We start from the raw sequence: 57505 nt of genomic DNA on the forward strand, positions 1-57505 counted from the left end.
GACGGAGACGGACTGGCCCACGCCAATTTCACTGTTTGCCGCCAGCGAACTGCTGCTGAAGATGCGGTACGGCACGCGTTCGGTGCCGCCGCTGCGCTGCATGTTGCGCACGGTGGTGTAGTTTTGCCCGCCGTTAATACTCATACTCAGCGCCACACCGGGTGTACAGCCGAGAGACAATGCCGCGTTGGGGACAAAACTGGTGGTGACTTGCCCGCTTCGAACGCCGCTGTAAGAACCGAAATTGAGCGTACCGAGCACCCCACCGCTGCCGCTGACGATCGAGCATCCTGGCGCGATGGTTGCGCCTACGGTAAAAGTCTTGGTTGTCACCGCAAGCGCTCCCTGCCCCGCCAGCATCATCGACAACAGCAGTGGAAAAGCGTGCAGCAATCCCCGGCTTCCCCGCCGGGAATCCCGCATATCACCTGACATCATGTAAGGAGGTTTAGTATGTGACGCTCACGTTGATCGTGTCGGTATAGGTTCCAGGTACGACACTCACGCTGTCGCCTCCCCCGGTGATGCGGCCGTACAGGGTGTAGTTGTCTACACCGCCGGTTGTTGAAGCGCGGGGAATGTCGGTGTTGTTTGTGATGACGTTACTGAAACCGCTGTCGCTATAGATGCTGTAAGCCACACCTTTGGTGGCATCGACGGTATTCACCAGATAGCGCCCGGGTGTACCCGGCGTGCCGACGACGGTCCCCGGTGCCGTTGAGTTGGTATTGCCGGTGACCTGCACGGTATAGCTTGCGTTAGTACATTGAATGCCGAAGCTGTTGCCGCCGCTGGCGCCGGTTAACTGGGTGGTTAATTGTGAAAAGGTTGCCGGATGTGTACCAAAATCCAGCGTACCAAAGTTGATACCATTCTGGCTGGGAGAGCCATTTATCAGGCAGCCATTGGTCAGCGTTAATGTCGCCCCGATAGTCCCGCTACTGGTCACCGCCTGAGCAGGTAGCCCGGCAGTGACAAGTGTCCCGCTCATCAGCACATAAAGCAGTTTTCTGTTCATTGAATCTCCTCCTGAAATGCTGCGTGCTGTCCATACGAATTCATGAGCCAACGAGAAAAACACGCAAGAAAACAAAGCATGAATAACAAGAAATTTAGTTTATAACAGTGGCTTCAACCACTTCGGCGACGTCATTTCATGCAACAAGAAGTATTGAAATTTATTCAATATTTTCAATTAATTATGCATCTAAAAAACGGTAAATAAATTGCTCTGCAAAAGATATATGCATAAAAGTGAGGTAATTATCACAATATATTCTTTCAGCAGTAAATATATGATATTTGAGGAATTTAAAGCGGCGTGAAGCACCGATGAAGGATATATAAAATAATTGGCAGGAAAGCGTGTAAAAAAAAAGCGGATGACCAGGGAGTCATCCGCTCTTGTATGGCGATTACGCGACGTGCGTTGCCGCGATGTCCAGCAGCGCCATCTCTTCGCTGTTGAGCAGTTTTTCAATGTTCACCAGAATCAGCATCCGGTCGCCAAGCGCGCCGAGGCCGGTCAGGTATTCAGTGGACAGGGTGACGGCGAATTCCGGCGCCGGACGGATCTGGTCCGATGCCAGGGAAAGCACATCAGAGACGCCATCCACTACGATGCCAACCACACGCTGTCCCAGATTCAGAACGATAACCACGGTGTTGTCATCATACTCGACGTCGCCCTGACTGAACTTCACGCGCAGGTCAACAATCGGCACGATCACGCCACGCAGGTTGGTCACGCCTTTGATAAAGTCCGGGGTATTGGCGATACGGGTCACCTGATCGTAGCCACGAATTTCCTGCACTTTGAGAATATCGATGCCGTACTCTTCATCGCCCAGAGTGAATACCAGGAATTCCTGTCCTGACGGCTCGCCAGCCAGTTTTGCTACATTACTCATACCGGTCATGTTTTATACCTTTTACTTAATCAGGCGGCTGTGTGCGCCATACGATGTTCACGATTCAACCCCTGCAACGCTGACACATCAACGATCAGCGCAACGCTACCATCGCCCAGGATGGTGGCGGCAGAAATACCCGGCACTTTGCGATAGTTGCTTTCCAGGTTTTTCACCACAACCTGGTGCTGACCGATCAACTGATCAACCAGCAGCGCATAGCGACGACCTGCGCTCTGCAGAATAACGACAATCCCCTGCGTGGCTTCAGTTTTCGCCCCCATCACGTCAAACACTTTCCACAACTCAACCAGCGGCAGGTATTCACCACGTACTTCCAGTACACGCTCGCCACCGGCCAGCGGGTGCAGATCTTCTTCACGCGGTTGCAGCGACTCCATCACCGCGTTCAGCGGCAGAATGAAGACTTCGTTGTTCACTTTTACTGACATCCCGTCGAGGATTGCCAGCGTCAGCGGCAGCAGGATACGGATCGTCGTACCGGTGCCTTGTTTGGATTTAATTTCAACGTGGCCCCCCATTTCCTGGATGTTACGTTTTACCACGTCCATGCCCACGCCGCGGCCGGAAACGTCGGTAACCTGCTCTGCGGTGGAGAAGCCCGGGGCAAAAATCAGCATGCCGACTTCTTCATCGGTCATGTTTTCATTGACCGCCATTCCCTGCGAAATCGCTTTCGCCAGGATACGCTCGCGATTAAGGCCAGCGCCGTCGTCAGTCACTTCGATGCAGATATTTCCGCCCTGGTGTTCCGCCGAAAGAATCAGGTTACCGATAGGCGATTTACCGGCTTCGACACGTTTTTGCGGGGTTTCAATACCGTGGTCGAGGCTGTTACGCACCAGGTGCGTTAACGGGTCAATGATGCGCTCGATCAGGCTCTTATCCAGTTCCGTCGAGCTACCTTGCAGGGTCAGCTCAACCTGTTTATCCAGCTTGCTCGCCAGATCGCGCACCAGGCGCGGGAAGCGGCTAAAGACATATTCCATCGGCATCATACGGATGGACATCACCGATTCCTGCAGGTCGCGGGCGTTGCGCTGCAACTGGCTCATACTGGTGATCAGATCGCCGTGCGTGACCGGGTCCAGCTCGTTCGAGCGCTGAGCCAGCATCGACTGGGTGATCACCAGTTCACCGACCAGGTTAATTAACTGGTCAACTTTTTCAACCGCTACACGGATACTGGTTGATTCGCTGGCGCGCGCCGGTTTTTCACGAGCAGCTGGTTGCTCTTTCGCTACTGCTTTCAGCGCCGGAGCCGCTGGTTTCTCCGCCGGAACCGCAACAGGCGCTGGCGCTTCAACCACTTGCTCAACCGCGTCAACTGCCGCAGGCGCGGGAGCTGTCTCTGCGGTGGTTTTTTCGAACGCAATTTGATCGGCTTCGATGACGAAGCACAATACCGCGGTAATATCGTCTTCGCTGACGCCGCCATCAAGCGTCACGCTCAGGGTATCAGTCCCTTTCACCACGTCGCTCAATGTTCCGAGGTTACCCAGCTCTTCTTCCAGCAGTGCAACTTCGCTCTCTTTCAGGCGAGACAGGACGATGCGCAGTTTGCCGTCGCTTTCGGCAGCTGGCGCAGCAGCGGTTTCGGACTCCAGCGCAGCCGTATCCACAACGGAGAGTTTTGCGCCATTTGCAGGGGCAGCAACGACCTCTCCTTTTGCTTCCAGCGCCAGCTGGCGCAGGGCATTGCAGATATATTCGAAGCTGGCGGCGTCCGGCTCTTGCGAGCTTTTATAAGCGTCGAGCTGTTCCTGCATAATATCTTTGGTTTCCAAAAACAGGTTGATAATGTCGGTGTTAAGCTGCATTTCGCCACGCCGGGCTTCATCAAGCAGGTTTTCCATCAGGTGTGTGGTTTCCTGCAGGATGGTAAAACCAAATGTACCTGCGCCTCCTTTAATAGAGTGCGCCGCACGAAAGATGGCGTTGAGCTGTTCCGAATCCGGCGCTTCTGGCACCAAATCCAGTAAATGTTGTTCCATATCAGCCAACAACTCGTCGGCCTCATCGAAGAATGTCTGATAAAAATCACTAATATCCATGCTCACGCTATCACCTCGGATTGGCTTGTGGCGATGTGGGAACTGCTGCCGGAGCCGCCGGTGTGGATGCAGGTGCTGCTCCGACCGCAGGTTCTGGCTCTGTAATCGCGCTTATTGGCGCACTCTCACTTTCGGCATTTTCATGCAGAATGGCTTCTTCAGTCTGTTTGTTAAGTACCAAAAGACTGATTCGGCGGTTAATTGCTTCATTCGGACCTCTGTCCGCCAGGCGCATTGTCGCCGCCATACCTACAACCCGAAGAATTTTGCCGTTATCCAGCCCACCGGCAACCAGCTCACGGCGCGATGCGTTTGCACGATCGGCGGAAAGCTCCCAGTTGCTGTACCCTTTTTCGCCATTGGCGTAAGGAAAATCATCGGTGTGGCCCGAAAGGCTCACTTTGTTAGGGATGCCATTCAGTACTGGCGCAATAGCACGCAAAATATCGCGCATATACGGTTCGACTTCCGCGCTGCCGGTTTTAAACATCGGCCGGTTCTGGCTGTCGATAATCTGAATACGCAACCCTTCCTGCACCAGATCGATTTTCAGGTGCGGACGCAGCGCGCGCAGTTTGGGATCGGCTTCAATTAACTGATCCAGATCGCCGCGCAACTTACTCAGCCGCGACTGCTCCATGCGTCTTTTCAAATCGTCAATGTTGGGCTGTTTTTGCACTTCGCCCTGTTGCTGTGTGTAGTCATCGCCACCGCCCGGAATCGGGCTTTCGCTGTTTGAAATTCGCTGCCCACCCGTAATTGCGGTTGCTAACGGCGTACGGAAATACTCCGCAATCTGAATAAGTTCTTTCGGGCTGGAGATAGAGATCAACCACATCACCAGGAAGAACGCCATCATCGCCGTCATAAAGTCGGCGTAGGCAATTTTCCAGGAGCCGTGCGCTCCACCGCCATGACCTTTATGTTTTTTTCGTCTGACTACGACGATCGGATGGGACTGATTTTTCATGCGTCCTCGGTCGTGGTCTGTTGGTTAGGATTTCTGACCGCACGGACGTGTTCATCCAGTTCGATAAACGACGGACGTTCGCTGGAGTACAGCGTTTTACGGCCAAATTCGACCGCAATTGGCGGTGCATAACCGTTAAGATTCGACAGCAAGGTGATCTTGACGCACTGCATCATTTTGGCGGTTTCCGCACTCTTCTGGCGCAGAACGCTGGCCAGTGGAGAGATAAAACCGTACGCCAACAGGATGCCGAGGAATGTCCCCACCATCGCATGCGCAATCAGCGCGCCGAGTTCAGCCGCCGGACGATCGGCGGAGGCCAGCGCGTGCACCACCCCCATGACCGCCGCAACGATACCGAACGCGGGCAGCGAATCGCCCACCATCGCCAGCGCATTCGCCGGCACTTCGGCTTCGCTTTCGTGCGTTTCGATCTCTTCGTCCATCAGCGCTTCAATTTCAAAGGTGTTCATGTTGCCGCTGATGATCAGGCGCAGATAATCGACAATAAATTCAAGCATCGTCGCATCCGCAAGAATGCGCGGATAGCTGGCGAAAATTTCGCTCTCTTTCGGATTCTCAATATCTCTTTCGAGCGAGAACATCCCTTGCTGACGCGATTTCGCCATCAGGCGGTAAAGCAGAGCCAGCAAATCCATATACATGCTTTTGGTGTATTTCGAACGACGAAACAGCAAAGGCATGGCTTTCATCGTACCTTTGATCGCTTTGCCATTGTTACCAACGATGAATGCACCTAACCCCGCGCCGCCGATGATGATCAGTTCAGACGGTTGATAAAGTGCCCCAAGTTCTCCGCCGGTCATCATATAACCGCCAAAGACTGCACCAAGAACAACCAGGTAACCTAATACGATAAGCACGACATCATCCTTCTGCTAATGACTAAGGCTCGGGATAAACATTTCAGAGGGTTAAACCGAATTTCAGGCAAAAAAAAGCAGCGGCATTACTGCACCGCTGCTGGAGTGTTTTCCACCTGTTTCGGTCAAACAGCCTGTTCGATCTGTTCATCCAGCAGTTGTGGAATAATATCGGCAGCATCCCGGGAAAGTTTACGTCTTTTTACCGCGCGGGACGGCGGCTGGCATAAACTACAGGCAAAGCTACCAACAGGCTGGTGTGCGTGCGTAATAAAATTACCGTCACAGCAATTACAGCGAGACAACTCCAGCATTCCGCTTTCCACGAAACGAACCAGTGTCCAGGCGCGAGTCAGCGCCAGCAGCGGCCCATCATCGGTATGAGGGCATTGTTCCAGATAGAGTTTGTACGCTTTGATGACTGCATCAACGCCGCTGCACAGGCCTGTTTTTAACAAAAACTGCCAGGCGTTACAGAACATGGACGCATGAATATTCTGCTCCCAGGTCATAAACCAGTCAGTGGAGAATGGCAGCATGCCTTTCGGCGGCGGACTACCACGTAACTCTTTGTAGAGTTTAATAAGACGACCACGGCTAAGCTGTGTCTCACTCTCCAGCATCTGTAAACGTGCACCCAGCGAAATCAGTTCCATTGCTAACTGAATATCGCGGGCTTCCTGAACAATGCTTTTCTCGCCCATGATTAAGCCCTTTTCTTTCTTGCCGCATCGCCGGTCTGAGAAGACTCATTCAGCAGGCGGGTTGAAAGTAAAATCCCGGTGTGGACTTGCTGTAAATCATCCACGCGTGATTCCTGGGTCAGACGAGTAATAGTCTGGTGATTGTCAAAACGGAACTGGCAGATAAGCTGGTTGGTTTCAGCCAGTTTCACCATTTGTGGAAGGGTTAATTCACCCAATGTATTAGCCATCTCTTCGTTAATGCCAAGACGGAACATTGCGGACGCTTTGTCCTGGCTAATCAAACGCTGAGCAAGAAGCAAATACGACAAATTAATGTCATACACATGTTTCAGCAACTCGGATGTATGCATTTTTCCCATCCCGAATAACCAACTTGTATCTTATGCGGCTGAGCCGCACCCCGTGATGTCGCCGGAAAAAAACCGGTATAAAAAAGAAAGGCTAAATGCATAACTGACTTAGGATCTCGCACTCGCAGCACTTCGCTCAAATGTAATGGCCTTGATATGCGCTTAATCATTTCTTACAAAGAACTAAGATTTTTCCTAATTCGACGCAACTGTACTCGTAGGTGCTGACACATACAATCTGACCCGAACAAAAATTTGAAATTTTTGTGATCTACATCACAAAATTTAACGGATTATGGGTAATAAATCTATCAGTCCTGCTTGTGATTTGATGCTTTTTTGTTCTGTCAGCCGCTTTTTTTATTCCATTTGGCCGAATACTCATGCAAAACCATGGCTGCAATCTGCCAACTGGTCTGAGGAGTCATGTTTTGCAACATTCATCGTTAACGAAACGTTTCTATTGCAGACATAAAATTAAAAAAGTATATAAAACAACAAATTAAGCTTTCAGAGGTGCTAATTAATTACTCTAGGTAATCATTTCAAAATTGTTAGTTATTATGATTGATAGTTTAACAATTTGATCTTAAATTCTTTAAATTTAAGATAAGATTTTAAAATCGGTTAAATGCAGGAATATGCGTTAAAGTCTTAGCATAAGAATAATTAATGAATATTTATGATACCCTTCACACCCCTGCAATAATTCCGGGTTGCACTGAGTGCTGAAACAGAGTAATGGTGAAAAAAATTTGATTTGTCGTGGAGAGTGAGAAATGCAATATGCTCATCTTCTGGTCGCCGTTGCGGTGACGCCCGAAAGTCGGCGTTTACTGGCGAAAGCCATTGATATTGCCCGCCCTTTCAATGCCCGCATCTCCCTTATTACCTTAGCTTCCGATCCTGAACTTTATAACCAGCTTGCCGCCCCGATGATGGAAAATGTCCGTGAAGTGTTGCAGGAAGAGACGCAGCAATTTCTGGACCAACTCATTAGCGAAGCCGGTTACCCCATCGAAAAGGCGCTCATCGCCTCGGGCACATTAAGCGAACATATTTTGCATATCTGCCGTACACAGGGTATCGATCTGGTGGTCTGCGGTAATCACAATCAAACGTTCCTCGCCCGCGCAGCGTGTGCGGCAAAGAGCATCGTTCATGCCAGTGAAGTGGATGTTTTATTGGTGCCTTTAGGAGCATGAAGCGCTCCTGCGACAGCAGGAGCGCCGCTGACGTTAAGCCAGCTTCGGAAAGGTCGCCACTTTATGCTGTAGCTGGCTTTGTGCGCTACGTGGCGTGATGCGCTTTAAATCACGAAGGAACCTCTGCTGCCAGTGGTTGATATCATTCTCCTTAATGATTTCAAGCATTTCCGCATGACGTGATATGCGCTCTGCCAGCGGCATTCTTAGCGCCCTGTCCATCGCCGCAGCGACATCATCCCGATCGTAAGGATTCACGATCAGCGCCGATGTCAGCTCATTCGCCGCCCCGGCAAATTGCGACAATATCAACACCCCCGGATCGGCCGGGTCCTGCGCCGCGACATACTCTTTCGCGACGAGATTCATGCCGTCACGCAGCGGCGTCACTAAGCCCACTTCGGCGTAACGGAAGACTTTCATCAATACTTTACGGTCAAAGTGCTGGTTCAGATAGTAAAGCGGCGTCCAGCCAAGCTGGCCATATTTACCGTTGATTCGCCCGGCTTCGGTTTCCAGTTGGTGCCGAATATCCTGGTAAGCCTGCACTTCGCCACGGGAGGTTGGCGCAATCTGCGTATAGCGGATTTTTCCGTGATGCTGGGGGAATTTCTCCAGCAGCGTTTCATAAGCAAGGAAGCGCTCTGGCAAGCCTTTGGAGTAGTCAAGCCGCTCCACAGAGAAAATGTTCTTCACGTTCTTAAGTTCATTTTTCAACTGTGCCAGTTTAGGCGGCAGCGGCCCGGCTGCCTGTTTGGCAATCTCATCCGGTTCAATCCCTATCGGGTAAACTTCCGTGCGGAAATTTTTTCCCCACGCGACATGTTCTTTACCGCTGCGACTGGTCAGACGAGTCTTCATTGACAGACTATCCAGGAACGCCAGTCTGTCGCTTTCGGTCTGAAAACCGAGCAGGTCATAATCACAGAGCGCTTCCAGCAACTCCGCATACGGCGGCAAGGCGTTAAAGATTTCCGGCGTCGGGAAAGGTATATGCAGGAAGAAACCAATCTGATTATTCACACCGCGCTTACGCAGTTCGCTGGCAAACGGTAGCAGGTGATAATCGTGGATCCACAGAATGTCATCGTCTTTCAGTAACGGCAGCAGTTTATCCGCCAGCAGCGCATTGACCTGCTGATACCCCTCCCAGGCTTCACGCTGGTAATTCACCAGATCGAGTCGATAGTGAAAAGCAGGCCATAAAACGGCGTTGGAGAATTGCGAATAATACTGTTCGTAATGCGCTTCACTGAGGGTAAACGATGCCCAGGTGATATTCCCTTTTGTCACCTTTTTTAGCGGCTGGTCCTCGTCACCCAGCTCACCGCTCCAGCCGAACCACAGCCCGCCTGTGGCTTTTAACGCTCCCAGAATCCCTACGGCCAGCCCGCCAGCGCTGGCCTTTTTGTTGTCAGGCGGAGCAATACGATTAGATACTACGACTAAGCGACTCATAGCCATCTCTCCTGTTTGTTAGCGCCTGTTGTTTTTCTTGTTGATGGTCAGTGATACGTTCAAGCCACTGATAAACTTCATTTACGCTGTCCAGACGCCATTTTGCCTGCGTCTCGCCAGCACCCACTTTGATTGATTCGCCTCCCAGCGCGTTCACCGTTTTAAACCCATGCTCATCCGTCAAATCATCACCGACAAAAACCGGTATGCGACCGGCAAAAGGCGGCGTCTCTAAAAATGCCGCAATAGCCGCTCCCTTATGAATGCCGGACGGTTTAAGCTCCACCACGCATTTCCCTGGCTGCATCGCCAGTTGCGGGTAGCGCGCGACCATTTGCTTTGCCAGCGCAAAAACCGCGTCTTCATGCTGCGGCGCCTGACGGTAGTGCAAAGCAAATGCCATGCCTTTCGCTTCCAGTTCCACACCGTTAAGCGATGCCACTTCGTGCCGGAGCGAACGCTCCAGCGGTTGTACGATATTTTCCGGTAATGTTACCCGTTCGGTATGACCCTTGATGTCGCGGCGTTCTGCCCCGTGCACGCCAGCCAGCGGAAAACGCCAGGGTTTGGCGAGTTGCTCGAGCTCAGCGATTGAGCGCCCTGAAATCAATGCCAGTGCCCCGTTGTTCATCTCAGCAAGCAATGAAAGCCTGACCAGCACAGCGTCCGGAACAGAGACATCATCCGGGCGTGGTTTAATGTCAGCGAGGGTGCCATCCAAATCGAAAAAAAAGGCAAAATTCCCGGAAAAGAGAGGCGGTACAGATAATGCGTCTTCCACCCTGGTTTCCTCCTTACAGTCTTTGATGAGAGCCGTTCTTCAATAACATCTCATTATCATTAGCCATGTAAGTATAGACAGTGTGACGCTGCTCGCCATTTTAAGCATGACTTACCAGCCGGATTAGCGGCTGGTAAGGTGTGGGGATAAACTATAAGGTTGTGTCTAAAATTGCGCGTTAAGGCTTAGACGGTGCGTTTGGCCTTTTGTTTGTAGCGGTCGAAAATTACCGCCGCCAGCAGGATCAAACCACGCACCACATACTGTGAGAATGGCGAGATGTTCAGCAGGTTCATGGCGTTTTCGACAGTGCCCAGAATCAGGATCCCGGCAACGACATAGGATATTTTGCCAATCCCGCCTTTCAGCGAAACACCACCCAATACGCAGGCTGAGATAACAATCAGCTCATAGCCAATCGACGTCATCGGCTGGCCGCTGGTCATGCGCGAAGCAAGAATAATCCCCGCTGCCGCTGAGACCAGGCCGGAGAGCACAAAGATGATGATTTTCGTGCGTACCACCGGAACGCCCGCCAGGCGGGCCGCCTCTTCATTACCGCCAATCGCCAGCGTATTGCGGCCAAACGTGGTTCTATTGAGCAGGAAGCCAAAAATAATCAGGCAGCCAACCGTCAGCCAAATCGGCGCGGGCAGCCCCAGCCAGTTGGCGTAACCGAGGGTGAAGAAACGTTCATCCTCGATGCCGACCGCTTTACCGTCGGAAATGATATACGCCAGCCCACGGACGATCTGCATCGTGGCAAGCGTGGTGATCAAGGCGTTGATCTTCAAACGCGCAATCACGAAGCCGTTAATAAAACCGCTGACCACGCCGAGCAGCAAACCGGCAAATACGCCGATCCACAAACTCTCCGAAATGTTAATCACCACTGCCGTGGTTACCCCGGCGCAGGCGATGACCGATGCAACCGACAGGTCAAAGTCCCCGGACGCAAGGCAGAACAGCATGCCGCAGGCCACCATGCCGGACATTGAGATCGCCAGCCCCAGCCCTTTCATATTGACGAAAGAGGCGAAGTTCGGCACAAACAGCGCGCAGCCGATAAACAGCACGGCAAACACTACCAGCATGCCGAACTGATCCCAGATTCGCCCAAAGCTGAGCGAGGATTTCGGTGTACGGGACGTAGTTAAAGATGACATCATTTTCTCCTCACTCAGGCGACAGCCTGGCTAACTTTCGGCATCGCGAGGCTCAGCGCCCGCTGTTCATCACACTGACCGTGAAGCAGTTCACCGGCGATTTCCCCTTCACGCATCACCACGATGCGATCGGCAACGCCGAGCACTTCCGGCAAATCACTGGAGGCAAACAGCACCGCAACACCGCGGGAAGCCAGCGCGTAAATTACGTTGTAGATCTCATGTTTCGCCCCGACATCGATGCCGCGCGTCGGCTCGTCGAGCAAAATGACTTTCATCTCTTCCGATAACCAGCGACCAAGAATCGCCTTTTGCTGGTTGCCGCCGGAGAGATTCATAATCAGTTGTTCCGCGCCAGGCGTTTTGATATTGAGCGAACGAATATGATGTTCGGCGTTTTCACTTTCCCAGCCATCATTGATCAGACAACCTGCGCGAATGTATTTGCGTCGGGCGCTGATATTGATGTTCTCCTGCACCGAATGAACCGGAATAATGCCTTCCGCTTTACGATCTTCCGGGCACAACATCATGCCCGCCTGGATGGCATGCGCCGGTTTAGTGATATTGACTTGCTCGCCGTCGATAAAGACCTGCCCTTCGGTAATTTTCGTCCCGCCGAATAAGCCTTTCATTAATTCACTGCGCCCGGCGCCCACCAGCCCGAACAGGCCGACAATTTCACCGCTGCGCACGCTTAACGAGATGGGCGTTCGTACGCCTGGCGCTTTAACCTGCTCCAGCCGCAGGCGTTCGGCCCCGTATTCTCGCGGTTTCCAGCCATAAATATCCCCCAGATCGCGCCCGACCATCGCCTGCACCAACTGGTCATGATTGACCTGCTGCATGTCCGTAAAGGTGCGCACATAGCGGCCATCTTTAAAGACGGTAATGGCATCGCTGAGCGCAAAAATCTCTTCCATGCGGTGAGAGACATAGAGGATCACCCGCCCCTCTTTACGTAGCTCGCGGATCACCCGGAACAGGTTGTCGATCTCACGCGCCGAGAGAGAACTGGTGGGTTCATCGAAGGCGATGATTTTGGCGTTACGCGCCAGCGCCTTGGCAATTTCGACCATTTGCCACTGACCAATGGAGAGATATTTCAGCGGCGTTTGCGGATCGATATCCAGCCCAAGATGCTGAAGCTGCAAACCGGCTTCGTAATTCAGCAACGAGCGGTTCACAATGCCGCTCTTGTGCGGGATCTGGCCAAGATAGATATTCTCCGCGACGGTCATTTCCGGCACCAGATGCAGCTCCTGGTAGATGATTGCTACCCCGGAATTCAACGCTGCCGTGGTATCCGCGAAGGTGACTTCCTCACCTTTTATTTCCAGCGTACCGGTGGTCGGCGCGTAATTGCCGCTGAGGATTTTTAACAGTGTCGACTTACCTGCGCCGTTTTCACCCATCAAGGCGTGGATTTGCCCGGCGTAACAATCAAAACTGATCTCGCTGAGCGCTTTCACACCGGGAAACGTCTTGCCGATGCCGCGAAAAGAGAGATAAGGAGTAGACTGTTGCATAACGTCTCCGTAAAGCAGTTCATTGTACATCTGGCTCCCCGCCTGACGCGGGGAGCACAATCAACAGAGAATTACAGTCCTTTTTTCGCCAGCTCTTCTTTGAAGTTCTCGCGGGTGATCAGCACCACATCCGTTACAGCCGTAAATTTCGGTGGTTCAACACCCTTGGTGACCCAGTTGTAGAGCAGTTGGCTGGTTTTATAGCCATGCACGTCCGGGCTTGGCAGCAGCGAACCAAAGAAGCCGGTCGCCTGCGCTTTCGACAGCTCACTTACCGCATCGACACCGTTAATACCAATACCGATGACATCCGGCGCTTTAAAGCCCTGGCCTTCTGTCGCACGCACGCCACCCAGCACGGTGTTGTCATTCATGCCCAGCACCAGCCAGTGTTTCACTTCCGGATGCTGTACCAGCAGGGAGTTACCGGCATCAAATGCGCCGGGGATATCGTTAGATTTTGTCGGCACCTGGTAGATCTGTTTTTCCGGGAAACCGGCTTTTTTCAGCGCGTCCATAGAACCGGTCGTGCGGCGGCGAGCGGTATCCAGCTCGTTCGCGGTAATCGCCATGACACCCGTCTCTTTCACATTCCAGCCGCGTTTTTGCATCTCTTTATAGAGTTCTTCACCCTGACGCGCGCCGATTTCGCTCGCCGCCATCATCACCAGCGGCACCGAAGTCATGGGTTCGCCTTTGGCGTTGACGAACTGGTCGTCCACCGCAATGACTTTCATGTCATAACCCCGCGCTTTGGCGACAATCGCCGAGCCAAGTTTGGGATCCGGAGTACAAATAACAAATCCTTTTGCGCCGCTGGCCGCCAGGCTATCAATGGCGTTCAGCGTTTTTTCACCATCAGGGACGGCGATTTTAATCACTTCAAAACCTAAATCTTTGCCCGCCTTGTCGGCAAACTTCCATTCAGTCTGAAACCAGGGCTCTTCCGGCTGTTTCACCAGAAACCCGAGCTTCATCGTTTCAGCGATAGCGGATTGTGACATAACGGCAGCCAGACCGATGGCCGCCAACGCTTTAGTGAATTTGTGCATGGTAAACTCCAGCATTAGCTTTCTTTTATGTAGGGAAAAATAACTACCGGTTCATTTAAAAGTTAATAAAACAAGGCATTAGAGTCCGCGCATCCCTGGACACCTGTGCTGGAAGTAGTTTTAGCGGGAAATTGATTCTCCATAGGAGAGCGGCATCACACCGCAGAATTACAGTAATTCTGTACATAAATTCAGCGATATAGCACATAAAAACAGCCGATTTTGTCAGACAAATAGAAAGGGTAAAAGCAGGATAATCCATAACATCAGCCAGCTTATCCTTGTCCCGGATGCAGGGCGCATCCGGGCAAAAAAATCACCAGCTATAATAGATATGATCGGCGTGATCTCGCGCCGCAGTTTCGCCCCCCTGCAAACGCGCGGCAATCGTCAGCGCAAAATCGAAAGCCAGCCCGAGGCCTTTACCGCTGATCAGGTTGCCATCTTCCACCACTGGCGCGTCAACATACTCACCATCATGGACAGTTTCGTACAGATCGCCGGAGCAGACATAGCGGCGGCCCTTCAGCAAACCGTTGCCGCCCAGCACGCGCGCAGCAGCGGAACAGATAGGGCAAATTAACTTGCCGGCTGTGTCGTGCTGTTCAACAAATTGCACCACCGCCTGGCTGGCAGCCAGATTCACGCTGCCCTGCGGCCCGCCGGGTAAGACGATGGCGTCATACAGCTTTGCCTGACGCTCAGCCAGCGTGCTGTCTGCAACCATCGGAATAGCGTGATAACTGACCACCGCGCGGGACTCCGCGCAGGCCAGCGTTTCGACGTCAATATTTAAGCGACGCAGGATATCAATGGTGATAATCGCTTCTGCTTCTTCGAAACCGGGCGCCAACAACACCGCCACTTTTTTCATGTCCGACTCCTTACGTTGAAGGTGGGTTGATTAAAGTGGGGTTATTGTTGACCAAAACAGCGTTTCATAATTCCCGCTGCGTCACATCCCTGCCAGGCAGAGTACTCAGTGAGCTTCACCCTGAGGGGTAAATTTCAGTTCAATTAGGGCGATAGCTTTCTGGATTGCACGGCGGGTAACCGGGTCGGTCGCTGCCGGGTGGGTAGCAAAATCGATGCTCTTAAGCTGGTGAGACATTTTCTCACGCACTTCAACCGGCGCGATGACGTCGATAACGTCGAGGATCTGTTTGATGACGAGCTGACAGGCAACGATATCGGATACCAGTTCCTGGTCAGTGGAGAGATTCTGTGACATAGGCGCTCCTTTAATAAAGTGCGCCATAGTAGCGGGAATTCATGCGTATGAGTAGGCCTGGCCGCCAGGCAACGGACATAAAAAAACCTGCTTCAGCAGGTTTTTTTATCATCAGAACATAGCGCCTGGCGGTACGTCTTTGAAAGTTTTGCAGTAGGTTTCAAACATGTGCTTCAGAATTTTACGCAGTTTCATTTTTTGCTCCGGCGATTTGTTATGCAGGTGTTACGTCTCAATGCGTACATAATATGACCTTCATCACAAAAATCAATCACCATGTGATAGAAATCACGTTTCAAAAAATAAAAATACAGTAGCTTTGTTAAAAATTTAATTATAAATCCTGCAGTTAGCACGCTAAAAATTTTTTTAGCATTCTCAATTATTTTTGCAAATGGCAGACCCACAATGAGTGAAAGTACCCTTTTGCGGAAGACTGGAGGTCTTTCTCCCGCTGCGCTACTGGTAGCCGGCGCTTTCTTTATGGAGTTTATCGACGGCACGGTAATCGCTACCGCCCTGCCGGATATGGCAAAAACGTTTGGTGTCGAAGCCGTTGCGCTGAACATCGGCATCAGCGCTTATTTAATTACCCTTGCAGTGCTGATCCCGGCCAGCGGCTGGATTGCCGATCGCTTTGGCGCGCGCAATGTCTTTTCACTGGCGCTGGCTATCTTCACCATTGCGTCGATATTGTGTGGGCTGTCGACCAGTGTAGAGATGTTTGTCAGCATGCGTATTTTGCAGGGTGTCGGCGGCGCATTGATGGTGCCGGTTGGGCGCCTCGCCGTACTGCGCACCACGCCAAAACATCAGCTTATAACCGCCATCGCCACGCTAACCTGGCCCGCGCTGGTCGCGCCGATCATCGGCCCGCCGCTGGGGGGATTTATTACGCATTACGCTGACTGGCGCTGGATCTTCTTTATTAATGTGCCGCTGGGGATTGTGGCGATTTTGCTGGCACTGCGCATCATTCCCAATATTCGTGAAGAGGAGCGACGCCCGTTCGATTTGCCGGGATTTATCGCTACGTCGGTGGCGATGGTCAGCCTGGTATATGCCATGGAGGATTTAGGCGCTGAGCAGCCGCAGGGCGTGCTGACCAGCGGATTGCTGATACTGGGCGGTTTAACGCTGGCCTTTACCTTGCGTCATTTCCGGCGAGCGCAATGGCCGATGATCCGGCTGGATGCGATGCAGGTGCCGACATTTCGCGTGACGATGTACGGCGGCTCGCTGTTTCGCGCATCAATAAGCGCCGTCCCATTTCTGCTGCCGCTACTGTTCCAGGTCGGTTTTGGTATGGATCCGTTCCACGCCGGGCTGCTGGTGCTGGCGGTATTTGCCGGTAACCTGACGATCAAACCCGCCACGACACCGCTGATTCGCTGGCTGGGCTTTAAAAAATTGCTGCTGATTAACGGCGCGCTGAATGTGCTGGCGCTGCTGGCCTGCGCGTTTCTTACCCCGGCAACGCCTGTCTGGCTCACCTTTGTGGTGCTGTTCCTGGGCGGTGTCTTCCGCTCGGTACAGTTTACCGGCATCAGCACCCTCGCCTTTGCCGATGTTCCGTCACCACAAATGAGTTATGCCAATACGCTGTTCAGTACCGCCACGCAACTGGCTGTCGGCCTGGGTATCACGCTTGGTGCAATTGGTATTCGTATTGGTGAACATGTCAGTGAGTGGCTGCATATCACCGGCGTTGAAGGGAGCAGTTTCCGGCTGGCGTTTGTATTTATCGCGCTGATTTGCCTGGTTGGCATGTTTGATACGTTGCGCCTGACCAGAGATGCCGGAAGCGCCGTATCACAGAAGAAAAAAGCGTAAAGGGACCGCCGCAGCCAGGCCAGCTGCAGCGGGTTTTTATCAGGCCAGTAGTTCGCGAACGAACGCTTCAATCTCTTTGTTCTGGCAGTGTTCAAAGAAGCACTGCTGGAAGCGCTCGCCAGAGACGGCCGTTTTCACCAGTTCACGGTCAATGGCGCGCAGGGAATCGAGGTAATTGTCTTTAACCACCGCGGCTTTCACCTGGTTCAGGATCCCGGCATTACGCACCTGCGGCTCTTTACGCTCCGGCGGATAACCTTCCCCTTTACGACCAGTAAAAGCTTTCTCAAAAATAAAGCGCACGTTCAGTTCCGCGCCCCAGCCAAAACCTTTCGCAAACGGCAGCGATAACGCATTACCGTTGTTGATCTGGGCAAACAGGAACGCATCCGCGGGATCAATACAGTAGCCGCACACTACACCCGGATGAATGTTCAGCGACATCAGCGCACCCTGCCCGGTACCGCAGCCGGTGACGACAAAATCCACAGCTTTCGCGTTCAGCAGAATACTCGCCATAATGCCCAGGTGGATGTAGGTCAGATGATGGTCATTCTCGTCGCTCATGCCGACGTTAAACACCGGGAAATCTTTTTCATCGGCAACGGCTTTCAGCTCTTTCAGAATGATGGCATTTTTAGCCGCCTGACTGTTTTCCATCATCAGTGCAATTTTCATTTTTGATCTCCTGTGAACATGCTTCAGATAGCAAAGGTTGGTTAAACCATACTACCTGCCAAACATACTTTCAAATTTAATGAAAAATGGTTTTAAAAATCAAAAGCGGGTTCACAGTTTTGCATCAATCCCCCGTCGTTTCGCCGTCGCGATTAGTAGCGCCAGTTCCACGGGTTATTCTGCCGATTGTCCTCCGATCCGCACGTTAAGATGAGAACATGCCAAAATGAATCAGAGTGATTTCATGAAGAAAATTTTTATTGCCGCTTCGCTGCTGCTTGCTGGTTGCACTCTCACCAAAGAAGCGGAAGTCAGCAGTGTGGATACCACCAGTGGGCTGGTGCGTCTGAGCTATAACCAGTCGATGATGCAAACCGCGAATTACGATCAATACACCGCACAAGGAACGGCTAACAAGCAGTGCCAACAGATGGGTTACGCTACGGCAGTACCTTTCGGCCAACCGATCGAAACGTGTAGCCTGATCAGCGGTTCGGTTTGCATGAATACAAAAGTCACTATTCAATATCAGTGCCGCGGCATGGCCTTTTCCCATACCACGGGCAGTTGGTAATTTCCGGGCCAGCAATCATGCTGGCCTGCACATTTATTAATAATCAAAACAATTCTCATTTATTTAATTAACCACTGCAATGCGTGTTATTCTCATTCACTTCGTTAATAAATCATTTTTCATTTAACCTTTTGCAAATAATTAAATAACAAATTATAGTGGCCGCTCTACTATTCTATTTTTATATTTTCCGGAGCCGCGCCATGTTAAAAGCAGAGATGATTGAAAAACTAAATGAACAAATGAATCTGGAACTGTTTTCTTCCCTGCTTTATCAGCAGATGAGCGCATGGTGCAGCTACCACAGCTTTGAAGGTGCCGCGGCTTTCCTGCGCCGCCACGCGCAGGAAGAGATGACGCATATGCAACGTCTGTTTGACTACCTTACGGATACCGGCAGCCTGCCGCGCATCAATACTATCGAATCGCCGGTTGCCGATTATGCCTCGCTGGATGTGCTGTTTCGCGCCACTTACGAACATGAACAACTGATCACGCAGAAAATTAATGAACTGGCGCACGTTGCTATGACCACTCAGGATTATCCAACCTTTAATTTCCTGCAATGGTATGTTGCCGAACAGCACGAAGAAGAGAAATTGTTTAAATCGGTTATCGATAAATTAACGCTGGCGGGTAAAAGCGGCGAAGGTTTGTATTTCATCGATAAAGAACTGGCGACGCTGGATACGCAGAATTAATTACGCAGGCGGTAAATAATACTTTTTACCGCCGTTTTTATTAATGTTTGCAGATTTTACTTTCGTGAGTGGAAAAACCCTCTTCAGCCGGAATGAATTTTCCGCGCGACGCTAAAAATGTCACCAGTTCTGCCGCCGTCATTCCCTCAGCCGAGCAAGTATGAAAACGCGCCGTTTCCCCGAAGCGGGCGGTAATGGCCGCCGCGAGGCTCTCTGTGGTGTAATGTTCGCCTGATGCAATCATCATATTCAGTACTTCGTGGCCATGTATTGATGCCATAAATCCTCCTCGCAAAAGATGCATCATAAACACAACATTGCCTGTAGATGTTGCGTTAAGACAGGTTTACATGCATCTGGTGCAGCGCCAGCCCAGCCTATTTACCGCCTGCCAGAAGTAGCGATAGTTTCCGTTTCCAACGCGATGCTGTGATCGAAGAAGAGATCGGTTAACCACTCAATGTTTTCGATAATCCACTCATCTTCCTTTAACTCCTGGGAAAATATTTCGTCATCGGGATTCGCTTGTGTCGATGACTCAAATTATCGTAAAGATATCCTTACACACTATGTAACGGTCGTTTGACGAAACTACTGAATTATCTTAATCTGCGCCGCAGTTTGGGCTAGTAGTGTGTTTTATTGCAGAGGAAAGCGTGAAGAATCGAACACTTGGCAGTGTTTTTATCGTCGCCGGCACCACGATCGGCGCAGGGATGTTGGCAATGCCGCTGGCAGCAGCTGGCGTCGGGTTTGCCACCACTTTCGTGTTACTTATCGCGCTGTGGGCAGTGATGTGTTACACCGCCCTGCTCTTGCTGGAGGTTTATCAGTATGTTCCCGCCGATACCGGTCTTGGGTCGCTGGCGAGACGTTATCTTGGCCGCTATGGGCAGTGGATAACAGGTTTCAGTATGATGTTTTTAATGTACGCGCTGACCGCAGCGTACATCAGCGGCGCCGGAGAGTTGCTGGCGTCCAGCATCAGCCAGTGGTTTAACGTTGCGCTTTCGCCAGTCGCCGGTGTGCTGCTGTTCACGCTTGTTGCCGGTGGTGTCGTTTGTGCCGGTACTTCGCTTGTCGATCTGTTTAACCGCTTTCTTTTCAGCGCCAAGCTCCTCTTCCTTGTGGTGATGCTGGCACTGTTAATGCCGCACGTTCACCAGGCGAATTTGCTGACCATGCCGCTGGAAAAAGGACTGGCACTGTCGGCAATTCCGGTGATCTTCACCTCGTTTGGTTTTCACGGTAGCGTACCAAGCATCGTCAGTTATATGGGCGGTGATATCCGCAAATTGCGTAAGATCTTTATCACCGGCAGCGCCATTCCGCTGGTGGCCTATATTTTCTGGCAGCTCGCAACGCTTGGCAGTATTGATTCGTCAACATTTATGGGGCTGCTGGCAAGCCAGGCAGGATTAAACGGCTTGCTGCAAGCATTGCGCGAAGTGGTGGCCTCGCCGCATGTGGAACTGGCAGTGCACCTGTTTGCCGATCTGGCCTTGGCAACCTCTTTTCTCGGTGTGTCGCTGGGATTATTTGATTATCTCGCGGATCTTTTTCAGCGGCGTAACAATGCTGTCGGACGCCTGCAAAGTGGAATGATTACGTTCCTGCCGCCGCTGGCCTTTGCACTGTTTTATCCGCGCGGATTTGTGATGGCGCTGGGCTATGCCGGTGTCGCACTTTCCGTGCTGGCACTTCTGTTACCGTCAATGCTGGCCTGGCAAAGCCGGAAGCATAATTCGCAACACAGTTACCGTGTTCCCGGCGGGAAACCCATGCTGTGCCTGATTTTCGCCTGTGGCATTGCAGTTATCGTCATCCAGTTTTTAATCGTCACCGGTTTGCTACCCGAAGTGGGATAAGCCTAAAAAAACCGCGCGAAATCACTCGCGCGGCTTTTTGTGCGGAGCGGATGATACCAAAACAGCCAGCAGACTTTATTTCAGAAGCTCTGACGCAATTACGCTTTGAATATTTTCGCAGGCGATGTAATCGCTTCGCTTGAGTACGATATATTATAAAGCCTGAAAAACAGGCACAAAAAAACCACCTTTCGGTGGTTTCACGACACTGCTTATCATTGATTTTATTCTTGTTTTCCCATGGTACCCGGAGCGGGACTTGAACCCGCACAGCGCGAACGCCGAGGGATTTTAAATCCCTTGTGTCTACCGATTCCACCATCCGGGCTCGGGAAGAAATTGGAGGCGCGTTCCGGAGTCGAACCGGACTAGACGGATTTGCAATCCGCTACATAACCGCTTTGCTAACGCGCCGTGAATCTCTATGCTTTTCAGCCAGCACCCGCTGTTTTAGCCGATACTTTAATTTGGAGCGGGAAACGAGACTCGAACTCGCGACCCCGACCTTGGCAAGGTCGTGCTCTACCAACTGAGCTATTCCCGCATTATCAAGTTTTGTTCTAATCACTTGATTTTTCTATCTTCTGGCGAGTTACGCTGCCTTCCGATGCGTTGCATTCTACTTACCTGACGCACTGAGTCAACGATATTTTTCAAAACCCGGATCGTTTGCTGAAAATTACGACGATACGATCAAGGTTCAAGCAGATCGCCGCGTGCTGCGTTCAGATATTGCAGCATTGACCATAATGTCAGCCCGGCAGCAACGAAGAACAACGCAATGCCTGCATATTCAACCCAGATATTTGGACGCCACAGCAACCCTACCAGCGCCATCATTTGTGCGGTGGTTTTCACTTTACCGATCCAGGATACCGCTACGCGGCTGCGTTTCCCCATCTCCGCCATCCACTCACGCAGAGCGGAAATAATGATCTCACGGGCGATCATGGTAGCCGCAGGCAGTGTAACCCACCAGGTATGATAATGTTCAGCCACCAGCACCATCGCGATGGCGACCAGCACTTTATCGGCAACCGGATCGAGGAAGGCGCCAAAACGGGTGCTCTGATTCCAACGGCGCGCCAGATAACCGTCAAACCAGTCGGTTATCGCCGCGACACAAAAAATGAGCGCACAAACGAGCGGTGACCAGTAAAAAGGAAGATAAAACGCCAGCACGAAAAAAGGGATCAGGATGACGCGAAAAAGGGTAAGCAACGTAGGAATATTCAATCGCATAGTGGCGTTAACTGTCTGTTGTCCGTAAATTTTCGCTCTATGGTGCTACAGAGCCCCTAATGTTTCAACGAGTAGAAGATCTTTTCTGCCAGTCCTTGCGAGATTCCCGGCACTTTTGAGATTTCATCAACGCTGGCATTGAGTAATCCTTGTAATCCCCCCATATATTTCAGCAGCATTTGGCGACGCTTCGGCCCCACGCCTTCGATCGTTTCCAGCGAACTGGTGTTCTTCACTTTGGCGCGTTTTTTCCGGTGACCGCTGATCGCATGATCGTGCGATTCATCGCGGATATGCTGAATAACATGCAGCGCCGGAGAGTCCGGTGGCAGGCTAAACCCCTCGCCTTCCGGCTCAAAGAACAGTGTTTCAAGCCCGGCTTTGCGATCGGCGCCTTTCGCGACACCCAGCAGCAGCGGCTTGTGCTTATCCCACGGAACATCCAGCTCGGCAAAAACCGCCTTCGCCTGCCCCAGTTGCCCTTTGCCACCGTCAATAAGGATCACATCCGGAATTTTGCTTTCTTCAATCGCTTTGCCGTAACGGCGACGCAGGACCTGATTCATTGCCGCATAGTCATCGCCGGGAGTAATACCGGTGATATTATAGCGGCGGTACTCCGCACGTAATGGCCCATTGGTATCAAAAACCACACATGACGCGACTGTTTGTTCGCCCATCGTATGGCTGATATCAAAGCACTCCATCCGTTTCACTTCTGGCAGTTGTAACACGCTGGCCAGAGCGGCCAGACGCTGATGAACGGTCGACTGCTGCGAAAGCCTGGTGCCAAGCGCCGTGGCAGCATTTGTGCGCGCCAGCTTGAGATAGCGCGCGCGATCGCCGCGCGGTTTAGTCTGTACATTAACCCGGCGACCAGCCAGTTCAGAGAGTGAATCGGCCAACAGCGTTTTATCACTGAGATTGAAATCCAGCAGAATTTCGCCAGGCAGAGTTCGCATCTGGCTGCCCTGCAAATAAAACTGACCAACAAACGTTTCCACCACTTCGCCCAGCTCCGTACCGCCAGGTACTTTGGGAAAGTAACTGCGGCTGCCGAGTACTTTCCCCTGGCGAATAAACAGCACGTGTACACAGGCCATGCCGGCATCAAACGCCACGCCGATAACATCAAGATCGTCGCCGGTATTAGAGACAAACTGTTTTTCCGTGACCCGCCGTACCGCTTGAATCTGATCACGCACGCGCGCGGCTTCTTCAAATTCCAGCGCCTGGCTGGCCTTCTCCATGCGGGAGATGAGTTGCGTCAGCACCTGATCGTCTTTTCCGGCAAGGAACAAGCGAACATACTCAACCTGCTGCGCATACTCCTCTTCACTGACCAGTCCTGCGACACACGGCCCCAGACAGCGACCAATCTGGTATTGCAGGCACGGGCGGGAGCGGTTGCGATAAACGCTGTTCTCACACTGGCGGACGGGGAATATTTTCTGCAACAGCGCCAGCGTCTCGCGCACCGCATAACCGTTCGGAAACGGGCCGAAATACTCCCCTTTCGCATGTTTCGCACCGCGGTGCATCGACAGTCGGGGATGCGTATCGCCACTGAGAAAAATAAACGGGTAAGATTTATCATCCCGCAACAAGACGTTATAGCGGGGCTGATAAAGCTTGATGTAGTTATGCTCCAGCAGCAGCGCCTCAGTTTCGGTATGCGTTACCGTCACATCAATCTGTTGGATTTGCGCGACCAGCGCTTCGGTTTTTCGTGAGGCAAGATTGCTGCGGAAATAGCTGGAAAGGCGTTTTTTAAGATCTTTCGCTTTACCAACATAGATAACGGTACCGCCGGCGTCATACATACGATAAACGCCGGGTTTGCTGGTCACCGTTTTGAGGAAGGCTTTTGAATCGAAAACTTCAGTCACTGACTTAACAACGTCTCCGCATTACACAGACCATGGCGAATGGCGAGGTGCGTCAATTCGACATCACCGTGAATGTTCAATTTACTGAACATTCGGTAGCGATAGCTGTTCACCGTTTTGGGGCTCAGATGGAGTTGTTCAGAAATCTCATTCACTTTCTGACCCTTCGTGATCATCAGCATAATCTGCAATTCTCGTTCAGACAAACTGGCAAACGGCGAGTCCGTTTTTTCAGGTTCAATCTGGCTGAGTGCCATTTGCTGAGCGATATCAGAGGCGATGTAGCGCTGTCCGGAATGCACGGAGCGAATGGCATTCACCACTTCCTGTGGCGCGGCGCCTTTGCTCAGATAACCGGCTGCCCCCGCCTGCATGACTTTCGCTGGCAGAGGGTTTTCCGTGTGAACAGTAAGCATAATGACTTTGGTGTCGACGTTAGCACGCGCAATTTTACGCGTGGCTTCAAGACCGCCGATTCCGGGCATGCTCATATCCATCAAGACGACATCAACGGAATTGGCCCGACACCATTTGATGGCATCTTCACCGCAGTTGACTTCACCCGTGACTTTTATGCCTTTAACATCTTCAAGAATGCGTCGTATCCCTGCGCGCACCAGTTCATGATCATCAACAAGTAGTACGTTGATCAATGGAGTATCTCCGAAAAGAGGGATAACGCTGCTGAAAGCTAATTAAACGTATATTAACGGTTTTTCATCCAATAATGAAAGGTAAAATAACCCGCACTTTTCGATTTTGTTCTCGTTTCTGGAAATTAAGCTGTACAAAATGTGGAAAGTGTTTCCGTGTTCTCAAGGCGTTGCGTAAGAAAGTCTAAACCGCATTTTTCATAAAGTTGCCCAAAAGGCTTTCACTTTCACAGAAATTATCTTAGCGACATGTAACAACAATTAACTACGCTTAAACCCCGTTTAAACATATATTCCTCGCTAATAGAAAATTCTGATATTTATTGCAAAGAGTTTAATCTAATAAACCAAACAATAACGATCAAAAAACAACCACTGCATTGTTTTGGCCGGATTGTGGTATACTCCGCCGCTTTGACAGTGATCGTCGCGCAACGGCGCGGCTACGTAACGAGGAAAATAAATTGAGCACACCTGATTTTTCCACTGCTGAAAATGCAAAGGATCTGGCGCAGGAAGTTTCTTGCCTGAAATCATTGTTAACGCTGATGTTGCAGGCAATGGGCCAGGCGGATGCGGGCCGCGTCATCCTTAAAATGGAAAAGCAAATTGAACAAATGGAAAATGAAGCTCAGGCAGCAGTATTTTCCAGCACTGTTAAGCAAATTAAACAAGCTTACCGCCAGTAATAAAAAAAACGGCTGCCAGGTAACCTGACAGCCGGCTGATTTCTGATTCGTGGCAGTGAATAATCAAATCATTCCGGTCGCCGCAGCATAACAGGCAATCTGCGTTTTATTCGGCGCATTGAATTTCTTCTGCATATTCTTCTGGTGAAAATTGACGGTATTCTCAGAGATCGACAAAATCATGGCGATTTCTGCCGAGGTCTTGCCTTCCGCCGTCCATTTCAGTATCTCGCGTTCACGCTTACTGAAGCGCATCTCCGGCGTCAACACCATCTGATCTTCCAGTCGCGTCAGCGCCAGCAGGCTGAGCTGCACCAGCGTCTGCAACCGCAATTCAATCTCATCTTCAGACATCATTTTGCCAAGCAGGCTGCTACGCGAAACCGAGAGGAAACCCAGCGCATGATTAGGCAGCATCAGACACTGCGAGATCCCTTTTCGCAGGCCATGATCCCGCGCAGCATCCCACAAAACCATCGCATCCTGGAAGAGCTTGTCATTCCAGGGCAAATGTCCCTGAATGAAATTTTCGGCTTTAAGCACCGGATCAATGGCAAAGTAATTCTCCGCCTGATAATGCTGCGTCCACGCCTGCGGGTACGTTGTTTCAACGCTAATCCTGGGCCGTGTAAAGGGCACCGGGTGGCGAACGCACAGTGAGAAATAATCAAACTCCAGCAGCTGTGTTTGCCGCTGTAACTCTGTATAAACGTCCTTAGCCGCTGTCATCTCCTGGAAGCACGACATCATTTCGCGCCGCCAGGTAAAAAATTCTTTATCCTGCATACCGACCGGTAATACCCCTGGTTTTAATAATCATTATTATGTATACATTAAGCTAACACATAAAACTTAATTATAAATATAAAATATCGGCTAATGTGGAAATAAGTTGCACAGGCTGCCGGATTTAACGCGGGTAACCGACAGGAAAAACTGCGTGGCTATTGGATAATTGCAGGGATATAGGCGAAAAATAACCTCAGCATCGACATGCCATTAATTTCGCCAGGAAAATTTAGGTTAAGGTTAATTAACGCGATTCAGCAAACAGGCAGGCGGAATCGCGCCATGTTTATTGCATCAGGAATTTTTCCAGAAACTGCCGGGTTCGTGGTTGTTGCGGCTGGGAAAACAGCAGCTTCGCCGGCCCCTGCTCCACAATGCGCCCCTGATCCATAAAAATCGCCCTGTCCGCCACATCGCGGGCAAAACTCATCTCGTGGGTCACAATCACCATGGTGCGTTTCTCCTGCGCCAGTTGGCGAATGGTGTTCAGCACTTCGCCAACCAGTTCAGGATCGAGCGCAGAGGTTGGCTCGTCAAAAAGAATAACATCAGGACGCATCGCCAACGCGCGGGCAATCGCGACGCGCTGCTGCTGGCCGCCGGACAAACGACGCGGAAAACTCTCCTCTTTCCCCTTCAGCCCCACTTTTTCCAGCAACTGACGCGCCCGCGCGCAAGCCTCTTCTTTAGCTTCGCCCTTCACGATCACCGGCCCTTCAATAATGTTCTCCAGCACCGTACGGTGCGGAAACAGATTGAAGTTCTGGAACACAAACCCGACATGCTGGCGCAACTGGCGGATAGCCTTTTTCTGTTCGCCAGAGGATCGAGAGGCATCAATGGTGATGGCCCCCACGCGGATCGTCCCGCTTTCTGGCTGTTCCAGCAGATTAATACTGCGCAACAAGGTAGTTTTACCGGACCCGCTAGGGCCGATAATCGCCACCACTTCCCCCTCCTGCACCTCCAGATCGATACCGTGCAGGACGGTTTGTCCATGGAATTTTTTCACCAGATTTTTAACGTCGATAGCACTCATTTTGCATCACGCTCCTGACGGTTAAGCTGGTTTTCAAAATAGTTCTGCAGCGTGGAGAGCACGGTCGCCATGACCCAGTAGATCAGCGATGCCGCCAGATACATGGTGAACACTTCCAGCGTGCGTGAGGTGATCAGTTGCGCCTGACGGAACAGCTCCGGCACCTGAATAGTTGCCGCCAGCGAAGTATCTTTCACCAGGCTGATAAAACTGTTACTCAACGGCGGTAACGCCACGCGAGCAGCCTGCGGAAGGATCGCGCGGCGCAGCGTTTGCCAGGAGGTCATGCCGATGCTGGCGGCCGCTTCCCATTGCCCTTTATCGATCGACGAGATGGCTGCTCTCAAGGTTTCCGCTGCATACGCTGCCGTGTTAAGCGAAAGCCCAATCATTGCCGACGGGATGGGATCCAGCTCGATGCCAAACTGCGGCAGGCCGTAATAGATCATAAAAAGTTGTGCAATCAGCGGCGTACCGCGAAAAATCGAGATATAAAAACGCGCCAGCCAGCGTACCAGCAGCAGCGGCGACATTCGCATCAGCGCCAGCACAAAACCCAGCAGCAAACCAAAAAACATGCCGCCAACACTCAATTGCAGCGTGAACACGGCCCCCTTGAGCAGATAAGGGGCGGAATCGATAACTAGCTGTAAGCTCTCTTGCATCAGAATGCTGCCTGCGGATCAGATGTGCGGATGGTAGGCGAAGAGCGCTGGCGCGCCGCCGGTATGAACGAAAAGGATCGGGCCATCGTCTTTAAAACGTTTCTGCTCAATGCCATCAAGCAAACCCGCCATCGCCTTACCGGTATAGACCGGATCGAGCAAAATCCCTTCCAGGCGCGCCAGCAGCTTCACGGCTTCCATCCCTTCATCATTTGGCATGCCATAACCCGGGGCAAAGTACTCATCCCACAGCACAATATCGGCGTTCGCGCTGATCTCCAGATCATGGGCGATCGCCTGCTGCAGGCTCACAACTTTGGGTTTTTGATCCGCCACGCTGCGCGAAACGGTAACGCCAATTAACTCGACATCCGGCAGCAACTGCTCCAGCCCGACAGCAAGCCCGGCATGTGTTCCGGCGCTACCGGAGGCCACCACCACCGACGACAGCGCGACTGCGCCTTCGCACTGCTGGGCAATTTCCAGCGCGCTTTCGACGTAGCCCATGGCCCCCAATGCATTAGAACCGCCGACCGGAATCACATACGGGCGAAAACCCTGCGCCTCGACCCGCGTCGCGAGCGCGTCCAGTTGCGCAGCCGGATCGGTCAACGCATCGCACATTTCGATTTGCGCATTGAACAGATCCAGCAGCAAGCGGTTGCCATTGCTGAGATAGTTTTCTGCCTTCGTAGCAATGGGATTTTCCAGCAGCGCAACACAGTGCAAACCCAGTTTCGCCGCCACTGCGGCGGTCTGGCGCACATGGTTAGACTGAATCGCGCCGGCGGTGATCAGCGTGTCCGCGCCTTCACGTAGCGCATCAGCCGCAAGAAACTCCAGTTTGCGCAGCTTATTGCCGCCCATCGCAATCGGCGTCACATCATCGCGTTTGATGAAAATCTCGCGCCCAAGGTAATCGGACAGGCGCGGCAGGTACTCCAGCGGCGTCGGTGCGCCAATAAATTCAAGACGTGGAAAGCGGGTCAGGTTGTGCAAAGACATAAAACCTCCGAAGACCGGATAACGTTGTTATTGTTTTTATTATGCACATTTACAGAGATGAAATAAAAAAGGCGCTTTTTTAAGCGCCTTTTTTCACGAGGAACGATCACTTCGTCACATCTGTTCCAAACCATTTTTCCGACAGCGCTTTCATCGTGCCATCTTTTTGCATATCGGCAATGGCCGCATCAATCGCCTGCAACAGATCTTCATTACCCTTGCGCAGCGCCACACCGGACTCCTGACGCGAGAACGCATCACCAGCCACCGCCAGCGTATCTTTGGTTTTCTTCACCAGATCCAGCGCCGCAAGGCGATCCACCAGAATCGCATCGATGCGGCCAACGCGCAGATCCTGGTATTTCGTCGGATCATCATCATAGGTGCGAATATCCACGCCCTGCACGTTCTGGCGCAGCCACTCTTCATAGTTGGTACCCAGGCCAACGCCGACTTTTTTCCCTTTCAGATCGGCTGCGGTTTTAATGCCAGCTTCATTGCCTTTTTTCACCAGCGCCTGGATACCGGAGACGGTATAGGGCGTGGAGAAATCATATTTTTTCTTGCGTTCATCGGAGATGGTCACCTGGTTGATCACCACGTCGATGCGTTTCGAGTCCAGCGAGGCCAGCATACCGTCCCATTTCGTCGGCTTCAGAGCGGCTTTCACACCCAAATGCTTCGCTAACGCATCGGCGAACTCCACTTCAAAACCCGTCAGCTTGCCATCTTCGCCCTGGAAACTGAACGGCGGATACGTGCCTTCCAGACCGACTAACAGCGTGCCGCGCTCTTTGACTTTATTCAGCAGGTTTTCCGCGGCGAATGTTTTTGCGCTTACCCCCGCCATCAGCGTGACGGCCATAACGGCCATCAGCGCCCGACGTCCCAGAAGTGCTAGTTTCATAGTTACCCCGATAAAAGAATTGGCTGTAGCAGTGCATTGCCTGGAAAAACGTAATCACAAGCAATGACTCACTACATGTTATTCTTTTTTAATATATATCAGATCTCGCGCCGACGGCCATTTTTTGCATCGGCGTAAAACGCATCTGCGTCTTAAACTGAGCATATTTGCGCAAAGCGATCCGATAATTATTGGTGCTGGTCGCAGGTAACCATGGCTCCAGATTTTCGTCGAGGAACCCTTCATTTAGTAAATCACGGGAGATGTTTAACTCGCTCAGATGATTGCCAAGCCGGCGCAGACGCACGACATACTCGCGCACCGTACCGTGGCTCATCTCGGTCTGTTCGAAGAGATATTGTTTGAACCCGATGATATCGAAGAAATCGCTCTGCTCTTTGCAGTGCAAATCCCCGCAGAAACGACACAGTGCAACCCACTCTTTTTGCTCTTGTTGCCAGGCCGCTTCATCCAACAGCATATCCAGCCGGGAAATCGCAATTTTGTTTACGATTTCGCCCCGGCGGACCAGTGTGATGCGGTCGAGCAACTTATGGCAATGAGCGCAATGCGTCTGGCTGTGTTTAAAGTCTTTAAGGTAGCGGCTTAGAGGCCGTCTTTTAGGTTGCTGCACCGTCATGATAACTCCTGGTTGTCAATGCGTTGTTCGGCATTTACCAGGGGCGATGCAGGATCACCAACCTATAACTTACCCAGCTTGGTGCGTAAGCGCTTAATAGCCTGACTATGGAGCTGGCTTACCCGCGATTCTCCTACTTCAAGAACAGCGCCAATCTCTTTGAGATTAAGCTCTTCCTGGTAGTACAGCGTCAGGACAAGTTGTTCACGCTCCGGGAGAGATTCAATAGCTTCCATAACCCGGTGACGCAAATTACTTTCCATTAGCTGGAATAACGGGTTTTCCTGTTGATGATCGTCAGTCACCAGCTCGATACTGTCGCCGTGCTCTTCTCGCCATTCATCATAGGAAAAAAGCTGGCTATTGTTGGTATCGAGCAGCATCTGACGGTATTCCTCGACAGGAATCCCAAGGCGCTGCGACACTTCTGTTTCCGTCGCGTTACGCCCCAGTTCTTGCTCTAGTTGCCCCATCGCCTGCGCCACTTCGCGGGCATTACGCCGGACGCTGCGCGGCACCCAATCGCGGCTGCGCAATTCGTCCAGCATCGCCCCACGAATACGCTGCACTGCGTAAGTGGTAAATGCCGTTCCTTGCAGAGCGTCGTATCGGTCTACAGCATTCAGTAGACCGATACCGCCCGCCTGTAGCAGGTCGTCCAGTTCCACGCTCGCCGGCAATCGCACCTGGAGGCGCAATGCTTCGTGACGCACAAGAGGTACATAACGCTGCCACAGCGAGTGTTTATCCATTACACCTTCAGCGGTATAGAGTGAATTCACGATAAACAGCCCTGCGTTAATTGAGTTATCGGCATGATTATCCGATTCTGGAGTGGTTTTAATCGGATGAATAGTGGGTGAAATGGGGGGTTATTTGCCTTTATAACGCCACACGTTTCGACGGTAATGCATATAATACTAGCTCGAAAGCCAGCGCCGGATGGTGTCCGCGCAGGTAAAATCGATAATCATCTGAAAGTTCGCGGATATATTGCGGGATCGTGATCAAGTCTTCAGGCTTATGATAAAGGCTGATGGTCAAGACAGGCAGCGATGCACGAATAGTTTGTTGCGCCCCTTTTAAGGCTTCCAGTTCCGCACCCTCAATATCCATCTTAATAAAGGTCGCATGGTTGCTGCCTTCAAGCGCATTATCAATGCTGATAACATCGATTGAAGTATTGCCTTCCCCTTCACTCAAACGGGAAGAGGTATCCATTCCAGAATCGAAACGTAATGTCGTATTTTCCGACCACACGCCCTTATTGATTGCGGTCAATTGTATATCGCCAATATTGGCATTTTTCAGCAACTCAAAATTCTTTTCTTCAGGCTCAAAAGCCAGAATTTTTGCTGGTTTTTTAACCCCTTGCTTCTCTGCTGCCTTCAGAAACGCAAGTACGCTATCGCCGTCATAAGCGCCACAATCAACGTACACTTCATTATCTTGTAGGCGTACTAAATCTTCTGCCAAATAATGGTTAGGATCGAAATATTTGCCATAGTATGAGCTACGTGCGCAAATGCGCTGGTTGATAAAAGCAACCAGGGTTTCTTTAGATTTTTCGTCGCCAAGAGAATTATAGAATTCAGTCAACAGGGGTTCGTTTTCCTGGCAAAACTCAAGGGTATAAAGTGTATCGGTATTAACGCCAATAAATGAGTGATCAAAAATCAAAATACTTTCTGCATTCTTACGCAGCATAGCTTCTAATTCTTCGCTGACATACTGAATTGCCAGAATGTAATTATAGGTCTCATCTCTTTCCGTCATGCGGTCTAAATTGATGATATTATAACCATAAAAAACAGCACCTTCGGTAAAGTACTTTTCATTTACCGCAACATAATCGACTTTCACACCTTTACTGGTCAAAAATTCCCACGTTTTCTGACCTAAATAGCCGGCACCGCACAATACCAGTGGACGGCCATTCTTCTGCATTTCCGCGATAGTATCGATAAAATGGTTTTTGGATTCGCAAATTTTTTCAAGAATAGACATAGCTACCTCAGAGACTCGTTCAAAACATATTATAGGGGGCAATCACAGCACTATTTTTTGCTGCGCAATCGCACTTCTGTTCGCGCTTTCCAGGAATGACAATCCCTGCAATGCGGTAGCAGAGCCAATCGCATAGCTGTTTGCTTCGCCACGCAAAGCGGCGGCGATATCGCAGTAGTAGTTGGCAAAAGCTTCAATAAAACCGGCCGGATGACCGGCTTTAAAGCGGCAGTAGCGATCCAGATTGGCGATGGTGTTATCACCCGCAGTACGATCGACAATACGCACGTTGCCGTGAATATCAGCAAGGCGCAGATACTCCGGCTCCATCTGCAACCATTCGGCGCTGCCTTCTGTACCATAAATGCGGATCCGCAAACCGTTGCGGAAACCGAGCGCGGCTTTACCGTACCAGTAGTTACACACCATATCGTCGGTATACCGCGAGATGATATTGACGGTGTCCACCACGTTCGGCACACGCGCAAACGTGCTGTTGACGGCGTAAACATCCAGCGCCTGTTTGTCGGTGAGAAACTCCACCAACTGGTGCACATGAACCCCGAGATCCAGCGATACCGTCGGGATTTCGCCATCCACTCGACGCCAGAGTTGCGGCAATGTCACGCTGCCATCATTGCGGCAACGGCTAAAACCTTCCTGCGGCATTTCGACCATCACCTGCTGAACTCGCCCAAGCCCGCCGCTCAGCAGGCGCTGGCGCAATTCGCGCACCATCGGGTAGCCGGTATAGTTGAACGTCACATACAGCGGGCTATTAACCTCATCAACCCGCTGCTGAATCTCTTGCGCATCACCCACCGTTGCCACCATCGCCTTCTCGCAGATGATCGGCAGCGGATACTCCAGACACGCCAGTAAAATGTCGCGGTGCGCAGGCGTCGGCGTCAGCACCACCACCGCATCAAGACGCTGATGCTCTTTTTCCAGCATCACTAGCGCATCCTGATAAATCGCGCGCTTCTCCAGTCCCCAGGCGGCTCCGGTTTGCTGATTGATGCTTTCATCACGGCTGAAGCAGCCCGCCGTCAACTGGAAGTGCCCGTCCATCTGGCTGGCGATTTTATGTGTCATGCCGATGGCGGAATTGATACCGCCACCGATGAATGCAAGGCGCAAAGGCTTGGCCATAATCCAGTCCTTAAATCGTTTTAAAAGAAAAATAGTTTTTGAGCTGTGGCGTCAGCCGCGCCAGTTCGGCGAAATCCTCAAACTCGGCAAAAACCAGCCCTGCCCTGTCGCGCGGCGCGGGCAACAGAGGATCGCCAGGTAACTTCAGCGGGATAGTTTCAATAATTCGCGCCGCCAGCGGGGCAAAGCGATAGCCGACAAAGTGACTTTCAGCATCGCTGGAAATGGTATGCCGGGCGATGGCTCGCTGATGTGCGGGGCGACGCGCGCTGAATGCGGATTCGCGGCCAATAAAGGGAGCGACAAAGCCAGCGGAATAGGCTTCGCCGGTGGACAACTCAATCAGACGTGAATAGAGATCGCCCGGGCAACGGCGGGTTAACTCAATCAGCCAAAAATCATGTTCGTTGGCAATGAACTGTGTATGCAGTAAGCCATCAACCAGTTGCAGTTCCCGCACCAGCGTCTGCATACATTCGCTGACGCGATCGCGCATCGCTTCACCGAGCGTCAGGCTCAGGCTGCTGCTGTTCACCTGCCAGGGATAAACGGTGCAATATTCATCGACGAAAAATTCACAAACAATCTCACCGCCGCGAATAAATGCCGAGTGGCTGTATAACGCGCCTTCGCAGAAGGTTTCGATGACGCAGTGGCCATTACGGGAAGCGCCGCGTGCCAGTTCAACCGCCTGCGGCAATGCGCCAGGCTCGCGCACCAGCGTAATACCGATCCCGCTATAGGCATCAATCGGCTTAACCAGCAGCGGAAAAGGCAAATCGCGCGCTGCTTCCGGTTCGTTAACCGCGCGCGGAATCGGATAGCCCTTCAGCTCGGCCCAGGCGCGGAAACGATCTTTAAGAAACAGCGTGTCGCTGACGTCCGGCGTATCAAAACCGGCCAGCCCGAGTTCGGCAGCCACGCGGCTACCGGTCAGATAAGAGACATCGGTCACGCCGGGCAAAATCGCCGCAATCCTCTGTTCTCGCGCCACCGCCAGCACGGCATCGGCGTCAGCATAATTCTGCACATGCGCAATATCGGCGAACTTCATCCCCGCATCCTGCGCTTTGCCGCTGCACACCAGCGTGGTAAAGCCCGCAGCTTTGACAGCCTGCTGCAAAGGCAGCGAGGCAAATCCGGCATCGAGAATCATCGCCGTTGCTGGATGACTCATATGCCCCCCGCAGAAATCATGGCGACATTGTTTGCGACAGGGCGCGCCATACGGCGGATAACATCCACAATACGCTGCTGATCTTCCCGCTCCAGTCCTGGGTAGATCGGCAGGCAAAGCACTTTCTCCGCGATATCGTTCGCGCAGGGTAAATGCTCTTTTTGCGAGGTTGCAAAACCGCGATACATACTGAAAGAGCTAATTAAAGGGTAGAAGTAGCGACGGGTTAAGATGCCTTCACTTTTCATCGCTTCATACAGCGCATCGCGGCTGATGCCAAACTCAGGTTCAATCAATACCGGGCAATACGCGTGGTTCCAGCTCACATCATCGGGTACGGCAAGCAGGCTCAGTCCTTCAACGCCATCGAGCAGCTTAAGATAGTGCTGATACAGCGCCTGGCGTTCGGCCAGCGCCTGATCAATATGTTTTAACTGCAACAGACCGAATGCCGCTTCCACTTCATTCATTTTGGCGTTGATGCCGGGCGCAACCACGCGGGTTTCACCGGCAAAACCAAAGTTTTTCAGGTAGTCGATGCGTTGCTTCGTCCGCGCGTCATGGCAGATAATCGCGCCGCCTTCGAAGGTGTTAAACACTTTCGTGGCATGGAAACTGAGTACCGAAAGATCGCCGTGATTCAGGATACTGGCACCGTTTTTCTTCACGCCGAATGCATGCGCGGCGTCATAAAGCACTTTTAAGCCGTAAACATCCGCCACCTGCTGGATCTTATCCACGTCACAGGGTACGCCATAACAGTGCACCGGCATGATCGCCGTCGTCTGCGGCGTAATCAGCTCTTCAACGCGTTCCGGGTTGATGTTGTAGGTCAGCGGGTCGATATCCGCAAAAACTGGCGTCAGGCCATTCCAAAGTAAAGTATGCGAGGTAGCGACAAACGAGTAAGGGGTGGTAATCACCTCACCCGTGATACGCAGCGCCTGGAGTGCCGTCAACAACGCCAGTGTTCCATTGGCGAACAGACAGACATATTTCACACCCAGATATTCCGCCAGCGCTTCTTCAAGTTGCTGGTGGAATGTCCCGCCATTGGTGAGGATGCGGTTCTGCCAAATCTTTTCCAGATAGGGAATGAACTCTTCCAGAGGCGGCAACAGTGGGCTGGTGACGAAGATGTTATTGTCCATAAAATGAACCTGAACAAGCCAGAGATGACTTTGATGTTACAGGCACCAAAGTGAATCTATTGGGTAAACAAGGGGCATTTCCCATGCCAATTAGGCCCGCAAGACACCTGCCTCCCTTTGCTATTATTGGCCGAGATAAAGAAAATCCGTGAAATTTCACGCCTGAGAAACCAGGTCATTACCTTGTTGCCGCATCACGTGTTGATGCGCTCAAACTGCTGCTCACATAACGGAAAAAAAATGAACGAATGCGCTTTGGTGAGTATTGTTATCCCGGCTTACAAGCCCGAATTCTTTGCGACAACGCTCGCCAGCGCGCTCAATCAGAGTTGGCCAAATTGCGAAGTCATTATTTATGACGATAGCAACGACGATACTATTCGTCTCACCTGCGAGCGTTATGCATTAACCACCAAAACGCCTATCTATTACACCAAAAACAGCGTCCGTTTATGGGAAGAAGGCAACGTGCTGGCTGGCGTACGGCGCGCCAGCGGTAAATACATTAAGTTTCTCTACGACGACGATATTATTTTCGAACATTGTATTACCCGCCTCGTTTCGGCGCTGGAATCGTCACCCGATAACCGCATGGCCTCTTCGCGCCGCGTTCGTATTGATGAAAACGGCACCCCGCTTGTTGATATCGCAGCAACCGCCTTCCCGTTTACCGGTGATGTGATCCTGGATGGCCCGGACGTGGTGAAGTTTTTCACCGACCATCCGGTGAACTTTATTGGCGAACCCAGTACGGTACTTTGCTACCGCGAAGATCTGCTCGCTTTTGATGAAGAAATTTTTAAACTCAAAGGTGAGAACCTCTATTTCCTGACCGATATGACGCTGTATCTGAAGTTACTGCGACTCGGCAATCTGGCCTTTGTCGCAGAAACGCTGGCGGCCTTTCGCGTCTCGGAAAACCAGAGCAGCCAGTTTGTGCATACCGAGAAGTACGGTGGGCTGGTCAACAAAACCTATACCCGTTTACCGCAGATCATCAGAGAGCTGGGTTGGTACAGCGGTAATAAAGAAGAGAATGAAAAGGTCAAAGTCGCGCTGATGCACGGCGAGCAGCGTTTCCAGACGGAAAACCTGCTGCATGCGCTGCATAACTCGCTGCAAATCTCCGTGCGCCGGTTCTACAGCAACAAGATCAACAAATGGCTCGACGAACGCCGCCTGCAACCGCAGTTCCGACCGCTGGTGGAAGCTTACCAGCAAGCGCGCAACACGCAGCAGACGTTAACCGTTTTTATCTCGCAGTACGGGCATCACCCTGATGCTGTCACGTCAACGCTGCAAAGCCTGCAACGCTACGCCGGGTTTGGGTTGACGCTGAATGCGGTGGTCATCACGGATCAGCATGCCGATCTTCCTGCGCCGACGCTCATCGCGCGACAAGATAATCAGGTTGAGATCATCAATCAGTACATCGCCAGCCAGCCGTCTGACTGGGTGATGTTCATTGACGCCGGTGAAGTGCTGCTTGAAAACGGCATGCTGATGTTCGATCTGGCGCTGGATGGCGCCTCCGGCTGCGATGCAATTTATGGCGATGAGTTCTACTCGCAGAATGGCGAGATCGTCACCACCGCAATGCGCCCGGATTTCAACCTCGATTTACTGCTCAGCTACCCGGCAGAGATGGCCCGCCACTGGATTTTCCGCCGTGAAGCGCTTCTGGCAGCGGGCGGATTTAACCCGGCGTATCCGCAGGCCTGGCAGTTTGAGTTTATTGTTCGTCTGATTGAGCAAAAAGGGATGGGCTTTGCGGGTCATCTGCCGGAACCGTTTGTGATTGGTCACCCGCCGGTGCAGGCCAGCCAACCGGAAGAACAGGCGATTTTGACCCAGCATCTGCACAATCGCGGTTATACACAGGGTACAGTGGTGGCGACGCATCCGGGGCTGTATGCCCTGCGTTATAACCATCAGCAACAACCGCTGGTGTCGATTATTATCCCGACCAAAGATCAGCTGACTATTCTCAGCACCTGCGTCACCAGCCTGCTGGAGAAGACGCGCTACCGCAACTATGAACTGCTGATTGTGGATAACAACAGTGAGACGCCGGAAGCGTTGCAGTGGCTGGAGGGGATCTCGACTATCGATCCTGAACGCATTCGCGTATTGCGCTATCCGCATCCGTTCAACTATTCCGCTATCAACAATATGGCCGCGCGGGAAGCGCGCGGTGAATACCTGGTATTGCTGAATAACGATACAGCAGTGATCAGCGAAAACTGGCTGGATCATATGCTGAATCATGGGTTACGCCCGGAAGTGGGGATCACCGGCGCGAAGCTGCTCTACCCCGACGGAAAAGTCCAGCATGCGGGCGTGGTGCTGGGGCTGCGTGGCCCGGCGGATCACCCCTTTATCGGCAGCGAAAACAACCGCGCCGGTTATATGAATCGTCTGCTGGTTGACCAGAATTACAACGTGGTCACCGCCGCGTGTCTGCTGATCCGCAAATCGGTCTATGAACAGGTCGGCGGGCTCGATGAAGAGAACTTCACCGTCTCCTATAACGATGTCGATCTGTGCCTGAAGGTGCGTGAAGCGGGCTATCTGACGGTGTGGACGCCGCATGCCCTCGTCATGCACGAAGGCAGCGTCAGCCAGAAGAAGGTCGATAAGACCGTGCAGGAGAAAAAACGCCAGCGCTTTATGGCCGAGCAGGACACCATGTACACCAAATGGATGCCGCTTATCGCCAACGATCCGGCCTATAACCCGAATCTGTCGCTCGATGGCGCGGGATTCCAGTTTGAAGCCAGCAGTAATAAAAGCTGGCAGCCGCTGCACTGGAAGCCGCTGCCACGTTTGGTAGCGTTCCCTTTGCAAAGCCAGCCCGGCAGCCGGTTACGCCTGGATGCGCCGTTAGCATTACTGAATAACGCGGGCGTCGTCGAAGGGCAAATTAATTATCACCCCAGCACTTATACCGATATCAGTCGCTTTGCGCCGGATGCACTGATCGTCCATCGACAAATCAGCGACGGCGCGCAGGAGTGGTTGCGCCGTCTGCCGCAGGCGACATCGGTGTTTAAAATCTTTGATCTGGATTGCTGGTTGCCGGGCTTACCGGTCAATGCCGAGGAGCGTAACGATCTGCCGCCGGATATTTTCGCCGCGCTGCGCGGTACGCTGGCGCATGTGGATCGCCTGATCGTCGCCAGCGATGAACTGGCCGAACAGTGCGCGGGTTTGCACAGCGATATCCGCGTGATGCCGACGCGGCTTTCGCCGCAGCAATGGTCTGGATTATCCAGCCAGCGCGGCGTGGGTAAGAAGCCGCGCATCGGCTGGTGCGGAACCGCGGCGAATACCGGTGATCTGGAGCTGATTCATAAGCTGGTCAGCCAGTTAGCCGATCGGGTTGAATGGGTGTTCTATGGCTACTGTCCGCCTTCCCTTCAGGAGTGGGTCAGCGAATTCCATGCCCCGGTTCACCCGCAGCATTTTGCGAAAAAACTGGCCAGCCTGAATCTCGATCTCGCGGTGGAACCGTTGGCCGATACGCCGTGGAACCGGGCGCTTAGCCCGGTACGTCTACTCGAATATGGTGCCTGCGGCGTGCCGGTGATTTGCAGCGATATCATCAGCACACAGAGCATTGCTGGCGTTACGCGCGTCGAAAATCGCGCAAGAAGCTGGCGCGAAGCCATTGAAAACCACCTGCTTGATGCAGCGACGGCGGCACAACTTGGTGATAATTTGCGCCTGTACGTGCTGGAAAACGGTATGTGGAACGGTGAAAGCCTGCTGCGCCAGGCGCAACTCTGGTTAGCGGATTAATGTTTCCCTGCACATAACCACCGATGGCAACGGAACCCCCAGCCTGGCTGGGGGTTTTCTATAGACAACAAAAAAGGCGCTTTACAGCGCCTTTTCTTTTACTTGTCGGCCGGTAACCAGCCCTGACGCCAGTCATCGAGCCCGGCATCCCGCAGATACCAGTCGCTGCGCACGGCGGCACGCAGCGCATCACCCTGCCGCTCGCGCAGCGCCGGATCGTGAATATACGCCTGAATCGCGTTCATCCAGTCTTTAAAGCGGTTCGCCACCAGCGTCACCGGCAGATTGCAGCGATAAGGTTCAATGTCAGTGGCGATGATCGGCACGCCGCAGGTGCCAATCTCCAGCAAACGCAGGTTACTCTTACATTCGTTGAACTGGTTGATTTCCAGCGGCACCAGCGCCAGGTCAAGATTCAGACTCGCCAGTTTCTCCGGGTACATTTCAAACGGTACGCCGGGGTGGAATTCGCAGAGCACGTTGCGCGGCTTCATGCCCATAAACACCCACTCTACCTGCCCTTCCAGCTCTTTGATCAGCGGCAACAGGATCTCCAGATCGCCGGTATGCGAACTGCCTCCGGCCCAACCGACACGCACTTTTTTCCCGGTTCCGCGGGCGCTGAGCAGGTGATCCCACTGATTCGGCGCCAGCCGGTTTTGCGCAATGCGAATATCGCTGTGAAAACGGCTGTAGGCTTCGGCCAGCGGCGCAGTAGAAACCACAACCCAGTCGGCGCTGTCCATCACTTTGCGGAAGTTCTTCAGCATCTGCGGCGGGAAGTGCTGGCGGTTACCATTTTTCATCGGCACGTTCAGCAGGTAATCATCATACTCCAGCACGATTTTCGCGCCGCTGACATCGCGTAACTGCTTCATGATGTCCGGGAAACGGCTGCCGGTGATCAGCTCAAGCAGAATCACATCCGGCCGCATTTGCGCCGCTTCCATCAGGCCGGGAATGGTATTCGTCAGCCCGCCTTCGATCATCAGATGGCGTTCCAGCGCTTTGAACGGTTGCATCACCCGGTGATGACCGCCGCCGACCCAGTTGATGTGATGGGCTAACACCACCGGCAACGGGCGGCCAGGCAGCGGCTGGTGCAACCGCGCAATACTTGCGCTCAGCGTGAAGGCCTTGCCCATCTTCTGCATCAGCGGATGGTATGAAGGCTCATTCAGCAACCCCTGCTGCCACTCACCGCGCAGCGTCGTATAGTCCTGCAGCAACGGGCGCTCCTGCACGCCAATTTTGTTGCCGAATAGACGCGTCGCGCCGCCCATATGTTTCACGCGGGCGTAAGGCGTCCAGACATTGAGATAGCCCTGCTGCTGCGCGCGCAACCCCAGATCCACATCGGCGAAATAGAGGGGATAACGCTCCTGGGTAAAGCCGTTTAAGGAGAAGAAAACCTCTTTGCGCACCATCATGCAGGAGGCGCTCACTGCAGCCAGGTTACGTGGCGTTTTCAGAAAGTGCTGGAAACCATTACTCTGTCCGTCAGCGCCGTCGAAGGCGACATCAACACCGTGCTGCACGCCAACTAAATAGCCGCCATGTTGAATACGGCCATCCTGATACTCCAGCCGCGCGCCCACCAGCCCCACTTCCGGGCGCAGCGTATGTTCAAGCAGCGCATCCAGCCAGTGACCGTCGATGATTTCGCAGTCATTATTGAGGAACACCAGCACATCGCCACGCGCTTGTTGCGCGGCGGCATTATTGATTTCAGCGAAGTTAAAGGGCGCGTCGTAGCGCAGAATGCGGATCTGATCGAGCCCCAACGCCGCCAGATCGTTGAGGAAACGGCAGGCATCCTCCTCCACCGACTGGTTATCAACGATCAGCAACTCATAGTGTTGATAGCGGGTCTTTTCCATCAGACTTTCAATGCAGCGTTTCAGCAGCGCAAAGCGATCGCGGGTCGGAATAATGATCGACACCAGCGGCGTCGCCTGCCACTGGTAGCGCAGGCGTTTAATATTCTCCGCGAATCCCTCTTCCTGCGTGGCGTTAATTCCCAACCGTTGCAGATGCGCCAGTAGCGCCTGTTCGCATTCAGCGACCACGTCTGCCGCCTCGCTCCATTGGGTAGCCGGATGCGGGTTTTCCACCAGCACTTCCGCCACTCGACCCACTGCGCCTGCCCCCTGCCCTTCGACAAAGCGCCACAGCAAATCGATATGCTCCGCGTGGGGATAATGGCCGCTGAATCCTCCCACCTGCAAGGCAGTTTCCCGCGAAAAAAGTACCGTCTGGCCGATATAAGGCACACCGCGCAACAGATCGATATTGACGCCGGGGCGCAGGGTGAATACCGGTTCACCGTTTTCCGCCCGCGTCATTTCATCACAGTAAAACAACCCGGCATTTTGCTGGTTCATCCGTTGCTCAGCAAAACGTAGCAGCGCGTCGTCACGCAGCGTAAAACCTGCGGGGACGAGCAACATCGCTTCGGCGCTACGCGTTTGCAGCAGCGCATTGGCCACGGCCGGCCATGCGGCATCATCGGCAATCACATCAATGCTGACGGCCGCCAACGACTGGCTTTCCACCGAAGCACGCGTGTGCGCGCTGGCCTGATTGTCGCCAAGGATAATTACGCCAATGCTGGCTTTATCCGGATATGCCCGGGCAAAAGTGAGCAACGCTTCCCGCCGCGCTTCGCTGATCTGGCGATCGTCCAGCCAGCGGGTAAAGGAGTAATCGGAGGTTTGCTGCTGTGCCAGCACCGCTTTACTGTGAAAATTGAGCGCATAGCGGGATTTTTCATCAAGCTGGCGCGTCTTCGCCACCAGTGGCGCATTGACGATGGCATCCAGCGCGGTCTCCAGCGACCATTTCGCCGCTAAATCCGCGCGCTGCGCCTGAGTCCACGCCAGTGCACTGGCGTAGCCGCTTTGCAGCATCTCAACCCACTCATCGGCATCCGGGCAGTTGCGCAGCGACAGTGCGCAGAAATGCTCGGCTTCATGGCGGGCGATGTTAGCGTCGTTCAGATAGCCTTCAACATAGCCCTCGTTCACCAGGAACAGCGGGATCCCCAGCGTCAGCGCTTTCGCCACGCTGTCATCATTGCCGATCACGACGTCATAGTGTTCCAGCCAGGCCGGATCGATGCGCTGCGCTTGCTGGGTAAGATCCAGCCAGTCTATCTGAACGCCAGCTTCGCGGGCACGCTGCTGCACTTCGTACATTTCCGCCGACATTTTCGGCGCTATGTAGACCGCGCGCGCCAGCGTCGACGATTCGCGGGTGCGCGCATACTGGCTGAAACGCGCCGGAACCGTCCACGGCAAGTTTTTCAACTGAGTGCTTTCCACACCGGTTTGCAGCAGCAGCGCAGAAGTGCGCGGCGAGAGATCAAGTGTCAGCGCGGCGAACTGGTTTTCCAGCGCCACGCCCCACGGAATGTAGAGATCGTTATAGTCGTTGAAATGGCGGAAAATCATCGCGCCGCTGAGACGTTCAGCGGCGATCGCATCGAGCAGTTTATCGCTGAAGAAACCGCGGTAGATCCAGATAACATCATATTGCGTCTCCGGCTCACCCTGCTTGTCGGTCACCAGCGCAAAGCGCCCTGTCGCCTTCAGGCGATCGATCTCCGCGTTCAGTGCTTTTCCCGCACGACTGGTGATGACATCCACCCGCCAGTTCTGAGCCAGCAGCACATCCGCAATATCGAGTAATTCGCTGGTATGGGGCGTAAAGGCGTCAAATTTATCAACGCTAATTAATAGGCTTCGCATCTCTCATCCTCAGCACGCCGGCCTGTTAACCGGGGCTATCAAAGGGCGTTTCTGTCGTTATGCAATATTGTGGGGGAGTGAGAAAAGATTGAGAGGAAAAACAGCCAGTAGAAAAGGCGTTATATCTGACGATTGGACATAAAAAAAGGCATCCGAAGATGCCTTTTTTAATCCGTTGCGAATTAACGCAGCAGGGACAGCATGGTCTGCGGAACCTGGTTGGCCTGAGCCAGTACGGAAGAACCGGCCTGCTGCAGGATCTGCGCGCGGGACATGTTCGATACTTCGGTCGCGTAATCGGAGTCCTGAATACGGCTACGAGCAGAAGTCAGGTTGCTCACGGTGTTGTTCAGGTTGGTGATGGTGGATTCGAAACGGTTCTGGGATGCACCCAGCAGGCTGCGCTGTGAGTCAACCGCTTTGATTGCCGCATCGATATCTGCCAGCGGGCTACCATCGGTGCCACCAGTGGTATCAACAGTACCGCTCAGTACGTCGAAACCTTCAGCTGCAGTAGCACGTGCGTTGCCGTTAACCACGCCACCGGTAGACGCTGTTGCGCCTGTCGCGTTGAACAGGTTGTAGGAATCTGAAGAATCCAGGCTGATGGAGATGGTTTCGCCGTCTTTCGCGCCAACCTGGAAGTTGTAGCTGCTGGAGCCGGAACCGGTGTTCAGCACTTTGATGCCGTTGAAGTCGGTCTGGGTGGTAACGCGGTTAACTTCTTCCATACGCTGGTTAACTTCAGCCTGGATGGAGTCGATGTCAGAAGCAGAGTTGGAGCTGTTCTGCGCCTGAACGGTCAGGTCACGGATACGCTGTAAGTTGTTGTTGATTTCGCTCAGCGCGCCTTCAGCCGTCTGCGACAGGGAGATACCGTCGTTGGCGTTACGGGCAGCAACGGTCAGGCCGTTGATGTTGGAAGTAAAGCGGTTAGCAATCGCCTGGCCAGCAGCGTCATCTTTCGCGCTGTTGATACGCAGACCGGAAGAGAGACGCTCGATCGCAGTACCCAGGGAAGCCTGAGACTTGGTCAGGTTGTTCTGAGTCGTCAGCGACAGGGTGTTAGTATTAATAACAGCCATGATAATTATCCTTCATTGAGAAATTAATATTCCGGTATGCGCCAGCGGCTTCATCACCGTCAAAATTGTTATCGACGGGGGTAATAAACTCTTTAGCGATTTTTTTATTTTTTTACGGCGCCAGGTTTTTAACGCAAATAAAAAAAGCGCCGACAAGCGGCGCCCTTCTTTATTACCAATTTTGCGATTAACGCAGCAGGGACAGCATGGTCTGCGGAACCTGGTTGGCCTGAGCCAGAACAGAAGAACCGGCCTGCTGCAGGATCTGCGCGCGGGACATGTTCGATACTTCGGTCGCGTAATCGGAGTCCTGAATACGGCTACGGGCAGACGTCAGGTTGCTCACGGTGTTGTTCAGGTTGGTGATGGTGGATTCGAAACGGTTCTGGGACGCACCCAGCAGGCTGCGCTGTGAGTCAACCGCCTTGATTGCCGCATCGATGTCTGCCAGCGGGCTACCGTCAACAGTACCACCGGAGGTTACGGTACCGCTCAGTACGTCAAAACCTTCAGCCGCAGTGGCGCGGGCAGTACCGTTGATGGTCTGGCCGGTGGTCTGGAAGGTTGCGCCAGTGGCGTTGTACAGGTTGTAGGAATCAGAAGAGCTAAGGCTGATAGAGATGGTTTCGTTGTCTTTCGCGCCAACCTGGAAGTTGTAGCTGCTGGAGCCGGAACCGGTGTTCAGCACTTTGATGCCGTTGAAGTCGGTCTGAGTGGTAACGCGGTTGATCTCTTCCATACGCTGGTTAACTTCAGCCTGGATGGAGTCGATGTCAGAAGCAGAGTTGGAACTGTTCTGCGCCTGAACGGTCAGGTCACGGATACGCTGTAAGTTGTTGTTGATTTCGCTCAGCGCGCCTTCAGCCGTCTGCGACAGGGAGATACCGTCGTTGGCGTTACGGGCAGCAACGGTCAGACCGTTGATGTTGGAAGTAAAGCGGTTAGCAATCGCCTGGCCAGCAGCGTCATCTTTCGCGCTGTTGATACGCAGACCGGAAGAGAGACGCTCGATAGCGGTACCCAGGGAAGCCTGAGATTTGGTCAGGTTGTTCTGAGTCGTCAGCGACAGGGTGTTAGTATTAATAACAGCCATGATATAATTCCTTTAAATAAAAAAGTTATCAGATTCAGGCATCTGCCTACGGCGTTCTTACCGTCACCCACGTTATCGACCATCATTGATCAACCTTTAGAGAAAAACTTTATTTTTTTAAAGCCACAAACTGCCCGCTATTCTTTGGCTTTATTCCGCCATTGCTTTAAAAAAAAACCTCTAATCTTTTCGCAGTCGCTGCCGATACTCCCCGAAGTGATTGTCTAAAACTGAAGGATGAAGATATGGCAAGTATTAGTTCGCTCGGCGCAGGCACAAGCTTGGATCTGAACACGTTGTATGACAATTTGCAGACAGCTGAACAAACAAAGCTGACGCCAATTACCACTCAGCAGACTTCGTTTAAAGCCAAGCTGACAGCCTGGGGCGTGGTGCAAACCTCCCTGACTAAGCTGCAAACTGCTGCGAATGCGCTGAAAGATACATCGAGCATTGCATCAACTAAAGTGTCCAGCACGAACACCGCATTTACTGCGACGCTGGCCAATGATGCAGCAGCAGGGACTTACTCGGTTGAGGTGTCTTCGCTGGCAGCTTCTCAATCTCTGCTCAGCCCGAAAGTGGCCAGCAAAGATACTGATTTAGGCGACAGCAGCCTGAGTTCTCGTACCATTACGATCACTCAGGCTGGGCAAACGAATCCATTGAGCGTCACGCTGACCAGCGATCAGACCAGCCTGTCGGACATTCGTGATGCCATTAACAAACAGCAAGGCAGCGTAACTGCGAGCATCATCAAAGCAGATGACAACAGCTACTACCTGGCACTGACTTCACGTGACAGCGGTACAGCTAACCAGATGACCATCACCACAGATGATTCGTCACTGGCTCAGTACATCAGCTATGACTCGACGAATACCAGCAGCGCAAGCAACGTGATGACGCAGCAGGTCGCGGCGGCTGATGCGAAGCTGAAAATTAACGGGATTGAAATTACCCGTAGCAGCAACACGATTACAGATGCACCAGAAGGCGTAACGCTGACGCTGAATAAAACCAACGTTGGCAGCCCAGAAACGTTGACGGTGACGAAAGACAACCAGCCGATGACCGACGCGATTCAGGCGTTTGTTGATGCCTATAACTCGCTGCAAACGACCATTGCCAACCAGACCAAATATACGGCAGTGGACCAGGGCAGTGATTCACAGGACACCTCAAACGGCGATCTGTTGGGCGACGGTACGCTGCGTAACATCCAGACGCGTTTGCGCTCCATGCTCTCCTCGTCACAGAGTGATTCAGGCAGCGTTTCTATTCTGTCGCAACTGGGTATTACACAGGATACGACGGGTAAGCTGACGGTTGACAGCACCAAACTTACCAAAGCGTTGAATGAAAAATCAGCGGACGTGATTAGCTTCCTGTCCGGCGACGGTAAAACCACCGGTTTCGCCACCCAGGCAAGCAACCTGCTGGACGATTTTTTAGGCACCAATGGTACCGTGCAGAATGCGACCGACGGGATCAACAAGACCCTGAAACAGCTGTCCGATCAGTATGACCAGGTCAATGATCAGATCACCGCAACCATGGCGCGTTACAAAACACAGTTCACCAGTTTAAGTCAGCTGGTTTCTTCTCTGACGACAACCGGTAACTATTTGACCCAGCAGTTCAATGCAATGAGTTCATAAACCATCAGTTGAGGTTTGACATGTATACGAAATCGGGAACTCAGGCTTATGCCCAGGTCGGCGTGGAAAGCGCCGTTCTGAGTGCCAGCCCACATCAACTCGTGGTGTTGCTTTTTGATGGTGCCTTGAGCGCCATGAAAAAGGCCGCGATCCTGATTGAGCAGGGAGATATTCCCGGTAAAGGACGGGCGCTTTCACAGGCTATTAATATCATTACCAACGGCTTGCGGGCCGGTCTTAATCACGAAGCCGGTGGTGAGATCTCCGCAAATCTGGACAGTCTTTATGACTACATGACACGACGTCTTTTACAGGCAAATCTCCACAATGACCTCTCCGCCATTGATGAAGTATCGAAGTTGTTGAGCAACATCGCTGATGCCTGGAAAGAAATTGGCCCCAATAATCAAAACTCGCGGGACACTTACTAATGGAAGCAAATCTCGGGTTGCTCCACCACTATCAGCAGCTGTTGGTCGCCAGCCGCACCATGCTTAACCTCGCGAAGGAAGGGCGTTGGGACGAACTCATCGAACATGAAGTGAAGTACATTAACTCTGTGGAGACGTTAGCACAGTACCAGGATGCCGGAGAAATTGCGCCTCAGTTGCAGGCGCAAATTCGGCCGCTGCTGAAGCAAATTCTGGATAACGAAGTTGTGCTGAAAGAACTGTTAAACGAGCGAATGGACGAACTGCGGACATTGGTTAGACAGACCTCTCGACAACATAACCTGCATTCGACATATGGACGCCTCTCTGGAAATATACTCTTCCCGAATGAGATCTAATCTCAGAACAGGCGGGTGACGTTTTTAACACCTCACCCGCGCTGTTCTCTTCTGTCATCCCTGTTTCCCGAGTCTCAGGAACATGGCATCAGGTTTTCGTTGTTATCCCTCTATTTTACCTTTCGCGAAAATGCAGGCTGGCGCCAATGCAGGCGTACTCCTGTGCGTAAAATGCACCAGCACCCGCGATAGCGGCGTATGGAAGAAAAAAGAAAAAGGAAGGGTATCTGATATGCCGGGCAGCAGCACCCGGCTCCATGCTTATTTGCTGATGTCCAGCCCGGCGGTGGTCAGCGCGTTCTGGCACTCAACCGTCGGTTTATCGACGCGTTTGAGCGTCATGCCATCAAATTCCAGCGTATTACCTTCATGGTCGAGCGGGTAAATATCCCGTTTTTCCGTCACGTTATATAACGTACTGCCATCGCGCATCAGTTTGCCCGGTACGGCAATGACCCGCTGCCACTGGCGGCAATCCAGCGTGTCCCCTTCGGGCGTGACGATCAAGCTGGCTATGGCTTCCGGGCTGACCAGTTTGCTCTGCGGGCCAGCCGACTGCCAGTAACCCGCCAGACCTGCCGGTGCAGGTTGTTTTACCACCGCGCTGTAATCATCCACCTGTACGCAGCCGCTGAGCAGTAGCGCCGCGCCAATAATCACTCGCTTTTTCATTATTTATCCCGATCGCGAAGAAAAAAATATTGTGGCATTAAAGCATTATCATCGCCACCCTTCTCCGGCGCGAAGAAGTTTGATCTGCACCAGGATTTACGCCCTTTTTACGTTAGTTTGTCATTTGCCACGTGTATCATTCGCCTTCTTTAATTGCTGCCTTCTGAGTTCAGAGGTTTTCACTATGTCATGGCAATCCTTTAAGGAGCGTTTCCTGATTCGCTTCTGGTCACCGATTCCGGCCGTTATCGCCGCCGGTATTCTCTCCACCTACTATTTCGGCATCACTGGCACCTTCTGGGCGGTGACGGGCGAATTCACCCGCTGGGGTGGCCAGTTGTTGCAACTGGCGGGCGTGCATACCGAAGAGTGGGGATACTTCAAATTGATCCATCTGGACGGCACGCCGCTGACGCGTATTGATGGCATGATGATCATCGGTATGTTTGGCGGCTGTTTTGCCGCCGCGCTGTGGGCGAATAACGTCAAGCTACGTTTTCCACACAGCCGCATTCGCATCGCGCAGGCCGTTGCTGGCGGCATCATTGCCGGTTTCGGCGCCCGGCTGGCGATGGGCTGTAATCTTGCCGCCTTCTTCACCGGCATTCCGCAATTTTCGCTGCATGCCTGGTTCTTTGCCGTTGCCACGGCGATTGGCTCATGGTTCGGTGCGCGCTTTACGCTACTGCCCATGTTCCGCATTGCGGTAAAAATGCAGAAAGTCTCCGCCGCTTCACCGTTGACGCAAAAGCCGGATCAGGCAAAACGCCGCTTCCGCATCGGTATGCTGGTGTTTATCGGCATGGTGGGTTGGGCACTGCTGACAGCCATGAATCAGCCAAAACTGGGGCTGGCAATGCTGTTTGGCGTCGGTTTTGGTTTACTGATTGAACGGGCGCAAATCTGCTTCACCTCTGCATTCCGCGATATGTGGATCACCGGGCGTACCATGATGGCAAAAGCGATTATTTTCGGTATGGCGGCGAGCGCGATCGGCATCTTCAGCTATGTGCAATTGGGAATGGAGCCCAAAATCATGTGGGCCGGGCCGAATGCCGTACTCGGCGGGCTGCTGTTTGGCTTCGGGATTGTGCTGGCTGGCGGTTGTGAAACCGGCTGGATGTACCGCGCAGTTGAAGGTCAGGTGCATTACTGGTGGGTCGGGCTGGGCAACGTTATCGGCTCGACGATCCTGGCCTGGTTCTGGGATGACTTATCCCCTTCCCTCGCCACCCACTGGGATAAAATCAACTTACTGAACACCTTTGGCCCGCTCGGCGGCCTGCTGGTGACCTATGCGCTGTTGCTGGCCGCGCTGCTGTTTGTCATTGGCTGGGAAAAACATTTCTTTCGCCGCAAAACGCCGGCGCCCGTTAAGGAGACTGCATGAACATTGTGCCCGATTACCGCCTCGATATGAGCGGTGAACCTTGCCCTTATCCGGCGGTAGCCACGCTCGAAGCGATGCCACAGCTCAAAAAAGGGGAGATTCTGGAAGTGGTGAGCGACTGCCCGCAGTCGATCAATAACATTCCGCTGGATGCCCGCAACCACGGTTATACGGTGCTGGATATCCAGCAAGATGGCCCCACCATCCGCTACTTGATTCAGAAGTAACGCACCAGGCTGGCTCACCTGCAAACGGTGAGCCAGCCGCAGATGATGCTCAACCGACGAAATGGCAGATCTCGCCCCACTCATCCATAAACATGCAGCGGTTGCGCCCGCTCTGCTTACCGCGATACATCGCCGCATCGGCACGTTTTGCCACCTCATCCAGTGACTCTTTGGCCTGGACTTTGGTTAACCCAACGGTGACCGTAATATGCAGCGCGTGATCGTCACAATGCAGGGTGGTGTCGGCAATGGTATTGCACAGCCGCAGCCCGGTCAGACAGGCATCTTTATCCGAAGGCGCGCGTAGCAAAATGATAAATTCCTCGCCGCCATAGCGGTACGCATTATCGTCATCGCGAATGCCGTCGCGTAATAACTGCGCGAGGCCGCGTAATACGCTATCACCAATCAGGTGACCGTAAGTATCGTTAATATTTTTAAAGCGATCGATATCCAGTAATAACAGATAAACATTCTGCTCTGCGGCGCGTATTAATTGCTGTTCAAACGCTTCATCCAGCATTCTTCTGCCTGGCAAGCCGGTGAGAATATCGATACCGCTGCGCATATTTAATAAATAACTTTTATAGGTTGTCACCGCGCTGGAAAACAGAGCCAGATGCTGTTTAAAGTCGGTGAAATGATCGGCTGTTACGGTTTTATTCTGGATGGCGAGCATCATCTGGCGACCACTGTCATGCATGCGCGCATGTGCCTCGCTAATTGCCTGAATACATGAAAATTCCTCCTCTCCAACCGGTTGATGATGATGCAACCAGTTTCCAACACAACAGTATTTATGCGCGCACGGATGAATAATATCTGGCTGTTCGAAGGCATTATTTACCACGCAGGAAAACATATTCACCAGCCAGTCGTAATGGGCATCAACAGCATAATTAAGATCGGCCAGAATAGTGTCAATCTGGCAAGTTTTACGGTACATAGTTGCCCTCCGCGTCAGCTAATTTTAGGGCTGCTAGTGTATGCAACTGAAGTTAGCTTTTTGTAAAGATCATTAAGACAGGGCAATAATTAATTATTTCAGCGGGATGAATATTTACGAAAAGCACGCCGAAAGTGCGATCGCACCTAACCCGGTGCGCGACATACTCTTTGCCTGCGCAGCGCCACTGGATATTTTTCATTCAAAGAGATTCAGTTCTCAGCGCCGTGCTGCGGTAATTCCCCGTACCGGCGTTTTGGCCGCAGGGAAATCATTACGGGCTATATGTACCGGGATAGTGTATGGTTACAGCCCATTCATCAGGAAATACTCTATGCCACAACGGAAAGATTCAAAAAACAATCGCAACTTTCTCACCAAATGTACCTGCCCTCACTGCGCTATGCAGTCAGAACACAGCTTCACCCGAGTTCAGAAAGGTTCAGCACTGATGTGCCCCCATTGCAGCAAGATCTTCAAACAAGACAAACCCGCTTACGCCTGAAATCAGCAACCTCAGTGGATACCGGTCGGCATTTAACGGCCGGTTTTAACACCTGCACCGAATCCTTCCGCCGCTCATAAAGAAAAACCCCGCTTTGCGCTGAGGGATCCCCATAAATCAGCGCTAATAAACCAACACCATATTCTGGCAGGTTCTGGCGAGGTGATTAAGAATGGTGCTCAGCACCGTTCGTTTTAAAATTAGCGGGGAGTGTCGTAAGACATTCTCCGCTAACGTCAGATACGAGATTACCAGCCGCGTTTTAATGCTGTTGGCCTGATATCTAAGATGTAACCCTTTATTTTCAGTGTGATACCCAATAAGCCACAGTACTATTGTGCTCAGTGTCGCCAGCAGGCTCAGTACCAGCACTCTTCCTGCCGAACGGCTGTAACTGGCACGCAGGCCGAACCCAAAGCGCTCACTTTTTTCATCCCTGAAGTTCTGCTCAATCTGCATCCGGCGGCTGTATAACTTCATGATTTCACGCGGCTTAAAGTCATTTGTGCTACTGAATATTAACCACGGTTCTTTTGCCGCCGAGCGGGCATCTTTTATCTGTGATGGTCTGGCTATACCACAACGCGAGCGTTTATTTTTCCGTCCCTTCGTCTCTTTTTTATGCAAATAAAAATGGCCATCGCACCGGGCATATTCTGCACGGGAAAGCGTTCCCGGCCCCAGATATTCGGGTTTGCTACTGGCCTGTAATTCCTGACGCCTGAACCAGTATTCCCCTTTCCTGGTCAGCCTCAGTTGTTTATTGCCCCGTATCCGGCCAATAAAATCCCAGCAGAGTGATTTGATGTGCCGGAACCACGCATTCTGGAAGCCCGCATCTGTAACTATGATGACTCTGGCTTTTTCATTTACGGCTTCGGCAAGAGCATCAAGAAAGTCCTGCTGTATCTGTGCATTCTGTTGTTTTTCAGAAGGAACTATCCAGCTTAACAAGGGGATTGAGCGCCCGTCGCAAATCAGGCCGGCGTGGAGTACGTGATACTCCTGAGATGGATATCCACTCCAGTCAACGGCGATGACGCACAGTGATAGCCTGCTCGTCAGCATGGAAATAATATTTCTGAAAATCAGAGGGATATCGTGATGAAGAGATTCATTACCGAGTAAACGATCAACGCGTTTTATTTTGTTTTTGACCTGAGCAATACCGGGTAAATAACGTCCGATGCTGGTCAGCGTCAGAGATGCGCCATTGATGAGTGCGATGGTGGCATCCAGCAAAGCATTTTGTCGATATTTGTGAAACGGTGCTAAAGCATCGCGGAAAAAATTCTGACATACTTGGCGAGCAGGCATAGAGGTGATCTCATTGAATTGGTTGCACAAATCAGTAGATCACAAAACTCTATGCCTGTCTTTTTTTACCCGCGCGTTGCTGGGGATTCCTCAGCGCCTGAGCGAGGTTTTTACGTTGCCCCCTGCCCACGCGAAAAGCGCATCAATTAACTGTTGATTGCATCCTATAAAAATGCATGTTGCTTAGATCGCCTATGTAGTCCTGTACGGGAGAAATGAAGCCCATGATCAGCTCCGTTGGGGTTGAACATAAAACACAACTTATCCTGACCATTGTGCGGATTGGTATCGCGGAAATGGTGCGTATGGATTTGATCCAGTCATTGGCCTGAGCCTGCGACCCGTTGAAATCGACGGCAGCGAGCTGGCGTACAAACTCGCCTGTCGTGACAACACGACGGTCGGAAGGCTCAATATGAATAGCCTGGTAAAAACGCGGAGATGATGTCAGAACGACGCAGCATGAGCTAAACCTCTAAAAAACACTGTGCATACATGCAGCGTTAATAGCTGAAGATTGCGATCAAGCGGAACGAGAACTTTCGTTTTTAATGTATAAAGATCAAAAAGAAGCATCTCCGGACTTAATGAATTGTCAGAAATCATTTATAGTTGGTTACCTAAAATCACAATGTATTGATAAAGGACGTATCGATTGCTCTCGTTATCAATAACCAGGTTTGTCTGGTCAACTGGCATCTTCTGTTTTTTGCTGGTTACATGCCGTTCATAGGATGATCAGGCAAAAGGTGCTCTTGAGTGTCTGGCCGCTTTTTGTGGCCAGAGATGGGATAAAGGTGTAACAAAGCCAGGGGAAAACCTGCCTGAGTAAGTTATTCAAATAATGTTAAATCTATTTAGCCGTTACGTATCTGTTGGCGTGGTAAACACAGCAATTCACTGGCTTGTTTTCGGGTTATTAATCCACCTTGTGTCAATGACTCAGGCGACGGCGAACCTTATAGCGTTCTGCGTCGCGGTGACCTTCAGTTTCTTTGCAAATGCAAGGTGGACATTCAAGACCAAAGTCACTTATTCAGGATATATCATGTTTGTTTTGTTTATGGGGTTCATGGCAGGCTTAACAGGCTACCTCTCAGACATAATGAAAGTACCTCCTTTGATTACACTTGTCGCTTTTTCTGCCATTAGCCTGGCGTGTGGTTTTATTTATTCAAAACTCATTGTCTTTAGGGATGCGAAATGAAAATCTCGTTGGTCGTTCCGGTCTTCAATGAAGAGGACACCATTCCAATTTTCTATAAAACGGTGCGTGAATTTGAAGGACTAAAACAATATGAAATTGAAATAGTCTTTATCAACGATGGCAGCAAGGACGCAACTGAATCAATCATCAATGCGCTAGCCTTTGCTGACCCGCAGGTTACCTCTCTTTCATTCACACGCAATTTTGGTAAAGAGTCGGCGCTTTTTGCAGGTCTTGACTATGCGACAGGTGATGCAGTAATACCTATTGATGTAGACCTTCAGGACCCTATAGATGTCATCCCTCACCTTATTGAAAGATGGCAGGCTGGCGCAGATATGGTGCTGGCAAAGCGCTCCGATCGTTCTTCAGATGGCAGGATGAAACGTAAAACTGCCGAGTGGTTTTATAAACTTCACAATAAAATCAGTACTCCTCAGATCGAGGAAAACGTGGGTGATTTTCGCCTAATGTCTCGTGAAGTAGTGGAAAATATTAAACGCATGCCAGAACGGAACTTATTCATGAAAGGTGTGCTTAGCTGGGTGGGAGGCAAAACTGACGTAGTGGAATATGCGCGATCCGAGCGAATAGCCGGGACGTCAAAATTTAATGGCTGGAAGTTGTGGAATCTGGCACTAGAAGGGATAACCAGCTTTTCTACGTTCCCGCTGCGTATGTGGACATATATAGGACTCTTTGTAGCCGGGCTTTCATTTTTATACGGTGCATGGATGATAATCGACACCATGGCTTTCGGAAATCCGGTACGGGGTTATCCATCTATATTGGTTTCAATATTGTTCTTAGGTGGTGTGCAGTTGATAGGTATAGGTGTATTAGGGGAGTATATCGGACGGATATATGTAGAGGTTAAAAATCGTCCGCGTTATATTTTGAAAGAGAAAAATAATGATTAGTTTCTACAACAAAGAATTGTCGTCATTTAACGCCTTCCTGCTTTCTCTTGTCGTCATTACATTGGGTTACTACCCGCTTATTAATGACAGGATTTATTTTGTTGATGATATAACCCGGTCCATTAAAGGTTATTTCGGATGGATTGGATTAGGAAGGCCGCTAACAGAATGGCTTGCTATGGTTTTAAGCACCAGCTCCGTAAGGCTAGCGGATATAACCCCTTTACCTCAATTATTAAGCATGCTTGCGCTAAGCTCTTTAGTGATGATTTTGCTAAAGAATACATTCAAAGATGTTACTGTCGGTAATGTTTTAATATGTAGCACCATTGCGGTTAATCCGCTTATATTTGGGAATATGCTTTTTAGATTTGACTCACTGTCAATGGTTCTTTCTGTTTTGTTACCTGTGATGGCGTGGGACTTACTGAATAAAAATAAAATGGTTTTCCCTTGTTTATTGCTTATTGCCTGTCTTTCATTTTATCAACCTGCAATTGCAATATTCCCATTATTAATAATGACAACATTTCTTCAATCAGATAAATATAGCGATAAGACAATAAACTATATTTTCAAGGCTACATCATTAACTTTCATTGGTTGCATAATCTACTACCTTGCAGTAGTTAAGTTAACAATAAAAGAATCTGAACATAGAGCGGATCTTACTTCAGACTTTGGCCATGCTATTTTATCGGGTTTAAAAAATTCACTTGTAACAGCATCACAATCATATGGGCATATTGCGTGTGTAATCATCTCTATTGCCACTATTATTTTTGCCGTAATTTATGCAAAAACATTTTTTAAAATGTTAAATGATGAATTTAACAGAAAAAAATACATAAGCATATTACTAATGATAGCAGTTCCTTTTGTCATTATTCTTTGTACTGTTGGGGTAAATTTAATTCTTAGCAATGGCTATTATCCTGTCAGGGTTCTGTTTCCTGTTTCATTTATTATATTTATGATGCTCGCTGTTCCGGCCAACAGCACGAATAAAATAAATATTATAGCATCAATTTTATCTACAGGTCTAATATTCGCATCTTTATCCGTTATATATGCAACGACTTCTGCACTCTACAATCAGCAGAGATATGATTCATATGTACTATTCTCACTAATTGATAAACTATCAACAATGAATAAAGGGAAGGAAACCTACATATTTGGCACCACAGAAGATGCAGAGGCGTCAAAAACATCAGCTCGTGTATTTCCTATTCTTAAGCATATAAAAAATAACTACTATGACATGACGTTAAGTCAGTCATTAATTAATAACGGGGTGAGAGACATCGTTTTTTCTGGTGAAACGAGAAAAGTGTCATATACACTACAGAAAAAAGCATGCAATAGACATATGGATAAAATATTTTCGACTCCCCAATATTCAATTTTTGAGGACGAAAATCATCTATTAATTTCGCTAGGAAAAAACAACTGTTCTAAATAGTTTTATAAGGGCATGCATATGCCCTTATATATTGCAACAGAAAACAACATCAAGTGTCAGCCATTGACGATCTGTCGCATAACAAGAAATAAAATGCCATAAAAATATTATAATTATGTTAACTTATGCACTGCTGAAATGAAAATACCCTCTCCGATGTTTTTTGAGTTATTATCAGTCCCTTTATTGAGACAAAACAAAAAGTTAGGATTCAAAATGATTTTACAAAAAAAATTATTATCATTCGCAATTATAATTATTAGTATGTACATATCTTGGTTGCCAGTTTATAGCAATAGTGGTGCCTGGATGACGTTCGATCTTATAGCACACACAGATCGTGCAATATCTACAGCAAATGAATTACGTAGCGGACAAATATTTTCTTTTTTTGATTTTTCTTATCCATATTATCCAGGGTATTCATGGAATCTATTCTATCCACCTTTGGAAAACTTCATTTACACTGGTCTGTACTTATTTTCAAACAATATAAATTTTTCATTGAAAATTTTAACTATTCTTATAACTATAATTGCATTTATTCACTCATTCATTTCCTTTATTTATCTGAATATAAATAAAGGAAAATCTCTGTTTCTTGCAATTCTTTTTTCTAGCTCATTATATCAAATTGACAATCTATTTATTCGTGGAGCAATTCCAGAGTCTCTTGCTGTTAGTTTTATCCCATTATTTA

55 protein-coding genes and 3 tRNA genes (2 of these 58 running past the window's edge) are annotated in these 57505 nt (G+C 51.2%); 17 read left to right on the forward strand and 41 right to left on the reverse strand.

The features are described from left to right. The 8 genes from C0557_RS14795 to flhD all read right to left on the reverse strand — a co-directional run. On the reverse strand, positions 1-423 hold the 5' portion of the coding sequence (locus C0557_RS14795; RefSeq protein WP_208659117.1) for a spore coat U domain-containing protein. Its footprint begins 114 nt before the window's first position; only the first 423 of its 537 coding nucleotides appear in the window; it begins with the start codon at positions 421-423; its stop codon lies off the left edge, out of view. Positions 424-448: 25 nt separating this feature from the next. Next, positions 449-1018 carry a spore coat protein U domain-containing protein gene (locus C0557_RS14800; RefSeq protein WP_208659119.1) on the reverse strand — a complete coding sequence of 190 codons (570 nt, stop codon included), beginning with the start codon at positions 1016-1018 and terminating at the stop codon, positions 449-451. A 397-nt stretch (positions 1019-1415) separates the two neighbouring features. Further along, entirely contained in the window at positions 1416-1919 is a 504-nt protein-coding gene (cheW, locus tag C0557_RS14805; protein WP_007371553.1) for a chemotaxis protein CheW, read from the reverse strand. Between the two features lie 20 nt (positions 1920-1939). Then, positions 1940-3991, reverse strand: a complete 2052-nt coding sequence (gene cheA / locus C0557_RS14810; RefSeq protein WP_208659121.1) for a chemotaxis protein CheA — start codon at positions 3989-3991, stop codon at positions 1940-1942. Between the two features lie 4 nt (positions 3992-3995). After that, on the reverse strand, positions 3996-4955 hold the full coding sequence (gene motB / locus C0557_RS14815; RefSeq protein WP_074777723.1) for a flagellar motor protein MotB: 960 nt from the start codon (positions 4953-4955) through the stop codon (positions 3996-3998). Further along, complete coding sequence (motA, locus tag C0557_RS14820) at positions 4952-5839, reverse strand: flagellar motor stator protein MotA (protein ID WP_074777725.1); 888 nt, start codon at positions 5837-5839, stop codon at positions 4952-4954. The genes motB and motA overlap by 4 nt, the downstream gene beginning before the upstream one ends. 125 nt (positions 5840-5964) lie before the next feature. Next, a complete protein-coding gene (gene flhC, locus C0557_RS14825; RefSeq protein ID WP_074777727.1) occupies positions 5965-6543 on the reverse strand; it encodes a flagellar transcriptional regulator FlhC in 579 nt (192 codons plus the stop codon). A gap of 2 nt (positions 6544-6545) precedes the next feature. Next, positions 6546-6896 carry a flagellar transcriptional regulator FlhD gene (gene flhD / locus C0557_RS14830; protein WP_007371548.1) on the reverse strand — a complete coding sequence of 117 codons (351 nt, stop codon included), beginning with the start codon at positions 6894-6896 and terminating at the stop codon, positions 6546-6548. A gap of 779 nt (positions 6897-7675) precedes the next feature. Here flhD and uspC point away from each other — a divergent pair. Further along, positions 7676-8101 carry a universal stress protein UspC gene (gene uspC, locus C0557_RS14835; RefSeq protein ID WP_208659124.1) on the forward strand — a complete coding sequence of 142 codons (426 nt, stop codon included), beginning with the start codon at positions 7676-7678 and terminating at the stop codon, positions 8099-8101. A gap of 33 nt (positions 8102-8134) precedes the next feature. Here the strand turns inward: uspC and otsA are convergent, their stop codons facing one another. The 8 genes from otsA to azuC all read right to left on the reverse strand — a co-directional run bounded on the left by otsA (position 8135) and on the right by azuC (position 15513). Further along, the gene (otsA, locus tag C0557_RS14840; protein WP_208659126.1) at positions 8135-9559 is read right to left on the reverse strand and encodes an alpha,alpha-trehalose-phosphate synthase; all 1425 of its coding nucleotides are present in this window, start codon (positions 9557-9559) and stop codon (positions 8135-8137) included. Further along, positions 9534-10340: a trehalose-phosphatase gene (gene otsB / locus C0557_RS14845; RefSeq protein WP_208659128.1), complete on the reverse strand. Its 807-nt coding sequence runs from the start codon at positions 10338-10340 to the stop codon at positions 9534-9536. Before otsB ends, otsA begins: the two co-directional genes overlap by 26 nt. 185 nt (positions 10341-10525) lie before the next feature. Continuing rightward, the gene (gene araH, locus C0557_RS14850) at positions 10526-11506 is read right to left on the reverse strand and encodes an L-arabinose ABC transporter permease AraH (RefSeq protein ID WP_208662963.1); all 981 of its coding nucleotides are present in this window, start codon (positions 11504-11506) and stop codon (positions 10526-10528) included. A gap of 14 nt (positions 11507-11520) precedes the next feature. Beyond that, positions 11521-13035: an L-arabinose ABC transporter ATP-binding protein AraG gene (araG, locus tag C0557_RS14855; protein ID WP_208659130.1), complete on the reverse strand. Its 1515-nt coding sequence runs from the start codon at positions 13033-13035 to the stop codon at positions 11521-11523. Between the two features lie 71 nt (positions 13036-13106). Further along, the gene (locus C0557_RS14860) at positions 13107-14087 is read right to left on the reverse strand and encodes an arabinose ABC transporter substrate-binding protein (RefSeq protein WP_007371542.1); all 981 of its coding nucleotides are present in this window, start codon (positions 14085-14087) and stop codon (positions 13107-13109) included. Between the two features lie 316 nt (positions 14088-14403). Then, positions 14404-14961, reverse strand: a complete 558-nt coding sequence (locus C0557_RS14865) for a DJ-1 family glyoxalase III (protein WP_208659132.1) — start codon at positions 14959-14961, stop codon at positions 14404-14406. Positions 14962-15066: 105 nt separating this feature from the next. Next, the gene (locus tag C0557_RS14870; protein ID WP_090123589.1) at positions 15067-15318 is read right to left on the reverse strand and encodes a DUF2766 family protein; all 252 of its coding nucleotides are present in this window, start codon (positions 15316-15318) and stop codon (positions 15067-15069) included. A gap of 111 nt (positions 15319-15429) precedes the next feature. Beyond that, the gene (gene azuC, locus C0557_RS14875; protein WP_017458329.1) at positions 15430-15513 is read right to left on the reverse strand and encodes a stress response protein AzuC; all 84 of its coding nucleotides are present in this window, start codon (positions 15511-15513) and stop codon (positions 15430-15432) included. Positions 15514-15726: 213 nt separating this feature from the next. Here azuC and C0557_RS14880 point away from each other — a divergent pair, with 213 nt between their 5' ends. Next, positions 15727-17151: an MFS transporter gene (locus C0557_RS14880; RefSeq protein WP_208659134.1), complete on the forward strand. Its 1425-nt coding sequence runs from the start codon at positions 15727-15729 to the stop codon at positions 17149-17151. 39 nt (positions 17152-17190) lie between these two features. Here C0557_RS14880 and C0557_RS14885 read toward each other — a convergent pair whose 3' ends face one another. Continuing rightward, positions 17191-17829, reverse strand: a complete 639-nt coding sequence (locus tag C0557_RS14885; protein WP_208659136.1) for an RpiB/LacA/LacB family sugar-phosphate isomerase — start codon at positions 17827-17829, stop codon at positions 17191-17193. Between the two features lie 244 nt (positions 17830-18073). On the opposite strand from C0557_RS14885, the gene yecR reads away from it, so the two are divergent. Together yecR and ftnA are read left to right on the forward strand one after the other, a co-directional pair. Beyond that, a complete protein-coding gene (yecR, locus tag C0557_RS14890; RefSeq protein WP_208659138.1) occupies positions 18074-18403 on the forward strand; it encodes a YecR family lipoprotein in 330 nt (109 codons plus the stop codon). Between the two features lie 203 nt (positions 18404-18606). Then, entirely contained in the window at positions 18607-19104 is a 498-nt protein-coding gene (gene ftnA, locus C0557_RS14895; RefSeq protein ID WP_017458333.1) for a non-heme ferritin, read from the forward strand. 40 nt (positions 19105-19144) lie between these two features. Here ftnA and C0557_RS14900 read toward each other — a convergent pair whose 3' ends face one another. Continuing rightward, positions 19145-19384 carry a YecH family metal-binding protein gene (locus C0557_RS14900; protein WP_043953177.1) on the reverse strand — a complete coding sequence of 80 codons (240 nt, stop codon included), beginning with the start codon at positions 19382-19384 and terminating at the stop codon, positions 19145-19147. Positions 19385-19760: 376 nt separating this feature from the next. On the opposite strand from C0557_RS14900, the gene tyrP reads away from it, so the two are divergent. Then, on the forward strand, positions 19761-20972 hold the full coding sequence (tyrP, locus tag C0557_RS14905) for a tyrosine transporter TyrP (RefSeq protein ID WP_208659140.1): 1212 nt from the start codon (positions 19761-19763) through the stop codon (positions 20970-20972). Between the two features lie 241 nt (positions 20973-21213). Here the strand turns inward: tyrP and C0557_RS14910 are convergent. The 6 genes from C0557_RS14910 to uvrY all read right to left on the reverse strand — a co-directional run bounded on the left by C0557_RS14910 (position 21214) and on the right by uvrY (position 24756). Continuing rightward, positions 21214-21300: transfer RNA gene (locus C0557_RS14910), tRNA-Leu, on the reverse strand. 12 nt (positions 21301-21312) lie between these two features. Then, positions 21313-21386, reverse strand: a tRNA-Cys gene (locus C0557_RS14915). 54 nt (positions 21387-21440) lie between these two features. Further along, positions 21441-21516: transfer RNA gene (locus tag C0557_RS14920), tRNA-Gly, on the reverse strand. A 149-nt stretch (positions 21517-21665) separates the two neighbouring features. Next, complete coding sequence (gene pgsA / locus C0557_RS14925; RefSeq protein ID WP_074777751.1) at positions 21666-22214, reverse strand: CDP-diacylglycerol--glycerol-3-phosphate 3-phosphatidyltransferase; 549 nt, start codon at positions 22212-22214, stop codon at positions 21666-21668. A 56-nt stretch (positions 22215-22270) separates the two neighbouring features. Next, positions 22271-24103: an excinuclease ABC subunit UvrC gene (gene uvrC, locus C0557_RS14930; protein WP_208659142.1), complete on the reverse strand. Its 1833-nt coding sequence runs from the start codon at positions 24101-24103 to the stop codon at positions 22271-22273. After that, the gene (gene uvrY, locus C0557_RS14935; RefSeq protein WP_007371531.1) at positions 24100-24756 is read right to left on the reverse strand and encodes a UvrY/SirA/GacA family response regulator transcription factor; all 657 of its coding nucleotides are present in this window, start codon (positions 24754-24756) and stop codon (positions 24100-24102) included. The genes uvrC and uvrY overlap by 4 nt, the downstream gene beginning before the upstream one ends. Positions 24757-25220: 464 nt before the next feature. Between uvrY and C0557_RS14940 the strand changes: the two genes are divergently transcribed. Continuing rightward, positions 25221-25445, forward strand: coding sequence for a DUF2594 family protein (locus C0557_RS14940; protein ID WP_074777755.1), 225 nt, complete (start codon positions 25221-25223; stop codon positions 25443-25445). Between the two features lie 63 nt (positions 25446-25508). Here C0557_RS14940 and sdiA read toward each other — a convergent pair whose 3' ends face one another. From sdiA to C0557_RS14995, 11 genes are all read right to left on the reverse strand, one after another. Further along, positions 25509-26231: a transcriptional regulator SdiA gene (gene sdiA / locus C0557_RS14945; protein ID WP_208659144.1), complete on the reverse strand. Its 723-nt coding sequence runs from the start codon at positions 26229-26231 to the stop codon at positions 25509-25511. 289 nt (positions 26232-26520) lie between these two features. Continuing rightward, positions 26521-27273, reverse strand: a complete 753-nt coding sequence (tcyN, locus tag C0557_RS14950; RefSeq protein WP_074777759.1) for an L-cystine ABC transporter ATP-binding protein TcyN — start codon at positions 27271-27273, stop codon at positions 26521-26523. Then, entirely contained in the window at positions 27270-27938 is a 669-nt protein-coding gene (tcyL, locus tag C0557_RS14955) for a cystine ABC transporter permease (protein ID WP_208659146.1), read from the reverse strand. The genes tcyN and tcyL overlap by 4 nt, the downstream gene beginning before the upstream one ends. Before the next feature lie 18 nt (positions 27939-27956). Beyond that, a complete protein-coding gene (dcyD, locus tag C0557_RS14960) occupies positions 27957-28943 on the reverse strand; it encodes a D-cysteine desulfhydrase (RefSeq protein ID WP_208659148.1) in 987 nt (328 codons plus the stop codon). 106 nt (positions 28944-29049) lie between these two features. Beyond that, positions 29050-29850, reverse strand: a complete 801-nt coding sequence (gene tcyJ / locus C0557_RS14965) for a cystine ABC transporter substrate-binding protein (protein WP_074777763.1) — start codon at positions 29848-29850, stop codon at positions 29050-29052. 88 nt (positions 29851-29938) lie between these two features. Continuing rightward, complete coding sequence (fliZ, locus tag C0557_RS14970; protein ID WP_007371524.1) at positions 29939-30490, reverse strand: flagella biosynthesis regulatory protein FliZ; 552 nt, start codon at positions 30488-30490, stop codon at positions 29939-29941. A 62-nt stretch (positions 30491-30552) separates the two neighbouring features. Further along, a complete protein-coding gene (locus tag C0557_RS14975) occupies positions 30553-31272 on the reverse strand; it encodes an RNA polymerase sigma factor FliA (protein WP_007371523.1) in 720 nt (239 codons plus the stop codon). A gap of 100 nt (positions 31273-31372) precedes the next feature. Further along, positions 31373-32497, reverse strand: coding sequence for an FkbM family methyltransferase (locus tag C0557_RS14980; RefSeq protein WP_208659150.1), 1125 nt, complete (start codon positions 32495-32497; stop codon positions 31373-31375). Between the two features lie 42 nt (positions 32498-32539). Continuing rightward, positions 32540-33649 (reverse strand): Gfo/Idh/MocA family protein, encoded by a 1110-nt coding sequence (locus tag C0557_RS14985; protein WP_208659152.1) that lies wholly within the window; start codon positions 33647-33649, stop codon positions 32540-32542. Between the two features lie 10 nt (positions 33650-33659). Next, positions 33660-34826, reverse strand: coding sequence for an acetyl-CoA carboxylase biotin carboxylase subunit family protein (locus C0557_RS14990; protein WP_208659154.1), 1167 nt, complete (start codon positions 34824-34826; stop codon positions 33660-33662). Then, positions 34823-35977, reverse strand: coding sequence for a DegT/DnrJ/EryC1/StrS aminotransferase family protein (locus C0557_RS14995; protein ID WP_208659156.1), 1155 nt, complete (start codon positions 35975-35977; stop codon positions 34823-34825). The genes C0557_RS14990 and C0557_RS14995 overlap by 4 nt, the downstream gene beginning before the upstream one ends. A gap of 240 nt (positions 35978-36217) precedes the next feature. On the opposite strand from C0557_RS14995, the gene C0557_RS15000 reads away from it, so the two are divergent. Beyond that, complete coding sequence (locus C0557_RS15000) at positions 36218-39778, forward strand: glycosyltransferase (RefSeq protein ID WP_208659157.1); 3561 nt, start codon at positions 36218-36220, stop codon at positions 39776-39778. Between the two features lie 98 nt (positions 39779-39876). On the opposite strand, the gene C0557_RS15005 is transcribed toward C0557_RS15000, so the two are convergent. The 3 genes from C0557_RS15005 to C0557_RS15015 form a co-directional block, all read right to left on the reverse strand. Continuing rightward, positions 39877-43527 carry a glycosyltransferase gene (locus tag C0557_RS15005; protein ID WP_208659159.1) on the reverse strand — a complete coding sequence of 1217 codons (3651 nt, stop codon included), beginning with the start codon at positions 43525-43527 and terminating at the stop codon, positions 39877-39879. Positions 43528-43709: 182 nt separating this feature from the next. Then, the gene (locus tag C0557_RS15010) at positions 43710-44612 is read right to left on the reverse strand and encodes a flagellin (RefSeq protein WP_208659161.1); all 903 of its coding nucleotides are present in this window, start codon (positions 44610-44612) and stop codon (positions 43710-43712) included. A 187-nt stretch (positions 44613-44799) separates the two neighbouring features. Then, positions 44800-45705: a flagellin gene (locus C0557_RS15015; RefSeq protein WP_208659165.1), complete on the reverse strand. Its 906-nt coding sequence runs from the start codon at positions 45703-45705 to the stop codon at positions 44800-44802. Positions 45706-45950: 245 nt separating this feature from the next. Between C0557_RS15015 and fliD the strand changes: the two genes are divergently transcribed. From fliD to fliT, 3 genes are read left to right on the forward strand one after another with little or no spacing between them, the layout of a single operon-like run. Then, positions 45951-47366 (forward strand): flagellar filament capping protein FliD, encoded by a 1416-nt coding sequence (fliD, locus tag C0557_RS15020; protein ID WP_208659167.1) that lies wholly within the window; start codon positions 45951-45953, stop codon positions 47364-47366. Positions 47367-47386: 20 nt separating this feature from the next. Continuing rightward, positions 47387-47797, forward strand: a complete 411-nt coding sequence (gene fliS / locus C0557_RS15025; protein WP_007371511.1) for a flagellar export chaperone FliS — start codon at positions 47387-47389, stop codon at positions 47795-47797. Next, on the forward strand, positions 47797-48156 hold the full coding sequence (fliT, locus tag C0557_RS15030) for a flagella biosynthesis regulatory protein FliT (protein WP_208659169.1): 360 nt from the start codon (positions 47797-47799) through the stop codon (positions 48154-48156). The genes fliS and fliT overlap by 1 nt, the downstream gene beginning before the upstream one ends. Before the next feature lie 261 nt (positions 48157-48417). On the opposite strand, the gene yedD is transcribed toward fliT, so the two are convergent. Next, a complete protein-coding gene (yedD, locus tag C0557_RS15035; RefSeq protein ID WP_074780873.1) occupies positions 48418-48828 on the reverse strand; it encodes a lipoprotein YedD in 411 nt (136 codons plus the stop codon). A 184-nt stretch (positions 48829-49012) separates the two neighbouring features. On the opposite strand from yedD, the gene yedE reads away from it, so the two are divergent. Both yedE and yedF read left to right on the forward strand, forming a co-directional pair. Next, positions 49013-50218, forward strand: coding sequence for a selenium metabolism membrane protein YedE/FdhT (yedE, locus tag C0557_RS15040; protein ID WP_064565514.1), 1206 nt, complete (start codon positions 49013-49015; stop codon positions 50216-50218). After that, entirely contained in the window at positions 50215-50445 is a 231-nt protein-coding gene (gene yedF / locus C0557_RS15045; protein WP_035890239.1) for a sulfurtransferase-like selenium metabolism protein YedF, read from the forward strand. Before yedE ends, yedF begins: the two co-directional genes overlap by 4 nt. A gap of 49 nt (positions 50446-50494) precedes the next feature. Here the strand turns inward: yedF and C0557_RS15050 are convergent, their stop codons facing one another. Further along, positions 50495-51391: a diguanylate cyclase gene (locus C0557_RS15050; protein ID WP_208659171.1), complete on the reverse strand. Its 897-nt coding sequence runs from the start codon at positions 51389-51391 to the stop codon at positions 50495-50497. 334 nt (positions 51392-51725) lie between these two features. Here C0557_RS15050 and C0557_RS27285 point away from each other — a divergent pair, with 334 nt between their 5' ends. Next, a complete protein-coding gene (locus C0557_RS27285) occupies positions 51726-51896 on the forward strand; it encodes a YnfU family zinc-binding protein (protein WP_217273295.1) in 171 nt (56 codons plus the stop codon). A 123-nt stretch (positions 51897-52019) separates the two neighbouring features. Here C0557_RS27285 and C0557_RS15055 read toward each other — a convergent pair whose 3' ends face one another. Further along, positions 52020-53213 carry an IS4 family transposase gene (locus C0557_RS15055; RefSeq protein ID WP_208659174.1) on the reverse strand — a complete coding sequence of 398 codons (1194 nt, stop codon included), beginning with the start codon at positions 53211-53213 and terminating at the stop codon, positions 52020-52022. A gap of 844 nt (positions 53214-54057) precedes the next feature. Between C0557_RS15055 and C0557_RS15060 the strand changes: the two genes are divergently transcribed. The 4 genes from C0557_RS15060 to C0557_RS15075 all read left to right on the forward strand — a co-directional run. After that, complete coding sequence (locus C0557_RS15060; RefSeq protein ID WP_208659176.1) at positions 54058-54420, forward strand: GtrA family protein; 363 nt, start codon at positions 54058-54060, stop codon at positions 54418-54420. Then, positions 54417-55340, forward strand: a complete 924-nt coding sequence (locus tag C0557_RS15065; protein ID WP_208659179.1) for a glycosyltransferase family 2 protein — start codon at positions 54417-54419, stop codon at positions 55338-55340. The genes C0557_RS15060 and C0557_RS15065 overlap by 4 nt, the downstream gene beginning before the upstream one ends. Beyond that, on the forward strand, positions 55333-56805 hold the full coding sequence (locus C0557_RS15070) for a glucosyltransferase domain-containing protein (protein WP_208659181.1): 1473 nt from the start codon (positions 55333-55335) through the stop codon (positions 56803-56805). Before C0557_RS15065 ends, C0557_RS15070 begins: the two co-directional genes overlap by 8 nt. Before the next feature lie 216 nt (positions 56806-57021). Continuing rightward, positions 57022-57505: the beginning of a hypothetical protein gene (locus C0557_RS15075; RefSeq protein ID WP_208659183.1), read on the forward strand. It continues 1076 nt past the right edge of the window; only the first 484 of its 1560 coding nucleotides appear in the window; the start codon lies at positions 57022-57024; the stop codon falls past the right edge of the window.

The organism is Kosakonia sp. MUSA4 (genome assembly GCF_013085925.1).
GTDB lineage: Bacteria > Pseudomonadota > Gammaproteobacteria > Enterobacterales > Enterobacteriaceae > Kosakonia > Kosakonia sacchari_B.

What these genes read in the sequence shown, in the direction of transcription:
- C0557_RS14800 (WP_208659119.1), bottom strand. Translation starts at nt 1,018, where the DNA reads ATGAACAGAAAACTGCTTTATGTGCTGATGAGCGGGACACTTGTCACT.
- cheW (WP_007371553.1), bottom strand. Translation starts at nt 1,919, where the DNA reads ATGACCGGTATGAGTAATGTAGCAAAACTGGCTGGCGAGCCGTCAGGA.
- motB (WP_074777723.1), bottom strand. Translation starts at nt 4,955, where the DNA reads ATGAAAAATCAGTCCCATCCGATCGTCGTAGTCAGACGAAAAAAACAT.
- flhC (WP_074777727.1), bottom strand. Translation starts at nt 6,543, where the DNA reads ATGGGCGAGAAAAGCATTGTTCAGGAAGCCCGCGATATTCAGTTAGCA.
- flhD (WP_007371548.1), bottom strand. Translation starts at nt 6,896, where the DNA reads ATGCATACATCCGAGTTGCTGAAACATGTGTATGACATTAATTTGTCG.
- uspC (WP_208659124.1), top strand. Translation starts at nt 7,676, where the DNA reads ATGCAATATGCTCATCTTCTGGTCGCCGTTGCGGTGACGCCCGAAAGT.
- otsA (WP_208659126.1), bottom strand. Translation starts at nt 9,559, where the DNA reads ATGAGTCGCTTAGTCGTAGTATCTAATCGTATTGCTCCGCCTGACAAC.
- araH (WP_208662963.1), bottom strand. Translation starts at nt 11,506, where the DNA reads ATGTCATCTTTAACTACGTCCCGTACACCGAAATCCTCGCTCAGCTTT.
- araG (WP_208659130.1), bottom strand. Translation starts at nt 13,035, where the DNA reads ATGCAACAGTCTACTCCTTATCTCTCTTTTCGCGGCATCGGCAAGACG.
- C0557_RS14860 (WP_007371542.1), bottom strand. Translation starts at nt 14,087, where the DNA reads ATGCACAAATTCACTAAAGCGTTGGCGGCCATCGGTCTGGCTGCCGTT.
- C0557_RS14865 (WP_208659132.1), bottom strand. Translation starts at nt 14,961, where the DNA reads ATGAAAAAAGTGGCGGTGTTGTTGGCGCCCGGTTTCGAAGAAGCAGAA.
- C0557_RS14870 (WP_090123589.1), bottom strand. Translation starts at nt 15,318, where the DNA reads ATGTCACAGAATCTCTCCACTGACCAGGAACTGGTATCCGATATCGTT.
- azuC (WP_017458329.1), bottom strand. Translation starts at nt 15,513, where the DNA reads ATGAAACTGCGTAAAATTCTGAAGCACATGTTTGAAACCTACTGCAAA.
- C0557_RS14880 (WP_208659134.1), top strand. Translation starts at nt 15,727, where the DNA reads ATGAGTGAAAGTACCCTTTTGCGGAAGACTGGAGGTCTTTCTCCCGCT.
- C0557_RS14885 (WP_208659136.1), bottom strand. Translation starts at nt 17,829, where the DNA reads ATGAAAATTGCACTGATGATGGAAAACAGTCAGGCGGCTAAAAATGCC.
- yecR (WP_208659138.1), top strand. Translation starts at nt 18,074, where the DNA reads ATGAAGAAAATTTTTATTGCCGCTTCGCTGCTGCTTGCTGGTTGCACT.
- ftnA (WP_017458333.1), top strand. Translation starts at nt 18,607, where the DNA reads ATGTTAAAAGCAGAGATGATTGAAAAACTAAATGAACAAATGAATCTG.
- C0557_RS14900 (WP_043953177.1), bottom strand. Translation starts at nt 19,384, where the DNA reads ATGGCATCAATACATGGCCACGAAGTACTGAATATGATGATTGCATCA.
- pgsA (WP_074777751.1), bottom strand. Translation starts at nt 22,214, where the DNA reads ATGCGATTGAATATTCCTACGTTGCTTACCCTTTTTCGCGTCATCCTG.
- sdiA (WP_208659144.1), bottom strand. Translation starts at nt 26,231, where the DNA reads ATGCAGGATAAAGAATTTTTTACCTGGCGGCGCGAAATGATGTCGTGC.
- tcyN (WP_074777759.1), bottom strand. Translation starts at nt 27,273, where the DNA reads ATGAGTGCTATCGACGTTAAAAATCTGGTGAAAAAATTCCATGGACAA.
- tcyL (WP_208659146.1), bottom strand. Translation starts at nt 27,938, where the DNA reads ATGCAAGAGAGCTTACAGCTAGTTATCGATTCCGCCCCTTATCTGCTC.
- dcyD (WP_208659148.1), bottom strand. Translation starts at nt 28,943, where the DNA reads ATGTCTTTGCACAACCTGACCCGCTTTCCACGTCTTGAATTTATTGGC.
- tcyJ (WP_074777763.1), bottom strand. Translation starts at nt 29,850, where the DNA reads ATGAAACTAGCACTTCTGGGACGTCGGGCGCTGATGGCCGTTATGGCC.
- fliZ (WP_007371524.1), bottom strand. Translation starts at nt 30,490, where the DNA reads ATGACGGTGCAGCAACCTAAAAGACGGCCTCTAAGCCGCTACCTTAAA.
- C0557_RS14980 (WP_208659150.1), bottom strand. Translation starts at nt 32,497, where the DNA reads ATGTCTATTCTTGAAAAAATTTGCGAATCCAAAAACCATTTTATCGAT.
- C0557_RS14985 (WP_208659152.1), bottom strand. Translation starts at nt 33,649, where the DNA reads ATGGCCAAGCCTTTGCGCCTTGCATTCATCGGTGGCGGTATCAATTCC.
- C0557_RS14990 (WP_208659154.1), bottom strand. Translation starts at nt 34,826, where the DNA reads ATGAGTCATCCAGCAACGGCGATGATTCTCGATGCCGGATTTGCCTCG.
- C0557_RS14995 (WP_208659156.1), bottom strand. Translation starts at nt 35,977, where the DNA reads ATGGACAATAACATCTTCGTCACCAGCCCACTGTTGCCGCCTCTGGAA.
- C0557_RS15000 (WP_208659157.1), top strand. Translation starts at nt 36,218, where the DNA reads ATGAACGAATGCGCTTTGGTGAGTATTGTTATCCCGGCTTACAAGCCC.
- C0557_RS15005 (WP_208659159.1), bottom strand. Translation starts at nt 43,527, where the DNA reads ATGCGAAGCCTATTAATTAGCGTTGATAAATTTGACGCCTTTACGCCC.
- C0557_RS15010 (WP_208659161.1), bottom strand. Translation starts at nt 44,612, where the DNA reads ATGGCTGTTATTAATACTAACACCCTGTCGCTGACGACTCAGAACAAC.
- C0557_RS15015 (WP_208659165.1), bottom strand. Translation starts at nt 45,705, where the DNA reads ATGGCTGTTATTAATACTAACACCCTGTCGCTGACGACTCAGAACAAC.
- fliD (WP_208659167.1), top strand. Translation starts at nt 45,951, where the DNA reads ATGGCAAGTATTAGTTCGCTCGGCGCAGGCACAAGCTTGGATCTGAAC.
- fliS (WP_007371511.1), top strand. Translation starts at nt 47,387, where the DNA reads ATGTATACGAAATCGGGAACTCAGGCTTATGCCCAGGTCGGCGTGGAA.
- fliT (WP_208659169.1), top strand. Translation starts at nt 47,797, where the DNA reads ATGGAAGCAAATCTCGGGTTGCTCCACCACTATCAGCAGCTGTTGGTC.
- yedD (WP_074780873.1), bottom strand. Translation starts at nt 48,828, where the DNA reads ATGAAAAAGCGAGTGATTATTGGCGCGGCGCTACTGCTCAGCGGCTGC.
- yedE (WP_064565514.1), top strand. Translation starts at nt 49,013, where the DNA reads ATGTCATGGCAATCCTTTAAGGAGCGTTTCCTGATTCGCTTCTGGTCA.
- yedF (WP_035890239.1), top strand. Translation starts at nt 50,215, where the DNA reads ATGAACATTGTGCCCGATTACCGCCTCGATATGAGCGGTGAACCTTGC.
- C0557_RS15050 (WP_208659171.1), bottom strand. Translation starts at nt 51,391, where the DNA reads ATGTACCGTAAAACTTGCCAGATTGACACTATTCTGGCCGATCTTAAT.
- C0557_RS27285 (WP_217273295.1), top strand. Translation starts at nt 51,726, where the DNA reads ATGCCACAACGGAAAGATTCAAAAAACAATCGCAACTTTCTCACCAAA.
- C0557_RS15055 (WP_208659174.1), bottom strand. Translation starts at nt 53,213, where the DNA reads ATGCCTGCTCGCCAAGTATGTCAGAATTTTTTCCGCGATGCTTTAGCA.
- C0557_RS15060 (WP_208659176.1), top strand. Translation starts at nt 54,058, where the DNA reads ATGTTAAATCTATTTAGCCGTTACGTATCTGTTGGCGTGGTAAACACA.
- C0557_RS15065 (WP_208659179.1), top strand. Translation starts at nt 54,417, where the DNA reads ATGAAAATCTCGTTGGTCGTTCCGGTCTTCAATGAAGAGGACACCATT.
- C0557_RS15070 (WP_208659181.1), top strand. Translation starts at nt 55,333, where the DNA reads ATGATTAGTTTCTACAACAAAGAATTGTCGTCATTTAACGCCTTCCTG.